Origin of the sequence: Bifidobacterium callitrichos, from assembly GCF_008698085.1 — a bacterium.
GTDB lineage: Bacteria > Actinomycetota > Actinomycetes > Actinomycetales > Bifidobacteriaceae > Bifidobacterium > Bifidobacterium callitrichos.
In genome coordinates this window covers 230,245-287,915 of the sequence record NZ_RZJP01000002.1, presented here as the reverse complement: position 1 = coordinate 287,915, position 57,671 = coordinate 230,245, and the positions used below count along the sequence as shown (strand labels likewise).

Here is a 57,671-nt window from a genome sequence, read left to right as displayed (position 1 = left end):
GGCTTGTCCTGGATATCGGCCATCTGCAGCACGCGGAAGGTGCCGTCCTCGCGGAATCGCAGTGTCATGACTCCAATGTAGCGCGAGGTGTGGCGCGTGATGGCGGCTGTGTCGGGGCGGGGCGCGGCGCGCGCACGGTGAAATCGCGCGGTGTGATATGCGAGACACTATCGGGGGAAAACCGACGAATCGCGCAACATTGTGGACCCGGCGAGGCGTTGGGACGCGCGGTAGGTAGGATGGGGGATTGCGCATGTTACGTATGCGTAAACGAACCACAGACGTCTGATCACTGTCATATGGCCGGCAGAGACGGTCATGCACCAAACGCCGTGTACCAAGCAAAGGAGGAACGATGGGTCAGGATCAATCATCGGTATTCGATCTCGCCGCGGTCGCCGCGGCATCCAACGGAGGGAACAACGACCCGCTGCTGCCTCCCGCACGATTCATCGGCGACCCGCAGAAACCGAGCAAGATGCCGTACACCAAGTACGTCGCCTACGACAAGCAGGTGCCGTTCGACTACCCGCAGCGCACGTGGCCGGGCAAGAAGCTGCAGCGCGCGCCGCGCTGGTGCTCCGTCGATCTGCGTGACGGCAACCAGGCGCTCGTCAACCCGATGGACTCCGAGCGCAAGCTGCGCTTCTGGAACCTCTTGGTCTCCATGGGCTTCAAGGAGATCGAGGTGGGCTTCCCGTCCGCTTCGGAGACCGATTTCGACTTCATCCGCATGCTCATCGAACGTGAGCTCATTCCGGACGACGTGACCATCGTCGTGCTCACCCAGTGCCGCGAGCACCTGATCCGCCGCACCTACGAGGCGCTCAAGGGCGCCAAGCGCGCGATCGTGCACTTCTACAACTCCGTCTCCGTGCTGCAGCGCGAGGTCGTGTTCCGCAAGAACAAGGAGGAGATCAAGAAGCTCGCCACCGACGCCGCCGAACTGTGCAAGCATCTGGAGGGCGAGGCCGAGGGCATCGACCTGTACTACGAGTACTCGCCGGAGTCCTTCACCGGCACCGAGCCGGAGTACGCCGTCGAGGTGTGCAACGCGGTGATCGGCGTCATCAAGCCGACCCCCGAGCACCCGATGATCATCAACCTGCCGGCAACGGTCGAGATGACCACGCCGAACGTATTCGCCGACGAGGTGGAGTACGTCTCCAACAACCTCGACGACCGCGACTCCGTGGTGCTCTCCCTGCACCCGCACAACGACGAGGGCATGGGCGTGGCCGCCACCGAGCTGGCCGTACTGGCCGGCGCCGACCGCGTCGAGGGCTGCCTGCTCGGCAACGGCGAGCGCACCGGCAACGTCGACCTCGTCACGCTGGGCCTGAACCTGCTCACGCAGGGCGTCGACCCGCAGCTCGACCTGTCCGATGTGCCGGAGATCCGCAAGACCGTCGAGTACTGCAACCAGATCAAGATCTCCGAGCGTCACCCGTACGCGGGCAACTTCGTGTTCACCGCGTTCTCCGGTTCGCATCAGGACGCCATCAAGAAGGGTCTCGAGGCCCGTCAGGTGGCCGCGGACCGCGCCGGCGCCGATCTCGACAAGTTCGTCTGGCTCGTGCCCTATCTGCCGATCGATCCGAAGGACATCGGCCGTACGTACGAGGCGATCATCCGCGTCAACTCCCAGTCCGGCAAGGGTGGCATGGCCTACCTGCTCAAGACCAACCACAACCTTGACCTGCCGAAGCGTCTGCAGGTGGAGTTCGACAAGGTCGTGCAGAAGTACGCCGACGACACGAAGAAGGAAGTCAAGGACGAGGACATCTGGCGCCTGTTCAAGGACGAGTACCTGCCGGTCGAGCAGTCGGGCATGACCGCCGCCGGCGTGGTCGTCGGCGACACGCACGATGCGTCGCTCGCCCCGTGGGGCCGTCTGAAGCTGCTCAAGGTGGCGGTTTCCTCCGGTGAGGATGGCTCCGACACCGTGCTCAAGGCGCGTGTGCTTGACCGTGGCGTCAACGTGGGCGTCGACGAGCCTCACGAGCGTGAGATCTCCGGCGTGGGCAACGGCCCGATCGCCGCGTTCCTCAACGCGATCGCGAACCTCGGCATCGAGGCGTCGGTCATGGACTACGTCGAGCACACGATGTCCGTCGGCACCGACGCGATGGCCGCCTCCTATGTGGAGTGCCAGGTCGGCTCCGATGCGGACTCCGAGATCATCTGGGGCGTCGGCATCGACTCGTCGATCACGACTTCCGCGCTCAAGGCGATCATCTCCGGCATCAACAGGGTGAACCGCTCGGCTGAGCACTGATAGGCACTGATAGGCGCTGACTATGTAGGAGGGCCTCGCATGGATTGGATCCGTGCGAGGCCCTCCTTTCAGCTACTCCATCACGCCCGGGGTCTGTTCGGGGTTGGTAGATGGATCTGAAGGGGTGTTCTCGGGGACATCGCCCTGTGTGCCGTTCGATCCCGAGCCGGAGGAGCCGGTTCCGCCGGTATCGTTGGAACCGCTGCCTGTGCCGTTCGATCCGGAGCCGGAGCCGGAGGACGTGCAGCCCGCTGCGGACGGATTGGTCGTGCATTCACCTGTCGAGCCCGATCCGGTGCCCGTGCCTGAACCACTGCCGGTGCCGCCCGTACCCGCGCCGGATTCGCTACTCTGGCCGGACTGCGCGGAGTCGGTGGACTGATCCTGCGTATAGGCGTCCTGCGAGCCGGAGGACGAATAGTACCGCTTGCTCGACGACTTCGAACCGGTGCCCCACGTGCCGTCGGAGCCGCCGACCTTGCCGTTGTCCTTGGCGGTCGGGAAGGACTCGTTCGCCGTGCCGGCCAGCGCCTGCGTCATGTACTGGGTGAACAGGTGCACCGGGTAGTCGGAGTGTCCGGTCCAACGGCCGAACGAGGGGATCTCCTGCGGATTGCCGTTCGCGTCCGGATACCACATCGCGAACGTGGAGACCACGGACGGCGTGTAGCCGACGAAGCTCGCCGCGTACATGTTGTTCGAGGTTCCGGTCTTGCCGGCGATCGTGTGCCCGATCGAACGCGCCTCGGTGGCGGTGCCGGACTGGACCACGCCGGTCAGGGCCTTGGTCACGAGGTTCGCGTCGTTGGCCTCGAACACCTTCGTGGTGGATGTCGGCGCCTGGTAGAGATCCTTGTTGTGCACGTCCTTCACGCTCGCGACGATATGCAGCGTCGGCTTGTTGCCCTGATTGGCGATCGTGGAGTATGCCCACGTCATGTCCCTGACGGTCAGCGCGTTGTTGCCGAGCACCGTGTACGGCTCGGAGCCGTCCAATGAGGTGCTCTGCACGCCAGCCTCGCGCGCGAGTTCGGCGATCTTCTTGGTGCCGAGCTTGGTCTGCAGATCCATGAACACCGTGTTCGACGACTGCGCCGTGGCCTTGTACAGGTTGATGTACCCAAGGTTGGCGCCGCCCACGTTGCTCACCGTGCCCGCGATGCCCGGATACGTGCGTTTCGAGTTGCCGTTGAAGATCGTGTTGAGGCTGACCTTGTCCTGCACCGCGCCCATGAGCGCGAACGCCTTCATCGTGGAGCCGACCTCGTACTGCGCCTGCGTGGCGTTGTTGAGCTGCTTGGTGAGGTAGTCGTCGCCAGCGTACAGCGAGATGATCGAACCGTCCTTCGGATTGACGCTCATCGCGCCGAACTGCATGCCCTCGGGCACCACGCCCTGCATGCCGTTGCTGGCGGGGCTGACGACCTGCTGCATGAGGTCCTGCTTCGACTTGTCGATCGTGGTGACGATCCTGTAGCCGCCGGTGTCGAGATCGTCCTTCGTGAACGCCTTGCTGTTGACGAGCTCATCGCGCACCATCTGCAGCAGGTAGCCGTTCGGACCCTTGTACATGTCCTGTTGCGTGTTCTCGACGGTGGTAGGCATCGTCGAGGCGTCGGAGGCCTCCTTGGCGGTGATGTAGCCGTCCTCCTTCATGATCGAGATCACGCGGTGGAAACGCTGCTGAGCCATCTTCGGGTTCTGCGCCGGATCCCACGTGGAGGGGGCCGGGATGATGCCGGCGATCATCGCCGCCTCGGAGACGGTTAGATCCTTGGCGTCCTTGTTGAAGTACGCCTGTGCGGCCGCCTGGATGCCGTACGCGCCGCGACCCAGATAGATCGTGTTCATGTAGTTGCACAGCACCTGGGACTTGTCCTGGCTCTGCGCGATCTTCAGCGCGAGGATCGCCTCGTGCAGCTTGCCGGTGTACGAGGTCGTTTCTCCGAGGTAATAGCGTTCCGCATACTGCTGGGTGATCGTCGATCCGCCCTGGCGCGTGCCCTTGGTGACGTTGTTCACCAGTGCGCGGGCGATGCCCTGCAGATCGATGCCGCGGTCGGTGTAGAAGCTGCGGTTCTCCGACGCGACGATCGCATTGCCTACGTAGTCGGGGAGTACGGCGCAGTCGATGATCTCGCGGTTCTGCTCGGAGAACGTGCCCATCTCGGTGGTGCCGTCGCTGAAGTAGACGGTGGTGTTCGAGGCCATCGCGACCTTCTCTGGCGCGGGGACCTCCGTGGTGGCGTACAGGTACGCGAACAGACCGATGCCGGCTGCCAGACACAGCGCGATCAGTCCGAGTATCCACTTGAGGATGAGATGCCGGCTGCGGCCCCTTGCCTTCGGGCCCTTCCCGCCCCTGGCACGATGGTTGCCGCCGCGGTAGTGACGGGCTGCCGGATTGCGCGTCGATCTGCGCTCCGACGTACCCTGCGCCGCCCTCCGGGCATGCTTCCGACCGTTACTAGAGTGTGAAACCATACCCTCCACCGTAACCACATGCCTTGAACAAGCCGCTAGGGTTTTGCTTGTTCAGGCTGCGCAAGGCGGCTTTTTTCCGTGAAATCCTCACAATGATGAAGGTGTCTGGAAGGAAGCTGGACGTCGGGGAGGGCGGGGATGTCGGGATATGTCGGAACATGGTGTATAGTGGACAAAGCCTCCACGCGGCGTTACGTCGCCCAATCCCCCCAGGGCAGGAATGCAGCAAGGGTAAGCGGCCTCTGACGGGTGCGTGGAGGTTTTTCTATGCTTGTGGGCTACTCTGTATGGCATGACCGACGAACAGAAGCCTTCCGATCCCTCAGGTCCCGTGATTCGTGATCCCCGCGAGCCTCGTCTCATGCCGCAATCACCCTCCGGCACGTCCTCGCGTGCATCCTCGGATCTGGTACGCGACTTCGAACCGCTGGACATTCCCGTGCGATCCTCGTCCAAGCCGGCGTATCCGTCGTCGAACCGGCCGACGTCGCTGGCCGACGTCGCCGACGTGGAAAGCACGAACACGATGGATCTGACCGCGGTGATGGACGCGGCCACGGGCGCCGGTGCGGGCGCCGGCATGGGAGCCCCGGCAGGCGCCAAGGCATCCTCATCCGGCGAGAACGATCCCCTCTCCCGCAGCCCGCGCGCCTCCAGCCGCGTGCTGTGCGTGCTGCTTGGCCTCATGTTCATCGCCGCCGCGTTCGGCGTATGGTGGCTCGGCACGCACACCGAGGCCGGTCAGGCGTTCGACGACATGACCGAAGTCGCCTTCGCCGACACGGCCCCCGCATGGCTGGGCGGTCTGCTTGCGCTCGGCACGCACCTGAACGTGGTGATCGTCTCGACGGCGCTCGCCGTCATCGCCGTCGTCATCGCCGCCATCCGCAGACGCTGGTGGCTGTTGGGGCAGATCGTCGTCTTCGGTCTGCTGTGCTTCGCCGCCACGCTGATGAAGCCCGTGCTGCCGCGCCCGTTCATCATCCACACCGAGATCGTCGACGGTCCGTCCGCGCCCTCCGGGCACGTCACGCTCGCCGTCGCGTCCGCGATCGCGCTGCTGCTCGTCGTATCGCGCGGATGGCGATGGGTCGTCTCGCTCGTCGGCATGACGTGGAGCGCGTTCGTCGGCCTGTCCGTCGTCTACGGACGCTGGCATCGCCCGTCCGACGCGGCGATGGCCATGCTGCTGGTCGGCGGCATCGCCCTGATCATCCTCGCGTTCACGCGCGCGTCCGGCATGGACCGCATGGGCACGCGCCGCTCCTCCGCAGGCGCGCAGATCGTCGCGAGCGTGTCCCTGACCGCCGGGATCATGGCGACGTTGTACGGCGCGTACGTAGTGTGGCAGATCGTGCCCGGACTGACGATGAGCGCGCAGTGGGCGCGGTCGAGCTCGATGGCGGCCAGCGCGATTCTCGCCGTCGCGATCGTCCTGCTGGTCTTCGGATGCACGCTGATGATGCGCCAGATCACCGCCTCGCCGCTGAGCCGTCTCGGCCTGGTGGGGGCGCCTCCGGCCCCGCCGAAGCGCCGCCGGGAACCCTCTGGCCACGCGTCGTGAGTATGATGACTGCACAGCGGAAGAAGAAATAAGGAGAGATCATGGCAAATGGCACCAAGCTGGTGATCGTGGAGTCTCCCACCAAGGCGCACAAGATCGGCGGCTATCTGGGAGACGGATACACGGTGATGGCGTCGGTGGGTCATATCCGGGATCTCGCGCAGCCGAGTCAGGTGCCCGCCGACGAGAAGGCGAAGTTCGGCAAGTTCGGCGTCGATGTCGACGACGGCTTCAAGCCCTACTACATCGTCGACGCGAACAAGAAGAAGACGGTCTCCGAGCTCAAATCAGCGCTGAAGAAGGCCGACGAGCTCTACCTCGCCACCGATGAGGATCGCGAGGGCGAGGCCATCGCGTGGCATCTGGTCGAAACGTTGAAGCCCAAGGTGCCGGTCAAGCGCATGGTCTTCCACGAGATCACCAAGAACGCGATCCGCCAGTCGCTCACCCAGACGCGCGACGTCGACGCCGACATGGTCGACGCGCAGGAGACCCGACGCATCCTCGATCGCCTCTACGGCTACGAGCTGTCTCCGGTGCTGTGGCGCAAGGTCGGCCCGGGCCTGTCCGCGGGCCGCGTGCAGTCGGTCGCCACGCGTCTGATCGTCGAGCGCGAGCGCGAGCGCATGGCGTTCGTTCGCGCACCCTACTGGGATGTGACCGCGACGCTGTCCGCGCCGGGTGCGGAGGGCGCGCCCGTGTCGTTCGAGGCGCGCATGACCGGGCTGGACGGGCATCGTCTGGCCGGATCCAGGGATTTCGGCGATGACGGCCGACTCATCGCGGACAGTGTGTCCGCCGGCGTCCGTCAGCTCGACGAGGCGACCGCTCGCTCGCTCGCCACGGCACTGCGCGACGCGCCGTTCACCGTCACGTCGATGGAATCGAAGCCGTATCGTCGCCGCCCGCTGCCGCCGTTCACCACGTCCACGCTGCAGCAGACCGCCGGCAATCGCCTCGGCATGAGCTCGCGCGCCACGATGCGCGCCGCTCAGGGCCTGTACGAGAACGGCTACATCACGTATATGCGTACCGATTCGGTGACGCTCTCGCAGGAGGCCATCGCGGCCGCGCGCGAAAGCGTCACGGCCCACTTCGGCGAGCGATACCTCTCCGACGCGCCCAAGCAGTACGCGACCAAGACCGCCGGCGCGCAGGAGGCCCACGAGTGCATCCGTCCGGCCGGCGCGCACTTCCATGATCCGGACGAACTGGCCACGAAGGTGCCGAGCGACCAGCTGAAGCTGTACACGCTGATCTGGCAGCGCACGCTCGCCTCGCAGATGGCCGATGCCACCGGTTCGACCGCGACCGTCAAGCTCACCGCTCCGGCCGGTGATCACGGCGAGGCCGCGTTCCAGGCGTCCGGCACGGTGATCGAGTTCCCGGGCTTCATGAAGGCGACCGGCGAGGGGCGTCGCGCGACTTCGACGGATAAGACGAAGGACGATGACGGCAAGGCGAAGTCGGCCGACGAGAACGCGTCCCTGCCTCCGATGAGCGAGGGCCAGCGGCTCGGCGCATCCGAGGTCGAGGCCGACGGGCACGAGACCCAGCCGCCGGCGCGCTACACCGAGGCATCGCTCGTCAAGACGCTGGAGGCCAAGGAGATCGGCCGCCCGTCGACCTACGCGTCGATCATCTCCACGATCATCGACCGCGGATACGTGTACGAGCGCGGCCGCGCGCTGATCCCCTCGTGGCTGGCGTTCGCCGTGATCAAGCTGCTGGAGAAGAACTTCCCGAAGCTCGTCGACTACCAGTTCACCGCCGACATGGAGAACGGCCTCGACCAGATCGCGCACGGCAAGGAGACCGGCCGCGACTGGCTCACCCGCTTCTACTTCGGTTCCGGGCACGGTGCCGCGCAGTCGGCCGACGAGGCGCACGAGGGCCTGCAGCAGCAGGTCGCGCAGCTCGGCGACATCGACGCGCGCGCCATCAACACCATCGAGATCGGCGACGGTCTGCACGTGCGCGTCGGCCGCTACGGCCCATATCTGGAGGACACGCAGCACCTCGATGCGGAAGGCAACCCGAAGCGCGCCTCCCTGCCCGACACGATCGCGCCGGACGAGCTGACCGTCGCCGTGGCGCACGATCTGATCGACAACCATTCCGGCGGCCCGCGCGAACTGGGCACGGACCCGGTCACGGGCGGCACGGTCGAGGTGCGCAACGGACGCTTCGGACCGTACGTGGCGCTGATCCCGCCGGCCGGAGCCGAGGGCGCCGCCGCCGGTGCCGCGGCTCCTGCCGAGACCGGCTCCAAGCGCGGCTCGAAGAAGCAGCCTGCCGCGCCGAAGCCGAAGATGGCAAGCCTGTTCAAGACGATGAGTCCCGAGTCGATCACGCTCGATGACGCGCTGAAACTGCTGCGTCTGCCGCGCGAGGTCGGCTCCTACGAGGAGACGAACGCCGAAACCGGTGAGATCAGTGAATCGCACGTCATCGCGAACAACGGCCGTTACGGCCCGTACCTGACCAAGACGAAGGCGGACGGCTCCACCGATACCCGTTCGCTCGGCTCCGAGGACGAGATCTTCACCGTCACCATCGATCAGGCGAAGGATCTGTTCGCGCAGCCGAAGTACCGCGGTCGCGGTCGCGGCGCCGCCAAGCCGCCGATCCGCTCGCTCGGCAACGATCCGGAATCCGGCAAGCCGGTGGTCATCAAGGAGGGCCGATTCGGCCTGTACCTGACCGACGGCGAAACCAACCGCACGCTGCCGCGCCAGTACGATCCGGCCACCATCGAACCGGCGGACGCCTACCGCATCCTCGCCGAGAAGCGTGCGATGGGACCGGCCCCCAAGCGTGGTCGTGGCGGTCGATCGGGCTCCGGCGCGAAGGGCAAGGCCGCGCCGAAGGTGAGCGCCGTCGAGGCGAAGCGCGCCGAACGCCGCGCCGAGGTGAAGAAGCTCGCCGACCAGGGCTGGGCCAACACGCGCATCGCCGAGAAGATCGGCTCCACCGCCGCCACCGTGAAAAGCGACATCGACTGGCTCACCGCCAACGAGGGATACGAACGCCCCGCAGTGGTGGCCGCCAAGCCGAAGCGCGCCGCGAAGTAGGTAAGGGCCGACGGGGCGGCGTGGACCCTGCGGGGAAACGGACGCCAAGGAATCGCAGGCAACGGTTATGGTGGAAACCATGGCTGGACTGTTCATCTCATTCGAAGGCGTCGACGGCGTGGGCAAGACCACGCAGGTCGAGCGGCTTCGCGCGTATCTGGAATCGCGAGGTCGCACCGTCGTGACAACTCGCGAGCCGGGTGGTACTACGCTGGGCCGGGCCATCCGACGGCTGCTGTTGTACGGCATGGATGCTGGGAACGGTGTAGTTGATGAGCACGACGGCAGCGTCGTCGACATCGCGCCGCGCGCCGAGGCGCTACTGTTCGCCGCCGACCGCGCGCAGCACGTCGCAGAGACCATTCGGCCTGCGCTCGATCGCGGCGAGGTGGTGATTACCGACCGGTATCTCGACTCGTCGCTGGCCTATCAGGCGGGCGGACGAGAGCTGACGGCCGAGGAAATCCGAGAGTTGAGCATGTGGGCCACGAACGGACTGCTGCCGGTGCGCACGTACCTGCTCGACATGGACCCGTCGCTGTCGCATGCGCGACTGACCCACGCCGCCGATCGCATGGAATCGGCCGGAAACGAGTTCCAGAATCGCACACGACAGGCGTTCCTCGATCTGGCGGCCGGCGAGCCGGAGCGATTCCGCGTGATCGACGCATCGCGATCCATCGACGAGGTGTGGGCGTCCATCCGGACGGATGTTGACGGACTGCTGCTGCGCGAACGGCGCGACGGCGAGAATGGCGAGGAGTCGGCATGAGCGTGTGGGATTCTCTCGTCGGACAGCAGCAGGTTGTCGAACAGCTGAAGGCCATCGCGGCCGGCGATCCGAAGCAGATCGCGCAATCGTGGTTGATCTGCGGGCCTCCCGGATCGGGCCGATCGAACATGGCGCGCGCGTTCGCGGCCGCGTTGGAAAGCCCCGATCACGGTCTGGGCGACGAGCCGACCAAGGTGACGCAGCAGGTGCTCGCCGGCACGCACCCGGATGTGAGCGTGCTCGCCACCGACAAGGTGACGATCGGCATCGACGAGGTGCGCGACCTGATCGGCATGTCCGAGCAGATGCCGAGCACCGCGCCATGGCGGATCATCATCATCGAGGACGTCGACCGCATGCTCGAACGCACCACCAACGTGCTGTTGAAGGAGATCGAGGAGCCGGCCGAGCACTGCATCTGGCTGCTGTGCGCCCCCAGCGCGCAGGACGTGCTGCCGACCATCCGCTCGCGCACGCGCATCGTGAACCTCGCCGTACCGGGTGCGGCGGCGGTTGCGAAATATCTTGAGGAGAGCGTCGGCGTGGAGCCGAAGATCGCGCGGCGCGCGGCACGGCTTGCCGAAGGGCATATCGGCATCGCGAAACTGTACGCCACCGACGAGCGGGTCATGACCGACCGCGACGAGCTCATCGTCGGCGTGCTCGGATTGCGCAGGGCGTCGCAGGCCGTGCTGCTCGCCGGATCGCTCAACGCGAACGCCAAGGCGCAGGCCGAAGTGGATGCGGCGCGTCAGGCCGCACGCGAGGAGGCCGATTTCCGGCGCATCAACGGACTCGGCCCCGATGACCGCATCCCGCCGAAACTGCGCGGCGCATACAACGCGATCTCCAAGAAAGACGAGCTGAAGCGCCGGGCCACCCGCCGCAGCCGCGACGTGCTCGACCGCGCGCTGAACTCGATCGCCTCGATCTACCGCGACGTGGCCGTGATCCAGAACGGTGCGGAGGGCTCGGTCGGACTGATCAACCTTGAGAACCGCACGGCGATCACCGAACTGGCCTCGCGCATGCCGCGCGCCGCCGCCGTGGAGCGGCTCGACGAGGTCGCGGTCGCGCGCCGCCGCCTCATGGGCAACGGTAACCCGTTGCTGGTGTTCGAGGCCCTGTTCTGCGCGCTGATGTACTGAGTGCGGGGCAGCCCGCCCGTGTGTTGTTGTCAAAAGTGTGCTGATCGAACACTTTTAACATGTTAAAAGTGTTCGATCAGCACACTTTTGACAACGAGAGCTTGTGTATGGCTGTGACGTGATGTGGATAGGGTCCCGGTTGCCTCTGTCGGTGGCCGGGGCCGTACTCTATTCGTGTACGATGTTGGCCCGGCGAGTTGTCACAACGCGATTGTCACAACGCGAGGATTTGAAAGGTTTTCGCGCGTTGCGACAAATCTCGGGGGTAATGAATCTGTCTGGGACTGGCGCAAGATCTCAGGAATGGCGGAATTCCGGGCTTTTGTGGTTGTGTGGCTCTTGTGTTCGTGGGTTCGTGCCCGAAGATCCGTGTCACAAGACGAGAATCGGGGCGTTTTTCGCGCGTTGTGACACGGATTTTTGTCACAACGCGCACGGCAAGCGGTTGACGCGCGCGTTGTGACAAGTTGGAGCGGGATGGGTGCGGGATTAAGCGCGCAATCACACGGTTCCTGTGTTGAAGACCGCATGATTGCGCCGTTCAGTGCGCGGCAAACGGTTGACGAGCACTGAACGGCGGAAGGGACCGACTCAGCGGTACCAGACGGATGCCTCGTAGGGGCGCAGGCTCGAGACGGGGGAGGCGGTGATCGTGGCGGCGTCGTCCGCGGCGCCGGTGCGAGGGGTGTCCGCGTAGTTGCCGAGGATGCGTTCGAAGCCTTCGAGATCGGGGACTTCGGCGCCGGTCCATTCGGTGTCGTGGCCGTGGAAGTTGGCGACCATGATCAGCTCGTGACCCTGCCAGCGCCGGCGGTAGGCGAACACGTCCGGGTGATCCACGGCCAGCGGTTCGACGTCGCCGAAGGCGATCACGTCCAGCTCCTTGCGCAGGGCGATGAGCCGCCGGTAGTAGTGGTAGATCGAATCCGGGTCGGCAATCTCCGCGGCGGCGTTGATGTGATCGCGATTCGCGTTCACGGCCAGCCACGGTTCGGCCGCGGCATGGCTCGAAGCCGAGGCCGAAGCCGGTGACGACGGCATGAAGCCGGCGTACTGCGAGTCGTCCCACTGCATCGGCGTGCGGGAGTTGTCGCGCGAGTGCACCTGGATGATGCGCAACGCGTCATCGGCCTTCAGACCCTTGCGCTGGAGGATCTCGTAGTGGTTGAGACTCTCCACGTCGCGGAACTGGCCGATCGACGTGTAGTCGGCGTTCGTCATGCCCAGCTCCTCGCCCTGATAGACGTACGGCGTGCCGCGCAGGCAGTGCATCACCGTGGCGAGCATCTTGGCCGACTCCTTCCAATAGCGGCCCTCATCGCCGAAGCGCGAGACCACGCGCGGCTGGTCGTGGTTGCACCAGAACACCGCGTTCCATGCGTTATGCGCGGCCATGTTGGTCTGCCAGTCGAAGACGATGCGCTTGAGCCTGGCGAAGTCCGGCGGTACCAGCACCCACTTCTCATTGCCCATGAAGTCGACTTTGAGATGGTGGAAGCTGAACACCATGTTCAGTTCGTGGGTGTCGGCTCCGGCATAGCGGTAGCACTGCTCCATCGACGTGGAGGACATCTCGCCGACGGTGATGATGCCCGGATCGGTGCCGAACGTCGCCTCGTTGAGATCGCGCAGGTATTCGTGGACGCGCGGGCCGTCGGTGTAGAAGCGGCGGCCGTCGCCGTCCGGATCGTCCTCGAAGGCGGCCTTGCTGATCAGGTTGATGACGTCGAAACGGAATCCGCGCACGCCCTTGCCCATCCAGAATCGCACGATCTTCTGGATCTCGTGGCGCACGTCCGGGTTCTCCCAGTCGAGGTCGGCCTGCGTGGGGTCGAACAGGTGCAGGTACCATTCGTCGAACTCGGGCACGTACGCCCACGCAGAGCCGCCGAACTTGCTCTCCCAGTTCGTCGGCGGCACACCCGGGCCCTTGCCCTTGCGGAAGTAGAAGAACTGCTTGTAGTACGGGTCGCCGGCCATCGCCTTGCGGAACCACTCGTGCTCGGTGGACACGTGGTTGAAGACCATGTCGAACATGAGGCCGATGCCGCGCTCGCCGGCTTCGGCGATGAGCTCCTCGACGTCGGCCATCGTGCCGTACGCCGGGTCGACGTCGTAGTAGTCGGCGACGTCGTAGCCGTTGTCGTTCTGCGGGGAGACGAAGAACGGGGTCGACCAGATGTAGTCCGCGCCGAGGCCGGCGATGTAGTCGAGCTTGCCGATCACGCCCCTGAGATCGCCCAGTCCGTCGCCGTTCGAGTCGGCGAACGACTTCGGGTAGATCTGGTAGACGGTGGCCTTGTGGAAATCGGTGGTGAACGTCATGGTGTGTCTCACTTCCAGGTGATGACCGGGGTTTCGCCGGCGATGGCCGTGAATCCGGAGTGCATGGTCACGTTCTCGGCGGTGCCTTCGCCGGTGACGATGAGCATCGTGGTGGTCGGGTGGCCTGCGGCCTTGATCTTAGTCGGATCGAAGGTGATCAGCGGGTCGCCGCGGCGGACCGTATCACCGGCCTTGACGTGCAGCTGGAAGCCGTCGCCGCCCATCGAGACGGTGTCGATGCCCACGTGGATGAGCAGTTCGAGACCGTTGGCGAGCTTCAGGCCGCAGGCGTGGCCGGTGTCGGCCATGACGACGGAGACGGTGGCGTCGGCCGGGGCGAGCACGGTGGTGCCGGTGGGTTCGAAGGCCACGCCGTCGCCGACGATCCTCTTCGAGAAGACGTCGTCCGGTACCTGATCGATCGGGATGACGGTGCCGTCGAGGATCGCGGTGAGTTCGGTCGGGGCGGCGCTCTGGTCGGCGGTCGGCTCGGAAGCCGGAGCCGGGGCGGCGACGGGCGCGACGGCGGTGCCGGAGACGGCGACCGGCTCGGCCACGGCGGCAACCGCGGGCTCCTTGCCGAAGCGGTCGACGGCGGTGAGCTTCCTGCGGCCCACGGCAACGGTGAGCACGAACGGCACGACCACGGCGGTGAGCATCGCGAGCAGGAAGACGCCCCAGAACTGCGGCTTGATGGACAGGATGCCCGGCAGGCCGCCGACGCCGATCGACGTGGCCTCGACGCCGAGTCCGACGGAGATCATCGCGGCGGAGGCGGAGCCGATCATGCCGCAGATGAGCGGGAAGCGGTACTTCAGGTTCACGCCGAACAGGGCCGGCTCGGTGACGCCGAGGTAGCAGGAGATGAGGGCGGGGACGTTGACCTGCTGGGCGCGCTCGTTCTTCTTCTGCAGGAAGGCCATGCCGACGACGGCGGAACCCTGCGCGATGTTGGACAGGGCGATCATCGGCCACAGTGCGGTGCCGCCGTACTGGGTGACGAGCTGGGTGTCGATGGCGTTGGTCATGTGGTGCAGGCCGGTCATGACGACGGGTGCGTAGAGCAGGCCGAAGACGGCGGCGAACAGGACTCGAACGGGGGAGAAGAGACCGGCGTAGACGGCGGAGGCGATCCAGTCGCCGATCTTCCATCCGATCGGGCCGACGATGGTGTGCGCGATGACGACGGCCGGCAGCAGCGAGCACAGCGGCACGACGATCATGCTGACGACCTCGGGGCAGTGCTTGCGGAAGAAGCGTTCGAGGTAGACGAGCACGAATGCGGCCATCATCGCGGCGATGACCTGGCCCTGATAGCCGATCATCTGCACCTTGGCGAAGCCGAAGTCCCACACCGGAATGTCCTTGGCGGGGGTGGAGGCCACGGAGAAGCCGTTGAGCAGCTGCGGGGAGACGAGCGTCAGACCCAGCACGATGCCGAGGATCTGCGTGGTGCCCATCTTGCGGGTGATGGACCAGCAGATGCCGACCGGGAGCATGTGGAACACGGCCTCGCCGATGAGCCACAGGAAGCTGTAGGTGCCGGCCCAGAACTGGGAGATGTCCGCGAGGGACTTGGTGCCGTTCGCAAGATCGAACGCGCCGGAGTCGGTGAAGAAGTTGATCTCGCCGATCACGTTGCGGAAGCCGAGGATCAGACCGCCGCAGATCAGGGCGGGGATGATCGGGGCGAAGATCTCGCCGAGCGTGCCCATGATCTTCTGCGCGACGTTCTGGTTCGACTTGGCGGCGGCCTTGGCTTCGTCCTTGCTCACGCCCTCGATACCGGAGATGGCGGTGAAGTCCTTGTAGAACTCGGCCACGTCGTTGCCGATGATGACCTGGAACTGGCCGGCCTGGGTGAAGATGCCCTTGACCGAGGCGATCTCCTCGATGGCGGGTTCGTCGGTCTGCTTCGGATCGACGAGCACGAACCTCATGCGGGTCATGCAGTGCGTGACAGCCTTGATGTTGGCGGTTCCTCCCACCAGATCGAGCAGGCGCCTGGCGTCGCCCTCGTACTTGCCCATATGTCTCTCCTTGACCTGACCCCCGCGTGAAGTGCGGGGTGCTTCGTTGCTTGCCGTTGTCGGTTGTGGGTCGGGGTGATTCTCGCGAATCGCCCCTTTAACTTGTTTGAACAAGTATAAGAAACTTGTTTGAACAAGTCAACCCGCGTGTCGGATATGCCGCGGGCCGGCGTGTCACTAGAATCGACAGAGACGTTCAAACAAGTGATAGCGAATCGGAAGATGCTGGGAGGAGGCGAACGACGCATGCCGAAGGCGAAGTACGACGACATCTATCGCGATCTGAAGGAGCGGATCGAACAGGAGGAGTACGCCTACCAGTCGCTGCTGCCCAGTGAGAACGAGCTGGCCGCGCGGTACGACTGCTCGCGCAACACCGTGCGCCGCGCCATCGCCCAACTGGCCTCGGACGGGTACGTGCAGTCGATGCACGGCCGCGGCGTGCGCACCATCTACCAGCCGGTCGAACAGGCCGCGTTCACCGTCGGCGGGATCGAATCGTTCAAGGAATCCGTCGCGCGCAACCATCGCGTGGCCTCGACCGAGGTGTTGGAGTTCCGTCACGTCATCGCCGACGCCAAGCTCGCCGCCAGGACCGGATTCGAGGAGGGCGCTGCACTGACCTACATCCTGCGTCTGCGAATGCTCGACGGAGAACCGCTCATCCTCGACCACAACTACTTCCGTTCGGACATCGCCAAGGGGCTGACCGAGAATATCGCGCGGGCGTCGGTCTACGACTATCTGGAAGGTGAGCTGGGCATCGTCATCACCACCAGCAAACGCACGATGACCGTGGAGAAGGTCACCGCCCAGGATCGACGCTATTTGGATCTCAAGGGCTACAACTGCCTTGCCGTCATCACCGGCCAGACCTACGACGACCACGGCGTGCAGTTCGAATGGACCCAGTCACGCCATCGTCCCGACTATTTCCGCTTCCAGGACGTAGCCACCCGCACCCGGCCGGGTGTGTAGGAATAACGGATAACGAATGAATCGGAAACATATGCACAGAAGGAGGTGTGGTGGCCGCGGGGCGATGCGCGACCGTAGGCTTGGCCGAGCGGCCTTGAGCGTGTCGCGCATCGTCCCGCGGCCACCACACCGGTTACCGGAACGGACTGAAGGCGTGTCGTCGCCGTGACTACCCCTCAGTCCCGCTTCGCGGGCCAGCTCCCCTGACAAGGGGAGCCGAGATTGTGCCTACCGCCTGGTGGAGGAGACGCGCACGACGAGCTGCGGGGGCAGGGAGACGTGCGAGGGGTGTCCGGGGCCCGATTCGATGAGGCGGAGAGACTCGGAGACGATCTGCGCGTAGGGCGGGCGCACCGAGGTCATCGTCGGCAGGGACGCCGAGGCGATGGGGGAGTCGTTATAGCCGACGACCTTGATGTCCTCCGGCACGTTCATGCCGAGCGCGTGCAGCGCCATCATCACGCCGAACGCGATCGTGTCGTCGGCGCAGACGACCGCATCGGGGTGGCCGCGCTCGCCGAACAGGCGGATCGTGCAGTCGAATCCGCGCGAGACCGTGCGATCGCCGAAGCGGTTCCAGTCGCTGTCGGTGGTGAGCCCTGCGGCGCGCACCTGCGTGTGGAACATCGCGAACAGCTCGGCGGACTCGAACGAGACCTCCTTGCCGGCGAGGTAGGCGACGGAATGCACGCCCTGCTCGGCCAGATGCCGGATGATCGCCTCCATCGCGGTGTTCTCGTCGATGGAGACCATGTTGGTGCGGAAGGAGCGCTGACGGCCGCCGACCTGCACGATCGGGATGGAGTCGGCGTATTTGTCGAAGACCCGGGAGAGATCGGCGCCGGCGGAGGTGACGGTGATGAGTCCGTCCACCTTGCGTGAGCACAGGGCGTCGATGCGGTCGATCTGCGTGGCCTCGTCGGCGCCGATGCCGAGCAGAAGCTGACGGCTGTCGTCGTCGACGATCGGTTCGAGCGCGTCGAGGAGGCCGGCGGAGAAGTTGTCGGAGGCGGTGGGGATGACCAGTCCGATCGTGTTGGTCACGTCGGAGCGCAGTGCGCTGGCGGCGTAGTTGACGGAGTAGTTGAGTTCGGCGGCGGCCTTGCGCACGCGGGCGGCGATTTCGTCGTCCTTGGTTCGTCTGCCGGAGAGCACGCGCGACACCGTGGCGGTCGAGACGTCCGCCAGTGTGGCGACTTCCACGATGGAGGCTTGGGACTTCGATGCCCGATTGGCCATGTTGCTGCTCTTTCGCTTGCTTGCCGGATACCGCTGGGTTGGGTTGATGGGACCGACGTCGTATCGCCGGTCTGGGCGAACCCGGTGGAACCTCGTGAAAAACGAATTCGCCGCCCGGCACAGCATCATAGCGCGCGGGCGGCGAACACGTGGAATAGGGAAGGAACGGGAACGTCGCCATGCGCTGCGGCGCCCCGAGAACTAGATGTGCCGGATGGTCACTCGGCCTTGGTCAGGGTGGCGACCAGGGAGTCGGCGACGGTCTCGGCGTTGTCGCCCTCGACGGTCAGGTTCACGGTGTCGCCCTGCTTGATGCCCAGGCCCATGATGGACAGGATGGAGCCGGCCGGAACGGCGGCGCCGCCCTCCTTGGCAATGGTGACCGTGCAGCCGGAGGCGGTGACGGCCTGGGCGAATTCGGCGGCCGGACGGGCGTGGATGCCGACGGGATCGTTGATCACGGTGGAACGGGTTGCAGTTGCCATAGGGAGCACTCCTTTATGTCTGTATGTTATATGCCGCGCGTGCTCGTCAATCGGTGACGGGTTTGAGCGCTGAAAGAAACTATAGCACAGATTTTCACGACACGCAGAAAACGATTACCGGTGTTGCTTCAATCTTTTTTCTGTGTATACTGACACTGTCGGTAAATGGATTACACGCCATTGCGCCGCAGAAGACCGGCCAGCGCGGAAAGAACCGCACGGTACCGGTCGCAACAGGACATAAGACATAAAGGAGTGCTCGATCATGGTTATCACCGGAAACGGAATCGGACGTGGAGTCGCCGTCGGCAAGGTCATCCGCATGGCGCCGCCGCTGGAGGAGCCGGCGGACGTGCGTCGCGATGCGTCCATCAGCTCCGTCGTGGAGAACGAACGCGTCACCAAGGCTCTGGCCACCGTCAACGCGGAGCTGAACCGTCGCGCCGAAGAGGCCAAGCACGGCGATGAAGGCGCCAAGAAGGCCGCTCCGATCCTCGAGGCCATCGCCATGTTCGCCTCCGATCCCTCGCTCGCCACCTCCATCCAGAATCTCGTCAACGGCGGCAAGACCGGCGAGCGCGCCGTGCTGGAGGGCTTCGGCCAGGTCGAGGAGATGTTCAGGATGATCGGCGGATACCAGGCCGAGCGTGCGGCCGACCTGCACGATGTCGGTCAGCGCGTCATCGCCGAGCTGCGCGGCGTGCCCGCACCGGGCGTGCCGGACTCCGATGAGCCGTTCGTGCTCGTCGCCGACGATCTTTCCCCCGCCGACACCTCTTCGCTGGACCTCGAGAAGACCCTTGCGATCGTCACCTCGCAGGGCGGTCCGACCTCCCACACCGCGATTCTGGCGCGTGCCCGCGGCATCGTCGCGGTCGTCTCCGCGGCCGGCGCCGAGGACCTTCACAACGGCGAGACCGTGATCGTCAACGCCGCCAAGGGCGAGGTCGTCACCGAGCCGACCGAGGATGAGATCGCTGAGGCCGAGCACGCCAAGGCGAGGGCCGCCAAGGCCAAGGAGCTGCGCGGTCAGGCCGGCGGCACCAAGGACGGTCACCTCGTGCCGCTGCTTGCCAACCTCGGCAAGCCGGCCGACGGCAAGACCGCCATCGAGTACGGCGCGGAGGGCGTGGGCCTGTTCCGCTCCGAGTTCCTGTTCATCGGCAACGCCGAGCCGCCGAGCGTCGAGGAGCAGACCAAGGCCTACACCGAGCTGCTCGCCCAGTTCCCGGGCAAGAAGGTCGTCATCCGCATGCTGGACGCCGGCGCCGACAAGCCGCTGCCGTTCCTGACCCCGGAGGACGAGCCGAACCCGGCCCTCGGCCTGCGTGGTCTGCGTACGCTGCGCGTGCACAAGGAGGTCCTCGAGGGCCAGCTCAAGGCCCTCGCCGCCGCCGACGCGCAGACCGACGCCGACCTGTGGGTCATGGCTCCGATGGTCGCCGACGAGCATGAGGCCGCCTACTTCGTCAAGCTCGGCAAGAGCTTCGGCCTCAAGAAGGTCGGCGTCATGGCCGAGGTCCCGTCCATCGCCCTGATGGCCGACAAGGTGGCCGAGGTCACCGACTTCGTCTCCATCGGCACCAACGATCTGACCCAGTACACGATGGCCGCCGATCGCATCCTCGGCTCCGTCTCCAACTACCAGACCGCATGGCACCCGGCGGTCCTGCGCGCGATCAAGCTGATCGCCGACGCGGGCAACGCCCATGGCATGCCGGTCGGCGTGTGCGGCGAGGCCGCGGCCGATCCGGATCTGGCCGTCGTGCTGACCGGTCTCGGCGTCAACTCCCTGTCGATGACCCCGGTGGCGCTGGATGACGTGCGCGCCCAGCTCGCCGAAGTCACCTTCGAGGAGGCCAAGGCCAAGGCCGCGGCCGCCCTGAACGGCGACTTCTACAAGCCTGCGTGGGGCGACTGATCCCACGCCCGATTTCCCGCCTGACGGTGCAGTGCCCCCTAATGCGGTGCGCCATCAGGCGATGAACCACTAATCGTGATCCGGTTTCCCTTCGTCCGGATCACCGCTGTCAGCCCGGCCCGTGCCGATGGGAATGAGCACTCCCCATCGGCACAGGCCGGGCTTTTTCGTTTTCGATGCGATATCCGTTTTTCACGCGCGCAACGTGGCGCGCGATACACTGGAACGTATGAAGATTTCCGCTGATTTCACCGTCATCCCCGACGATTTCGCCAAGGCGGCCGCGCCCGAATACCGCGCGGGCGGCGTGCCCGTCATCTCCTTCCCCTTCTACATCGACGAGGTGGACCCCGATGCGAAGTACCTGCATTGGACGTTCACCGACCCCGATTCGATTCCGGTGTGCGGCTTCGAATGGATCCACTGGACTGTGGCGAATCTGCCGATCGACGCGCTGATGTTCGACTTCAACGACTCGCACGCGTTGTCGATCCCGCCGGACTTCTCCCGTCAGATGCCCGCGATGATCCCCGAGGCGGTGCAGGGCCGCAACTCCTCGGCCTCGAAGTTCCTCGGCCGTGACAACGACCCGGCGGTCATCATGCGTTACAACGGACCGCAGCCGCCGGACAAGGACCATGACTACTACCTGCATGTCTGGGCCACCAAGAACCCGCTGCCCGGCTTGAATCAGGGCTTCTGGATGAACGAGCTGCTGCATCGCCTGCGCGAGTCGGGGGAGCAGGCCGATCAGGCCGGCATCTTCCTGACCGGCAGGGCGTGACGACGCACCGATCGCTGTAAGCATCATTGAGCATCATCGAAGACAACAAGAAAGGACACCTATCCAACCATGGCCTGCACCACGATTCTGGTCGGCAAGGACGCGAGCTACGACGGCTCGACCATCATCGCCCGCAATGAGGACTCCGCCAACGGCGAGTTCAACCCCAAGCAGTTCCTCGTCATCAAGCCCGAGGAGCAGCCGCGCACGTACACGTCGGTCATCTCCCACCTGACCATCGAACTGCCGGACGACCCGCTGCAGTACACGTCCGTGCCGAACGCCGACCGCAAGGAGGGCATCTGGGGCGAGGCCGGCGTCAACGAGGCCAACGTCGCGATGAGCGCCACCGAGACGCTCACCACCAACGAGCGCGTGCTCGGCGCCGACCCGTTCGTCGAACTCGTGCCCGCCAAGGGCAAGCCCGGCGAGGACGGCTACGAGCCGGAGGTCCCCGGCGGCATCGGCGAGGAGGACTTCCTCACCATCGTCCTGCCGTACGTGAAGACCGCGCGCGAGGGCGTGGCCCGACTGGGCGCGCTGCTCGAGGAGTACGGCACCTACGAGATGAACGGCGTCGCGTTCTGTGATGCGGACGAGATCTGGTGGCTCGAGACCGTCGGCGGCCACCACTGGATCGCCAAGCGCGTGCCGGACGAGGCGTACGTGACGATGCCGAACCAGCTCGGCATCGACGAGTTCGATCTCGACGACGCGCTGGGCGATCAGGAGAGCCACATGTGCTCCGAGGATCTCGCCGAGTTCATCGAGGAGAATCACCTCGACCTCGCCGTCGAATCGACCTCGCCGTTCAACCCGCGCGACGCCTTCGGCTCCCACTCCGACTCCGACCACGTGTACAACACGCCGCGCGCGTGGTGGATGCAGCGCTTCCTCAACCCGTACGATGAGGTGTGGGACGGCCCGGACGCCGACCACTCCCCAGAGAACAACGACATCCCGTGGGCTCGCCAGCCCGAGCGCAAGGTGACCATCGAGGACATCAAGTACGTCCTCTCCGGCCACTACCAGGGCACCCCGTACGATCCGTACGGCAAGCTCGGCGACGAGCACACCCGTCACATGTACCGTCCGATCGGCATCAACCGCCAGAGCCAGCTCGCGGTCATGCAGATCCGCCCGTACCGCCCGCAGGCCAACCGCGCGATCCAGTGGATGGCGTACGGCTCCAACCCGTTCAACACGCTCGTGCCGTTCTACCCGAACGTCGATGAGACGCCGGCCTACCTCGCCGACACCACCACGCGTGTGACCACCGAGAACTTCTATTGGGCCAACCGCGTGATCGCCGCCCTGTGCGACGGCGCGTTCGCCGACACGTCCAACGCGGTCGAACGATACCAGCAGAAGACCGGCGCCCTGGGCCACCGCCTCGTCGCCGCCACCGACGAGCAGGTCGCGCGTCTGGGACTCACGGCCGCCGAGGAGGAGGCCGAGTCCGCCGCCGAGGCCGAGTTCGAGGCCGACAACGTGGACGGCGACGTGCAGCCGCTCGAGCCGGAGGAGATCATCGAGGCTGTGCGCAACGAGGAGGTGCGCGGCATTCTCGCCGCGGCCAACCAGACCATGGCCGACCAGCTCAAGGTCGAGACCGAGAAGCTGCTCGACTCCGTGCTGTACACGCGGTCCATGGCCATGAAGAACGGCTTCCACATGTCCGACTTCTGATTCACTGCCAGTGATGACTGGCTGCGGGGTAGTCGGCTCCTTATGATTTGACTACCCCTCAGTCTCGTTACACGAGCCGGTTCCTCCGGCAAGAAGAGCCAGTTGATATTGAGAAAGGTTTATCCATGACCACCATCGAAGACTTCACCAGCCAGTACGGCCTGGTCGAGAAGATCGACGCGTTCGGCTATCTCGACTACCTCAAGAACAATCCCGACGCCCCGCGCAAGCACGGCAAGGTCGTGCTCGTCACCGCCGACACCCCGCTCAAGGCGTCGCGCGGCGAGGGCAAGACCACCACCACCATCGCCCTGATCGACGCGCTCAACAAGCGCGGCATCGACGCGGCCGCCGTGCTGCGCCAGCCGAGCATGGGCATCACGGCCGCCGGCTCCAAGGGCGGCGCCTCCGGCGGCGGCAAGGCATCCCTGACCCACCCCGAGCTCATCGACTGGGGCCTGTGTGGAGAGATGGGCGCGATCGAGGCGGCGCAGAACCTGCTCGTCTCCTTCGCCGAGAAGGCCGTCGACGAGGGTCGCCTCGACGACATCCTCGTGCCGCGCGTCTCCGAGGTGCCGAGCCGCTCCCTGCGTTCCATCGCCGTCGACTACGGCAAGGGCGACGTCAAGGAGAAGGTCGTGCTCACCCCGACCTGCGAGCTCATGCAGATCGTCGTGCTGTCCCGTTCGATGGACGAGATCGCCGAGCGCGTCTCCAAGATGATCGCCGGCACGAAGGACGGCAAGGCCGTCACCTTCGGCGAGTTCGTCGACCTGTGGCGCATCACCGGCATCCTCGCCGACGCGGTCAAGCCCGCCAAGACCGAGACCATCAACGGATCCCCGGTCTACGTGCACGGCGGCCCGTTCGCCAACGTGTCGATCGGCATCCCGACGCTCGTCTCCGTTGAGATGGCGTGCGCGCTGCACGACGTCGTCATCGTCGAGGCCGGCTACGGCACCGACGCCGGCGCGCAGAAGTGGCTCGACATCGCCTGCCGCGAGTTCGGCGCGCAGTGGCCGTCCGCCGCGGTCGTCGTGACCCGCGCCTCCACGTGGCGTGACGATCCGGAGCTCGCATGGCGCTACCCGTTCCACGTCGAGCGTCTTGAGAAGCTCGACATCCCGACCTTCCCGCTCGTCAACCTGTGGGATGGCGAGGACGATCAGATCCCGTCCCTCAAGGAGACGGCCGCGAAGCTCGAGTTCCGCGACCCGATCATCGGCAACCTGTACCGCGACGGCGGCGAGGCGCTCGCCCCGCAGCTCGATGCGTTCGTTGACGTGCTGGAGCATGGCTCGATGCCGGCCCAGCCGCACAGCCACAAGGGCATGTCCGTCATCGAGAACGTGAAGTGGGTGGCCGAGAACGCCTACGGCGTGCCGGCCGAGCGCGTGCTGCTCAAGGACGGTTTCATCGCCTCCCGCGACGAGGCCGTGAAGCTGTGCGAGTCCGCCGGCATCTCGCTGGCCGACCTTGCGCTGGTCGCGGTCAAGTCCCCGGCCACGATGACCGACAACGATCGCGCCCCGGAGGACGAGCGCACCGTGACCCTGAAGAAGGTCGAGGTGCACGCCGGCGCCGGTCTGGTCCACGTCAACCTGACGACCTCGCTGACCACCCCGATGCCGAAGATCGTCTGATCATCGTCCGGCTATCGTCCGGTTTGGGAGATGCCCCCGAGGTTATTCTCGGGGGCATCTCGCTTACATGATGTACTTTTTTCCTCCGTTGCGGACATCCAACTGCGTTACGAGGGGTACATAGCCCGAGTACAAAGGCCCGAAAACGGCTCAGCCGCAATGCGGTCAAGCCGTTTTCGGGCCTTGTCTACTTGCGGAGGCACCCCTCGTAACGCAGTTGGATGTTTGCAAATACCGAAAAGCAACCCTCGTAACGCAGATAGCCTCCCTTTCGACCGGGTACTAGAAGTTGCCGCCGTTCCAGCCCCAGTCGGTGGTGGCGGTGTAGCGGATGTACGTGCGGTCCTCGGGGATGCCGAGCGTGGAGTTCAGCGCGGCCATGATCTGCTCGGTGAGCTTCTCCCATGCGGAACCCGGCACGGAACGGCCGAACACGTTCACCTCGACGTAGGCGGCCGGCTGGTCGTCGGAACCGGCGAAGTAGATCGGCATCTCATCCTCGAACGGGCACATCAGCCAGCCCTCGGACTTGCCCGGCACGGCGGTGATGGCCTTGCCATAGGCGGTCTTCAGGGCCTCGCGCTGCTCGGGCGTGGTCTTGACGGAGACATGGGTGTGAATGACGGGCATGGTTCCTCCTTGGTGGAATGAAAACCCCTGAGATGCGGGGATGGCCGTCTTCCAGTCTAGTTCGGTCCGGTTCGGTTCGGCCCGGTCCGGTTCGGCGCAAATGCGGAGATTGCGGGATGGATGCAGGCAACGGCCAGCCGACGGTCAGGCACGTAGTGTTGAATACCTGACTGTGAGAAAACTGATCGCGCAGCTTATGAAATTCGGCATCGTCGGTGTCATCGCCTTTATCATCGACTGGGGCATCCTCAACATCCTCGTTGGCATGTTCCACATGCACAACGTGCTGGCCGCCACCATCTCCTTCGTCATCTCCCTGATCTTCAACTACTTGGCGAGCATGAAGTTCGTGTTCAAGCATCGCGAGGACATGGCCCGTTGGATGGAGGTCGTCATCTTCGTGGCCGGTGCCGTGGTCGGCCTGTTCATGAACGACGCGATCATCTGGATCTCCACGTACGGCATGAACCACGACGCGTTCAACACGCAGCACGCGGAGTACCTGCTGCGCACCAACGTCGGCAAGCTCGTCGCCACCGCCGTGGTCATGGTGTGGAACTTCGCGATCCGCAAGTGGCTGCTCGACGACACGCACACGCACGCGATGAACCGCCTGCGCTCGGCGGAGAACAAGCTCACGGCCGAGGAGCTCGAGGCCAAGTGGGAGAACAGCTTCTCGCATCGCCTCGGCGTGTGGTCGCTCGAGCACACGCCCAAGGGCTGGCAGTATCCTGACTTACCCTGACTTACTCCTCAGACCAGCTTTATGGGCCGTCTCCTCTGACAAGGGGAGTCAAGGCCCCACCTTGATGGCGGGGCTTCGTTGTTTCAGACCGCGACTTCGGTCAGGGTCGGCTGTTCGGTGGAGGACTTGATCTGCCTGAAGCCGATCAGCGCGATCGCGAGCGAGCCCATGGCGAGCGCGGTCACGACGAGGAAGCCGCCGTGCGAGCCCATGCGGTCGATGAACTGGCCGGCGATCGCCGAACCGGCGGACGCGCCGATAGAGTTCATCGCACCCATCCACGCCATGCCCTCGGTGAGACGCGACGGCGGCACCAGATGCAGCATCAGCTGGTTGCCGTTGATCCACGTGGGCGCCTGGCACACGCCGATCAGCAGATAGATGATCATGATCACCCACAGGTGACGCGCGAACATGAACGAGCCGATGCCGATGTTCACCACCGCCAGACAGAAGTAGAAGCGCTTCCACAGCGGGATCACCCAGTTCTTCGCGCCGTACACGATCGCGCCGCACAGCGAGCTGATCGAGAAGCATGCGAACACGAAGCCGGTGTACTGCTTCATGTTCGATTCGGTCGCGAACGCGATGATCGAGATGCCGGCCGCCGACTGGAACGCGCCGAGACCGAACCACGTCACGCACACGGCAACGAGGCCCGGACCCCAGATCGACGCCTTCTTGACCTTGCCGCTGCGCACCTCGTCCACCGTGCGGGCGACCTCGCGCGAGATCGCCTCCGGGTCGGTCACGCCCTCGCACTCCAGCCGGCGACGCGTCTCCTCGGCCGCCGTCTGCTCCTTCAACGCCTGGGCCTTCGCAGCCTCGCGGGCGCGATACTCCTTGCGGGTGATGCCCTCCGCGCGCGCCAGATCGGACTGCGACGGCGGCTCGGTCGTCAGCTCCGTGAGGAACATCAGCGCGCCGACGATCACGCACACGCCGGTGAACGAGAACGCGAGCAGGCCGGAGATCACCGCGAGCGTCGAGGCGAGCGGATTGCCGACCATCCACATGCACTCGTCGAGCACGCCGCACAGGCTCAGCGCGCGATCCGTGCGCTCGCGGTCACCCTTGAGCAGTCGCGTCCAGCGGGCGCGGCTCATCGCGCCCCACGGCGGAATCGCGGCCAGCAGCGGCGTCAGACAGTACAGCACCCATTCGGGAGCGCGGTTCGTGATCGACGTGGTCAGCGCGATCGCGGCGATGATCCACACGATGATCGTCGGAATCGAGACCTGGCGCTGGCCGAACTTGTCGGTGAGCTTGCCGAGCAGCGGCGTCGAAATGGCCAGCGCGATCGCCTGGATGGCGGTGAGCATGCCGGCCAGCGAGTAGTTGCCGTAGTAGTGCTGCACGGAGATCGTGATCGTCATGCCGATCATCGGGAACGGCATGCACGCGATGACGCCGCCGATCGAATACCGTGCGGTGTGCGGCATGCGCAGCAGCTCCGCGTAGCCTCCGAACACGCGGTGGCCGAGCTCCTTCAAAGCCGACGACGAATTCTTGCGTGGGCCGCCGTCCGGTACCTGGTTCGTCTGGTTCGTCTGGTTCGTCTGATTGGTGGTTTCGGACATACTGCACCTGCTCCTTTCCGCTCCCGATTGGATGTCCCCCGATCGTCCGTGGCGTTGGACGTCAGAGCCCTCATCGTTATTGATGTGCTGTCCTTCTGGTCGCGCAAAGGGGTGCGTTCCTGACCTGTCATCCATGACCGTCTCCGGTCGACTGTTCTGTCGCCGTCGTCGGTGTGCGGTCGTTCGCACGTTTGCGTCGCGGCCACTCTACGCGTGAGTCGATCACGACACGCGGACGACTCGGCGCGGGTTCCTGCGGGCTTCCATGGTGATTCCGCAGTCATTCCGCCGTGATTCCGCAGGGGGGAGCGGTAGATTGGGACCATTGTCCTGAGTCAGATTTTGAGTCAGATTCCATGCGAGATCAAGGAGATCGACCGGTGAGCGCCACCACCATCCATTTCGTCCGACACGGCAAGGTGTACAACCCCGATCATTTGCTCTACGAGCGTCTTCCCGACTTCCACCTGTCCGATGTGGGCCGGCGTATGGCCGAGGCGACGGCCCGGTACATCGCCGAAAGCCCTCAGATGAACACGGTCGCGGCCGTCTACTCGTCGCCGCTCGATCGCACGCGCGAGACCGCCGGCGCGATCCTCGACGCGTTGAATCCGGTCAGGCGGTCGCGCGGGGAGGCGCCGCTGGAGCTCGTGACCGACGAACGGGTGATCGAAGCCGGCAACGAGTTCCGGGGCAAGCGTATCGGCCATGGCGAGGGTGCGCTGTGGCGGAACGGTAACTGGAAGCTCGTGCGCAACCTGTGGCGTCCGAGCTGGGGCGAGTCGTATGCGCACATCGCCAAGCGCGTGGGTGATTTCGCCCGCGAGAAGGTGAGGGAGCACGCCGGCGAGCAGATCATCGTCGTCAGCCACGAATCGCCGATCTGGTCGTTCCGCCACCTGCTGGAGACCGGTCACGCCGAGCACTGGATGTTCCTGCGCCACACCGCGCTCGCCTCGATCACGTCGATCACGTTCGACAGCGAGACCGGGCGTGTGATGTCCATCACGTATGTCGACCCGGCCGCCGGCATCGAGTGAAGGCACACTAGAATCGGATATGGATATGCGCCCTGCCTTCGCCGGTTGTCCCGGTGCGTCGGCAGACCGGCCGATACGGTGGTCCGATGCCGTGTCGGATGTCGGTTGTCGGATGCACCGGGAACGGCGGCGGGCGTCACGGGGCTGAAGGTGGCCCCGGTGAACAGTCACGCGAAGGAGCCCTGCTTATGACCTACGAATTGAACGTCGATGACGTGGAGCGCATCGCCGCGCTGCCCGCCGTGCGCGAGGCCGCGACCGCTGGTGCAAGGCTGGTGACTCTGTGGCCGCTGACCGCCGCCATGCATATGGACAACGACGCGAAGTACGCGGAGAACCTGCAGGTGCGCGTCACGCGCGCGTTCGCTCGGATCCTCACCGGCGAGAATGTGACCGTGCCGGACGCCGAGTTCGTCTACGAGGGCGCCGACGCGATTCCGGGCCGTCCGCAGTCGATCGTCGACGCTCTGCTCGACGCCAACGACGCCTACGACGCGATGGCCGACTTCTCCGAGACCGGTGACGCCTCTTTGATCGACGATGCGGTCGAGGCGCTCGGGGTCGAGTGGCCGGACGAGGTGTCCGTGCGCGTGCACGAGGTACTGGAGTCCCTCGAGACCGCGATGGATGCGGGGGAGTTTGATTCCGGGGTGTATGCGGCCGGTTCGGACTCCGAGGCGGGGGAGTCCTCTGGCTCGGGGGAGTCCGATGGTGTCGTCGGTACGGTCGGGGCCTCCGATGCTGCACCGACGGACGACGACTTCCAGCCGTCCGTGGCTCTGGTCGACGCGGTGGCCCATCGCTTCGCGGCCGGGCTCACGGTGTTTGACGCGCTGATCGGCGCGGTTGTTGGCGATGTGACCGTGGGCGAGGAGGAGTCTGTCACTGAGGGCGGTGTTGGTACTGGTGTTGGTCCCGATGCGAATGTTGATGTCGTCAAGGCATTCCTGCCCCTGATGTTGGTGATCAACGAGCTCAACGAGCAGCTCGCCGTGCCGCGCATCGCCTTGAACGACGATCAGATCCGTGAGCTGCTGGAGACCCGTGCCAAGGTCATCGTCGGCGATGGGGATGAGGCCCCAGTTGGCGTCCGGACCTCCGTCGACGCCGTTGCCGGTCTTGTTTCCCCGTTGGCCGCCGGCGAATGGGCCAAGCACCGCGAGGACGTCCTGTGGGACCCGGCCGCCGCCAAGAAGAAGGCCAAGGAGGAGGACGAGAAGCGCAACAAGGAGGCTCTGGCCGCCAAGTTCGCGCACATCAAGGACGATCCCACCAAGGAAGAGGTCGAGCTGTAGGCCTATCACCCGTGTGACCGTACGTCGTGGCCGTTCGTCCCGTGTGGTTGCACCCCTGTGTGGGTCGTGCCCCGTGTGGCCCGTACGCCGGTTGCCAACCTGAGCGTACGTTCCTCCGGGTATTTCCCATGACTTTCCGGACAACCGTACGTTGGGACCTGATAAGTGTACGTTCCTCCGGACCTTTTCGTTGACTTTCCGGATGACCGTACGTTAGGCCTTGATAGGCGTACGTTCCTCCGGAAGCTCATGGGAAATACCCGGAGGAACGTACGGTGGTGATGGTTGGCCGTACGTTCCCCGGGGGTTGGTGGGGAGTGTACGGGGGAACGTACGCTGACGTCTACTGTGGATGCTTATGGACGTGTGGGGTACTCGTGTGAGTGCCCGTGATGTTCCTCTGGGTACCCCGTTGTGGGTAATCCGTGGGTGTCCTTCTGGGTTTCCCGGTTTCCCGTGGTTTCCCGGTTCCCCGTTGATCCCCCTTGTGCCTTCTGGGGTGGCCTACCTCACGTCGATGACGGAGCCTCGGTCGATGAGGTTCGGGTCGACGAGGACGTGCCTGGTAGCACGATCCGGGTCCTGGATGCGCTCGAGCAGCGTGCGGATCGCGGCCTCGGCGAGATCCTTGTCCGAGGAGCGCAGGACGGTCAGCGGTCGGGAGCTCGGCGTCGCGAAGCCGTCGACCGAGATCATCGACAGGTCGTCGGGCACGCGCTTGCCTCGGCGCTCCAATGTCTGCGCGATGGCGATCGCCAGATAATCGGAGTGGACGAGCATCGCCGTGACCCCTGACAGCAGGATCTTGTCGACGATGCCGTTGACGCCCTTGGTGTCGTATGGCTGGATGCCTTCGAAGGCGAACGGGCACTGGATCTCGTCGGTGGACTCGATGACGTCACGCCAGCCTTCCTGGATCATCGCGGAGGTCGGGGTGTCGGTGAAGGCGGCCCCGATGGATCGGTGTCCATGCCTGAGGAAGTGGACTGCGGCCTTGCGCACGCCGTAGGGGTGGTTGGTGCGTACGGAATCGACGAAATGCTCGCACAGCAGCGGCAGATCGCGTTCGATCACGACGGTCGGCATCTCGCAGGTGGCGAGCCAGTCCCATGTGCGCTTGCCGTATGAGTGGACGCTGGGGGCCACGATCAGGCCGCAGATGGTGGGGTCCTGGATCATGTCGGCGAGGATCTCGTCCTCATGCGCGTCGACGTCGTACGCGGTTTCGCGCGTGATGATGCGCAGTCCCAGACGTGAGGCGATTGTGCGCATCTGTTCGATGACGCCGGGCCAGAAGAAGCTCGGCTCGGGCAGCATCACGCCGATGGCCGGCTGGTCGTTGCCGAGTTCGAGGCTGTGATCAACCGGCTTGATGGCGATGCCGCCGGAGGGAGTGCGTTCGGAGAGCGCGCTTGTGGCGATGTCGGTGATGGAGGGCTTGCCATTGGCGCTGGCGGAGCTGCTGACGGACATCGCGCCGCCGCGGATGCGTTTGAGCAGTCCGGCCTTGCTGAGCACGGTCAGGTCGCGACGCACGGTGATCTCGGTGGTGTCGAGCATCTTGGCGAGTTCGGCGACGGTGGCCACGCTCTGGCGAGTGAGCAGATTGAGGATCATGTTCTGGCGTTCGGCGGGCAGGTAGTCGCGCTTCGCTGCGCCCGTTCCTGTACTCGTGGCCGTGCCGGTACCCGTGGTTGATGCGTCGGCGCCGTTGACGGCGGTGATGTCGCTGGTGCTGATGATGTCTGCCATGATCTGCTCTCTGACTTCTTCGCTTCCTATGGTGTGGACGGAATGTGCGATGGTGACGATGATGCCATATGTACCGCATATGCCTCAATGCACATTCGTGATCATTAATGTTCTCATCGTACGCGAAACCCATGAGAAAACGGCGAAACAGGCAATTTCCTCCGCGACACGCTGAACAAGCATGATTGCATTTGATCAAAACGGATTGAAAGTGCTATAGTGTGACTTGTCAACGGGAACCGGTCACGGAGACGTGATCGGGAACCGAATGGTGTACAGGCACACACAGCTAAGGACCAACATGAGCAAGTACAGCAACGAATTCTGGACCGTCACCTCCGGCGATCTCAAGCAGCGTCGCGAAACCCTCGCCGCCCCCGAGGTCGTCACCGACCCGGGCGACGCCGCCAAGATCGTCGTCGATCTGGCCGACCGCAAGCAGCCGTGGCTCGGCGCCGGCGCCGCCCTGACCGACGCGGCCGCCTCCCTGATCTGGGGTTCGATGAACGCCGAGCAGCGTCACGCCTTCCTGGACGACTGCTTCAACCCGGACAAGGGCGGATTCTCCGTCCTGCGCATCCCGCTGGGTTCCTGCGAGCCGGCCGCGCAGCCGTACTACACCTACGATGACCTGCCCTTCGGCGAGCACGACAACGTGCTCTCCAAGTTCTCCCTCGGCACCGGCGAGCCGGGCGCCCCGGACGCCACCAAGGACTTCAAGTACATCATCCCGGTGCTGCTCGAGATCCTGAAGATCAACCCGTCCATCAAGATCATCGCCTCCCCGTGGTCCGCCCCGGCGTGGATGAAGAACACCGGCCACCTGTGCCAGGGCGGCCACCTGCGCTTCAACGAGTGGACCGGCAACGGCTTCGACCCGATGCACGATTCCTTCGAGGGCACCTACGCCCGCTACTTCGTCAAGTACGTCCAGGAGATGGAGAAGCTCGGCATCCCGATCTGGGGCGTCAGCGTCCAGAACGAGCCGTCCAACGCCCCGAAGTGGCCGGCCATGATGTGGACCCTCAAGCAGCAGGCCGAGTTCGCCCACAACTTCCTGCGCCCGGCGTTCAACGAGTTCTACCCGGAGATGCGCATCTTCATCAACGACGACTCCATGCACAACCTGCAGTGGCCGGTGCGTGACATCGTCACCCCGGAGGAGGCCGCCTCCGTCGACGGTCTGACCTTCCACACCTACGAGGGCCCGTACTCCAACGTCTTCAACGCCAACCGCTCCTACAGCCACTGGCTGTTCGGCATGACCGAGCGTCGTTGCATGATCGAGGAGACCCCGGAGGACGCCGCCCACATCATGTCCGGCATCATCGGCAACTGGTTGGTGCGCACCGGCGAGTCCTTCATCGCCCTGTGGAACCTCGCGCTCGACGAGCGCGGCCTTCCGAACCAGGTCGGCGCGACCGGCCGCCGTGGTGTCGTGACCATCCAGCACGAGACCGGTGAGGTCATCCGCAACCTCGAGTACTTCATGCTGCGCGCCTTCGGCCAGGATGTCGAGCCCGGCTCCGTGGTCGTCCGCTCCTCCAACTACACCCCCGACGGCTGGTCCGGCGGTCTGGGCTCCGTGGCCTTCCTCGCCCCGAACGGCGACGTCGCGGCCCACATCTACAACCCGACCGGCGAGCCGCTCGAGGCCGCCTTCACCATCTCCGGCGAGGGCAACAAGTGGCAGAAGGTCACCGTCCCGGCTTGGGGCACGGTCACCGTCCACAAGGGCAACGGCGAGCTCAACAAGTCCGAGGTCCCGGCCGACGGCGAGTTCGAGCTCAACCCGGCGCCGACCCACCTGCTCGGCGACGTCGCTCCGGGCAAGGTCCGTGTCTGGGGCCACGACGAGTGATCGGACGTATCTGACCTACTTCTCCACTTCTCACATGTTTGCATGACAAGGGGCGACTCCCGCTGCTGATCCGGCGGGGATCGCCCCTTGTCATGTTCTCCAGTCGCCGTTCTCTCCAGTCATATCGAGCCGTATCGTCGTCCGATTTCCGAGCCGAAGGGGCCGTCATGCTCGCCGTCGCCAAGATTCTGGCCATCATTCTCATCGGATACGCGTTGAAGCGCATCGGGCTGTTCGGGCCCGACAACTACAAGGTGCTGCAGAAGGTGGTGCTCAACATCACCCTGCCTGCCGCCATCGTCTCCTCGTTCGCCACCGGGCGCCACGATCTGGGGCTGCTGTGGATCTCCGTGTTCGGCCTGATCTGCGCCACGATCCCGCTCGTGACGATGTTCGTCGTCTCCCGTCGCATGCCGGTCGCGCGCCGCGCGTTCCTGATGCTCAACGGAGCCGGGTTCAACGTCGGCAACTTCACGCTGCCGATCCTCACCACCTTCATCGGCCCGGCCGCCGCGCTGCCTGCCATCATGTTCGACGTCGGCAACTCCATCATGATGTCCGCCGGCAACTACGTGACCACCGCCGCCCTGCTCAACATCGACTCGTCCCGCCCGCTCGCCAAGCAGGTCGGTTCCGATCCGCGCGCGACCGTCGTGCCGCGTGCGACCCCGCGCTCAGACGACCCCGACGCGCGTCGGCTCGAGCGTCGCGCCTTCGCGCGCACCATCGTGCGCAACTTCGTCACATCCGTGCCGTTCGACGTCTACATGGTGATGACGGTCCTCATGATCGCCGGCGTGAAGCCGCCGATGCCGGTGGCCGACTTCCTCGCCCCGATCTCCAGCGGCAACACCCTGTGCTCGATGCTGATGATCGGCATGATGATGGATCTGCCCGGCTCCCGCCGCGACGTGGCCGACGCGCTGATGATCCTCGTCTGCCGGTTCGGTTTCGGGCTGCTGTTCGCGTTCGCCGCGTGGCATCTGTTGCCGTTTGACGCGATGACCCGCAAGGCCGTCGTGTTCATCTGCTTCGCCCCGGCCGGCATCTTCTCCGCGATCTTCACTGACAAGGTCCTTGGCAACGCGCGCCTGTCCGGCTTCTGCCTGACCGCGATGGGCCTTGCCGGTGTGGCCGCCATGGCCGTCGCCAACGCCGTGCTGTAGCCGTGTTCGCCCGTCGATGAGGTTGCGAGGGGGATTCGGCGCGAAACCCGGCGCTCATAAAGTTAAGATAGTTTGCATAAATAGGGCGATGACACCTAGAATGGGTGTTGTCGCCCTATTCAATGACGAACCATATGACGAAAACCACCGGACATCAAAGTGCTAAGGAGATAGACATCATGGCTGAAGTGATCATCGTGAGGAACGAGGAGGAGGCCGGCCAGATCTACGGCCGCGCGGTCGCGGACCTCATCAAGGCCAAGCCCGACGCGGTGCTGGGACTCGCCACCGGATCGAGCCCGCTGGCCGCCTATCAGGCGCTCGCCACAATCGTGCATGACGAGTCGATCGACGTATCGCAGGTGCGCGGCTTCGCGCTCGACGAGTACCTCGGCCTGCCGCTCGATCACCCGCAGTCCTACCACTCGACCATCCATCGCACGGTCGTCGAGCCCTTGGGCCTCGACCCGGCCAAGGTGCACGTGCCCGGCGACGTGCTGGACGGCGCCCCGCTCGAGGACGGCGAGAGGATCGCCGCGGCCGGCCCGGCCTACGACGCGGCGATCGAGGCCGCGGGCGGCATCGACGTGCAGATCCTCGGCATCGGCACCGACGGGCACATCGGCTTCAACGAGCCGGGCTCATCGCTCGCCTCCGGCACGCGCGTCAAGACGCTCGCCGAGCAGACGCGCATCGACAACGCGCGCTTCTTCGACGACGACATCAATAAGGTGCCGACCCACTGCGTCACGCAGGGCATCGGCACGGTGCTCAAGGCCCGTCACCTCGTGCTGCTCGCGTTCGGCTCCGGCAAGGCCGAGGCGATCGAGGAGACCGTCGAGGGCGGCGTCTCCGCGTTCTGCCCGGCGTCCGCGCTGCAGCTGCACCCGCATGCGACGATCATCGTGGACGAGGAGGCCGCCTCGCGTCTGCGTCATAAGGACTACTACCGCTACGCCTTCGCACACAAGCCCGCCTGGCAGGGGATCTGATCGCCATGACAGCCAAGTCCATGACAGCCAAGTCTGGGAGCAGGCAGGAGATCGTCGCGCAGGTGACCGCCGCGTTGGAAGGCGAGGCACGTCCGGTCGCGATCCGGGGTGCGCGCAAGGTCGACGCCGGCGGCGTGCGTGACAACTACTGGGTCGTCTCCGACGCGCGCGGCGTGATCGTCGCCGCCGGGCAGGCCGGAGCGAACGGATCCGGTGAGGAGGAGTTCGAGCACGCCTGCCGTACGGTCGACATCGATCCGGCATCGCGTGAATCGGTCATCGACGCGGACGGGCGGATCCTCACGCCCGGATACGTGGACATCCACGCGCACGGCGCATGGGAGAAGAGCTTCGACGACGGTCCGGAGGGGATCGACGTGGCGCGTGCGGGCCATGCGGTGCACGGCACGACGCGTCAGGTGCTCTCGCTGATCACCAATCCGATGGACGTGATCTGCCGCAACATCCGTAACGTGCGCGAGAAGATGGCGTCCGGTCGCCCGGACATCCTCGGGTGCCATTTGGAGGGGCCGTTCCTCGCGCTGAAGCGCAAGGGCGCGCACGATCCGAACTGTCTGAAGGATCCGACGCCGGATCTGGTCGACGAGATGCTCGAGGCGTCGGGGGTGTCCGGTGCCGCTGCCACCCGTGCCGGCCGTCACGCGGGCGTCGGCCGTCTCGGCTGCATCCGTCAGATCACGATCGCGCCGGAATACGAGCACGGGCTCGACGCGATCCGCCGGTTCCGCGCCGCGGGCGTCGTGCCGGCCGTCGGCCATTGCGACGCCGATTACGAGACCGCGAAGGCCGGATTCGACGCGGGTGCCGGCATCATGACGCACATGTTCAACGCGATGAACGGCCTGCATCACCGCGAGCCGGGGCCGATCCCGGCGGCCGTGGAGGATCCGCGCGTCACGATCGAGCTGATCAACGACGGCTTCCACGTGCAGGATCCGATGGTGCGTCTGAGCTTCGGGTTCGCGCCGCATCGCATCGCGTTCGTCACCGACTCGATGGCCGCCACCGGGTGCCCGGACGGTGCGTACAAGCTCGGCGAGCTGGATGTGAACGTCGTCGACGGACATGCGCGACTGGTCTCCAACGGCGCGATCGCCGGCTCCACGCTGACGCTCGAGGTCGCAGTACAACGGGCCGTTCTGGAACTCGGTTTCGACCCGGCTGACGCGGTCGAGGCGGCCACGCTGACCCCGGCCCGCGCGTTCGGCTTCGAGCGGCCGAACCCGGTCACCGGAGCGCCTCTGGGCTTCGTCGCCCCCGGCTTCGCCGCCGACTTCAACCTGCTCGACCCCGCCTCCTGGGCCGTCGAACGAGTCTGGTGCGCCGGCCGCAGCCTCAGGTGACCTTCGATAGCCTCCAATCGGCGGCTGTCGGCAAGTTCGAATTGCACATATGGGGCGCGTGCCGGATCCTCTCCGGCACGCGCCCCATATCGGTGCCGCTCTCTGCACTGTCGTGGGATGCGTCTCCATGAGGAACCCGAGCGGGTCGAACGTTAAATTGGTAATTTCCCTTTACCAGTTTTCATGTTATTGGTATGATGAAGTTGCCAATAATGCATCAGTCTGGCAAAGGGGGCATGTGCAATGGCCGGGAACCCCGTCATCGAGGAGAAGCTGAGGAACTTCCGCATCGAGGATTATCAACCCATCACACCGCGCGATCTGGATCTGGGCAGGCCGTTGCCGCCTAAGGTGGGCAACCTGGTCAAGGTGATCGTGGGCATGCGTCGGAGTGGCAAGAGCTACCGCCTGTTCCAAGAGATCGAGACGCTGCGCGATATGGGCATCGGCTGGAATCGCATATGCTACATCAACTTCGAGGACGACCGTCTGGGGAACGTCACTCCGGAAACCGGTGACGAAGTACTGGAGACGTTCTATTCAATGCACCCGGAGGCGATGAAGGACGGCATGTATCTGTTCTTCGACGAGCTGCAGGAGATGTCCGACTGGGGCAAGTGGCTGCGGCGTGTGGTCGACACCGTCAGGGCCACGATATACGTCACCGGTTCGTCCTCGAAGATGCTGTCCAAGGAGATCTCGACGGAGTTTCGTGGGCGTGCCTTGGATTTCGAACTGCTGCCGTATTCGTTCCGCGAGGTTCTCCTCGCTGGGGGCGGTGTGGATGGGGACGTGTTGTCCCGTGACCCGCGGGAAGGGTATTCCACCGCGGAGCGTGTGGTGTTGTCGAACGAATTCCGGACGTATCTGGAACATGGCGGGTTTCCTGCGACGTTGGATCTTCCCGCGCCGCAGCGGATTGCCCTGTTGCAGTCATATGTGCAGCGGGTGGTGTCACGAGACGTGGTCGAGCGCCATGACATCGGTCGGCCGCGCGTGGCGTCCATGATGGCCCGCCGTGTGATGGGGGTTGTCGGCAGACAGTTGTCCGTCCGCAAGATCGAGAACGAGCTGAGATCGGCGGGGCTGATGACCAGTCGGGCGATGCTGGGTGATCTTCTGGAATACTTCGAGGACGCCTACCTGTTTTTCCGTGTGAGGGAGTTCTCCCTGTCGCTGAGCGAGAGGACCACCTCGATGCCGAAGATATACGCGATAGATCCCGGCTTGGTCGTGGCGGCGAGCGCGGCCGGCATGCGTGATGACGGGCAGCGGCTGGAGAACGCCGTGTACCTCGAACTCAGGCGGCGCAGTCTCGGGTTCCGCAGGGACGGCATATCGTCGTGCCGTACCGAAACCCATGGATACGAAGTGGATTTCGTGGTGGGCGACATGCTTGAGCATGATGGATACGACCTGTATCAGGTCACCATGAACATGGATGATCCGGCCACGGCCGAACGTGAGACCCGTGCGTTATGGGAGCTGATGTCGGAGCGGGATATCGAGACAGGCACCATCATCGTCGCTGATGGCAAGGAGATCGATTGGAAACGGGATGGCCGTGTCATCCATCAGATTCCGGCATGGAAGTGGTTTCTGGGGCAGTGGGGTCTACGCTGACCTCGTCAGCGGCGCTTGGTGAACTGGTTGACGACGAAGCTGGCGATGGTGACGACGAGAGCCACGACGACGATGGTGATGAGGTGCTTCGGATCGTTGGTGAAAGCGGCGGGCATCAGTGCGGTGAAATCAAGCATGACGACTTCCTTGAAGTAACAATGAGCAATACTGATCATTAACGATCATATCATATATAAAAGCTCCCGGCCACAGCTTGCAGTCTGTGGCCGGGAGCTCTGCTATCGGGACGGAATCCGCGGATCGGTCAGCGACCGGGGATCAGATCACATCTCACCTGCGGCGCGGCGGGCGGCGAGCTCGGCGGCGTTCTTCTTGGAGATCTCGCCGGACAGCGGGTAGAAGAAGAGCAGGATGATGGCGATCAGACCGTTGCCGATGGCCGGGGCCAGCGTGGCGACCGCGTAGATGTTGTTCAGGGTGTCGGCGGACTGGGTGATCGCCTGGCCGGAGGTGGCGGTCACGTAGCCGGTGGCGGCGAGCACGATGCCCGGCAGCAGGCCGGAGAGGGCCTGGCCGATCTTGCGGGCGAACATGTAGCCGGTGTACACGGTGCCGTCCTCACGGGTGTGGGTCTTGACCTGGATGTCGTCGATGATGTCGGTGATGAAGCTCCAGACCATCAGGCCGAAGACGCCGTTGCCGAAGATCGCGACGATGGAGAAGGCGACGAACACGTACGGGTTGGTGATGTGCAGGAAGAACATCACGACATAGACCACGGTGGTGAAGACCAGCAGGATGCCGCAGACGAGCTTCTTGCCGTACTTGTCGCAGATGGCCGGGACGAACGGGGCGACGATCAGGACCGGCACGTTCTGCACGGCGAGGATGGCCAGGGCGGCGGTGTTGTTGAAGTAGTCCTTGTACAGGTAGGAGTTCACGGCGCCGGCGAACATCTGGGCGAAGATGAGCAGCAGGGCGGCAAGCATCAGGGCCACCATGGCGCGGTTGGAGAACATGTACTTGATGGACTTGAACAGCGGGACGTGCTCGTTGGTGCCCTTCTCGACGCGGATGCGCTCGACGGTGCCGCGCAGGGTGATCTCGTAGCAGATCCACAGCAGGGCGGCGAAGACGATGGCGACCCAGATCAGGACCGGGCCATTGAGGATCTTCTTGCCGTCGACGGTGGTGTACATCACGAGCGGCAGGATGAAGGTCACGATGATGCCGCCGGCGGTCGAACCGAAGCCACGGCCTGCGGCCATCTCGTCACGGTGCTTGACGACCGGGGTCGAGACGGAGGCGAAGGAGCCGTACGGGGCGGAGGTGGAGGAGTAGAAGGCGACGCCGAGGATGTAGATCACGGTGATGTACGTGATACGCGCCGGCAGGGCCCAGCTGGAGACGAACGGCAGGAAGGTCAGGATGATGACTGCCATCAGCGGGTAGCGCAGGGTGCGCACGAACCAGTGGTAGCGGCCGTCCTTGCGAAGCGGGGCGTTATCGGCCCACACGCCGGTGCCGAAATCGGTGAAGGCGGAGATGAGCTTGCCTGCGAAGATGATCCAGCCGGCGATGAGCGGGTTGATGCCCAGGGCGTCGGTCATGTAGATCATCGCGTAGTTGGTGACCAGCTGGAAGTAGAAGCCGTTGCCGATGTCGCCCATGGCGTAGGCCATAGGCTCGGTCTTCTTGAACGGCGGGTTTTCCACGACCTTGCCGGTCGCGGCATCAGCGGTTGCAGCCGTCATGATGTTCCTTTCATATTCCCTAATGCTCGCGGCGCGTGGTGTTCTTCCGCGCTCCGTTCGGCCCGACGGCTTCGGTGCGTCTCGAACTTCCTTGCTCCGTCGGGTTGTTACGTGCATGACTATAGCACAAATAATCACGACATGATCAAAACTGACAAAAAAAGATTGAAAAAGTTATGACGTGCGTGTCGCGTATATACTGAGCATGTACGGAAAATACAAGGAAGCCACGTGGCGAGGTCGATTGGACAGGCGGAATCGCTTGCGCCAGTAGCCCGCCGGTAGCACGAAGGAGTGGTCAGTATGACCGAGTTTCTCAATCCGTTTGCGCATGAGCGCTGGACCCGCACGACGGGTGATCTCGCCGATCGTCGCGCCGAAATCGACACGCCGGTGATCGAAAGTGATCACGGCGACGCCGTTCCGGTCATCATCGACCCGACCCGCCGCTATCAGATGTGGGAGGGCGTCGGCGCCGCGATCACCGACTCCTCCGCCTCCCTGTTTATGAACTCGATGAGCCCCGAGCAGCGCCACGCCATCCTCGAGGAGATGTTCAGCCCCGAGCAGGGCGGCTTCTCCTCCGTGCGCATCTCCATCGGCTCGTGCGACTTCTCCAGCCAGAAGTACTACTCCTACGACGACCTGCCCGAAGGCGTCGCCGCCGACGCCTCCCTGCAGTACTTCTCCATCGGCGAGGGCGAGCCGGGCGCTCCGGACGCCACCCGCGACCTCAAGAACGTGATCCCGGTCCTGCAGGAGATCGTAAGGATCAACCCGGCCGTCAAGATCATGGCCTCCCCGTGGTCCGCCCCGGCGTGGATGAAGACCTCCGGCGTGCTCTCCGGCGCCGGCCGCCTGCGCCTTGGCGAATACGTCGGCAACGGCTACCGCTACCAGGACACCATCGACTACGTGTACGCGCAGTACTTCGTCAAGTTCATCGCCGCGTACGCCAAGTACGGCATCCACATCACCTCCGTGACCATGCAGAACGAGCCGAGCAACGGCTGCCCGTGGCCGATCACCGTGTGGACCCCCGAGGAGCTCGCCAAGTGGGGCTCCGAATACCTGCGCCCGGCCCTCGACCGCTCGTTCCCGGACGTTGAGATCTACTTCGGCGACGACTCCCTGCGCTTCTACCAGCGTCCGGTGAGCGAGTACATGACCCCGGCCCAGGCGTCCGCCTTCGCTGGCGTCGCCTTCCATACCTACTCCGGCCTGCCCGAGTGGATCCACAACGGCGCCCGCCAGTTCCCGAACTGGAAGGTCGCGATGACCGAACGCCGCTGCATGCTCGACGAGACCGTCGACGAGGCCAGCCACGTCATGTTCGGCGAGATCGGCACCTGGCTCGTGCGCAACGGCATGGGCCTGATCAACCTGTGGAACATGGCGCTCGACGAGCAGGGCTTCCCGAGCTACGCCGGCACCTCCGGCCGCCGCGGCGTCATCACCATCGACTCGTCCACCGGCAAGGTCAAGCGCAACCTCGAATACTTCATGCTGCGCAACTTCGGCCAGGACGTGAAGGTCGGCTCCCACCGCGTCGCCTCGTCCAACTACACGCGCGACGGCCGTCACGGCGGACTCGGCTCCGTCGCCTTCGTCGCCGACAACGGCGATCTGGCCGCCATCCTCTACAACCCGACCGCTAAGGACATCGAGGCAGCCGTCGAGATCAACGGCGAGGGCGCGCGCTGGCAGAAGGTCACCGTCCCCGCCTACGGCACCGTGAGCCTGCACAAGTCCAACGCCGGCGCATTCAACACCACCGACGCCCCGGCCGACGACGAGTTCGAGATCACCTACACGCCTCACCCCGCCGACGACCACGACGAGACCCTGTTCTGAGCTGTTCTGAGCGGAGTCGTTGCGAACGGAGTTCCCGTCCGCGGGTCCATCCCGGATTGACCGGCGCCTGACATTTCGGGCGACGGTCAATCCGGGATCGGTTTTTCGGCGTTTGGGTAGTGTGAGCATTCATAATCATTTATGATTGATCATGCACAAAGTTGTCTGTGATCATTGATCAGAAAAGAGAACATCATGGTTGACACGACCGCAGGTCGCACTGCAACGGACGCCAAGACCGACGCCGGCAACGACACCGGAAGCGGCGCATGGCCGCAGACCGTCCGCATCGCCCTCAACGCCGCCGACGTCGAGCGGGCCGCGAAGAACCGCAACGGTCTGACCTACAAGGGCTTCGGACTTCTGTCCGGCAACGCCACCTCCAGCCTCCTCATGGACTACAAGGCCGAAAGCCTCGAATCCTACTGGACGCTGTTGGAGACCCTGTTCGCCGGCGATCACCCGCTCATGAACACCGTCAAGGTCGAGATGGGCAACGACCGCAACAACTCCACCGGCCCGAACGTCGCCACGATGCGCGATCGGGACGAATACCCGCAGGTGCGCCGCGAGCCGGGCTTCCAGCTCGCCGCCGATGCCCGGCGCTACCAGCCGGACGTGCACGTGAGCATCCTGCGCTGGATGGTCCCCACCTGGGTCCACTCCAACGAGGACGTCTACAGGTGGTACAAGAACACGATCCTCGCCGCCTACCGCGAATACGGCTTCATGATCGACTCGGTCAACCCGGACGTCAACGAGCGCACCGCCGACCTCGAATGGGTCGCTGACTTCGCGCACCGCGTCCGCACCGACGAGGAGGGCTTCATCGGCAACGGTCCCGACGATCCGAACGCCGGCTTCGCGAGCGACGAGGAACGCAGCCTGTTCCACGCGATCAAGGTCATCACCTCCGACGAGGAGGTCACCGGCACCTTCGGCGGCGACGTGATCGCCAACCCCACATACATGGACGCGATGGACGTGGCCTCCTACCACTACTCCGTCGAGGACGATCAGGACGGCAACTTCACGCGTCTCGCCGACGAATTCGACAAGGAGGTCTGGAACTCGGAGGCACAGGCCACGTTCTCGAACTCCGCCGATCGCCCGAACAACACGATGGACGACGGCCTCGGCGAGCGCACCGGCACCGGCATCGGCGGATCCGGCAGCGCCCTCGAAATGGCCAACACCCTGATCAAGGGCTTCGTCGAATCGCGCCGCACGCACGCGATCTACCAGCCGGCCATCGGCTCGTGCTACGAGAACATGGAATACGCCTCCAAGGAGCTCATCTCCGCACGCGACCCGTGGAGCGGCTGGATCTACTACGACGCCGGCTGCGCCGTCCTGGAGCACTTCACCAAGTTCGCCAAGCTCGGCTTCACCCGTCTGCACGACGGCACCGAGGTCGACGGCATCTGGCGTGCCATCCCGTCCGCATCCGGCAGCGAGGTCGGCGGCAACAACCCCGTCGCCGGCGCCCGCCACGGCGAACCCTCCTACCTGACGCTCGCCTCGCCGGACGGCAAGGACTTCAGCACCATCATCGTCAACGACTCCGCGCGCCCGAAGACCTACGTCATCACCGCCGATTCCGCGCTCAAGGCGTTCGGCAAGCCGCTGCAGATCTGGGTCACCAAGGCCTGCGATCCCGAGTCCGGCGAGGCGTACGACGCGAACTACCGCCGTCCGCTCACCATCGTGCCGCCGACCTACCCCGACGAGACCTCCGAGGTTCCCGCGGCGGGGGCTTCCGGTTCCGCCGACTCCACCGTCTCCTACACGCTGACCGTCGAACCGTGGAGCATCATCACCGCGACCACGCTCGACACCTTCGGCCCCGCGCCCGACGACACCGCCGACCGCTCCGGCCGGACCGACGAAGGCCGCTACACGCCGAAGCCCGGCTACGAGTACGACCTGCCGCACACCGCCGAGAACGCGCGCCCGGTCCTCGACGTCGATCCCGAACACGGTGTTCTCTACGCCGACGACTTCCGCTACGAGGGCGAACAGCCGGTCGACGTATACAAGTTCGACGCGCTCGCCCGTGAGGACTATCTCGAGTCGCGCGGCGGGCAGGCCGGTGCGACCGCGCGCTATACCACCGACACCAACGGCGCGTTCGAGATCGTCCCCGATCCGGAACGCGGCCATGTGCTGCGTCAGCAGATCGACTGGAACCACGCCGGCAACGCGTGGATCGAAGGCGAGCCGCGCACCGCGCTCGGCGACATGCGCTGGACCGACTACCAGGTGTCCGTCGATGTGAAGTTCGAGGACTATCCGGGCCGTTCGCCGTACGTGGTCGTCGGAGCGCGCGAGATGGGTGGCAACAAGTTCACCACCGACATCTGCGGCGTCGACTTCAAGATCCGCGCCGACGGCATCTGGCTGCTGCGCAACTTCGGCAACGAGGTGCGCCGCGGTCACCTCGAGGATCTGCGCAAGCGCGCGGCGGAGGCCGGCACCACGCCGTTCGCGCCGGGCGCCGGCTCGTGGAACACGATCACGCTGCGCGTCGCCGGCGACACCGCCACCGTGTTCGTCAACGGCGCGCAGATCGCCACGTGGTCCGACGCCTCGCTGCAGTCGGCGGGCCGCGTCAACCTCGGCACCAGCTTCGATCACGTGCGCTTCTCCAACCTGCGCGTCGAACGCGTGACAGGATTCGCGCCGTACTACGACCAGCTCATCGACGACATGCACATGCGTTCGTGGGACGACGGTTCCGAGATCCTGCGCTACAGCGGTCCGTGGACGCACGACAACGGTCAGGGCATGTTCACCTACATGCGCACGATCTCCCGCGCCGCCGTGGCCGGGGCGTCGGTCGCGCTGACGTTCACCGGCACCGGAATCGACCTGTTCGGCCCGTCCGACGGCTCGGCTCGACTGGACGTCTTCGTCGACGGCGTCCAGGTGCGTGCGGCCGCGCCGGTCCATGCGACGAACGGTTCGCTGCGCTGCCAGTTCCGCCTGCGTGACCTCGCATACGGCGAGCACACGGTCGTCTTCCGCACCGCCGCCGTCGGTCCGACCGGCTTCGCGCTCGACGCGCTGGGCTTGATCGGCGCGATTGCTCGCTGAGCGTCGGCGGCTGAGGAACGGTACGAATTACTGCCACACAATGCGATTTCCGTGAGATATCGCGTTGTGTGGCAGGCGCGACGTCGGACATCGCGTCATACGGCGTCGAACCGCGCGCCCTCCGGCCTGCTCGGCGCCAGCATCAGCACGATGTTGACGACGACTCCGGCGAGAGCCACGACGATGCCGACGAGGAACGCGATGCCGCCTCCCACGCCGGCCGCCACATGCCCGCCGGAGCTGCCGGAACCGAGTGCGCCGATCGCTCCGGACAGCGCGCTCGCGGCACCGATGAGGATGATGATCGCGCCGCCGAACCCCAGTGCGTATGGCGTGACGACCAGCCATCCCGGACGATTGGAGTCATGCAGTCGACGTATCGCGATCGCGAACCCGGGAACCAGCGTGCCCAGCGCCCAGATCGTGCCGAGGAATCCGAGAGCGCCATCGGTCGCATTGGCGAGGAATCGCAGCGCGAGGGCGATGCCGAACGCGATCAGCATCCACCACCAGTACTCGCTGCGCGAGGCGCGGCCCGAGACCGTCACGTACTTCTTGAAGAATCGCACGAACGCCTCCTGCGGCGGGCAGCCGTAATACGGCTGGTGCAGCGGGGGAGCGCCGGTGCCGGTACCGGTGCCGGCTCTGGTGCCGTTTGTGCTGTAGCCGGTTCGCGATTCCCCTCTCGACCAATCTTGGTACGTCCGATCGGTGTTGAATCCGCCGGAATCGTTGGGATTGCTGTAGTTGGGAATGCCATATGGATTCGTCTGCGTGCCGTGGGGAGGATACGACGGCGGCATGCCGTTCGCACTGCCGGTCGCATTGCCGTCCGTGTTGCCGTCCGTGTTGTTGTCCGGGTCGGGGAACCTTGCGGGATCGTGGGTGAATGGGTTGGTCATGGAAGCTTCCTTACCTGTGATTGGATCGATGGTCGATGGAGATGCTTCAGCCGTGCCGGTCACCACGCTGTGCCCGGCACGACCTTCCGCGCTCGCCATTGTTCCAGCCTGATCGGCGCCGGGCAATCGGCGCTGTCTGCCATGTGGAACCGGTGGATAATCCGGTGGATGAGCGAACGCCGCGATCCCCGTGAACGTTCCCGTTCCACGTCCCGCTTGCGCGGCAGAATGGAACCTATGACTGAAGCTGAAAATGCGAAAAACCATAAGCCCGAACTTCCGAAGGACGTTCGTGTCCGTTTCTGCCCGTCCCCGACCGGCACCCCCCACGTCGGCATGATCCGCACCGCCCTGTTCAACTGGGCCGAGGCGCGCGCCACCGGCGGCAAGCTCGTGTTCCGCATCGAGGACACCGACGCCGCGCGCGATAGCGAGGAGAGCTACAACCAGATCCTCGAATCCCTGCGCTGGCTGGGCATCGACTGGGACGAGGGCATCGAGGTCGGCGGCCCGGACGGCCCGTACCGTCAGTCCGAGCGCACCGAGATCTACAAGGACGTCGCCGCCAGGCTGCTCGAGGCCGGCTACGCCTACGAGTCCTTCTCCACGCCAGAGGAGATCAAGGAACGCAACATCGCCGCAGGCCGTCCGGCCGAGTTCGGCTACGACGGCTACGACCGTGACCTCACCGAGGAGCAGAAGGCCGCCTTCCGCGCCGAGGGTCGCAAGCCCGCGCTGCGCATCCGCATGCCCGACGAGGACATCGCCTTCGACGACCTCATCCGCGGCACCATCGAGTTCAAGGCCGGTTCCGTGCCGGACTACGTGATCGTCCGCCCGAACGGCGACGCCCTGTACACGCTGACCAACCCGGTCGACGACGCGATGATGAACATCAACGTCGTCCTGCGCGGCGAGGATCTGCTGAGCTCCACCCCGCGTCAGATCGTGCTTTACCGTTACCTGAAGGAGCTGGGCATCGCCAAGCAGACCCCGCTGTTCGGCCACATGCCGTACGTGATGGGCCAGGGCAACAAGAAGCTCTCCAAGCGCGATCCGGAGTCGAACCTGTTCAACCACCGTGACGCCGGCTTCATCCGTGAGGGCCTGCTCAACTACCTCGCCCTGCTCGGCTGGTCCATCGCCCCGGACCGTGACGTGTTCTCGATGGACGAGATGATCGAGAAGTTCGACGTGCGTGACGTCAAGGCCAACCCGGCCCGCTTCGACCTCGACAAGGCTATCTCGATCAACGCCGAGCATGTGCGCATGCTCGAGCCGCAGGACTTCCTCAACCGTTCCGTGCCGTACCTCAACCGTGACGGCGTCGTCTCCGCGGACAACTGGGATGCGCTCACGGACCGTGAGAAGACGATCCTCACCGCCGCCGCGCCGCTCGTCCAGACCCGCGTGCGACTGCTTGGCGAGGTCGCCGGCATGGTCGGCTCCCTGCTGTCCACTGACGAGTATCTCGAGCCGACCGACGATGCACGTAAGCAGCTCAAGGACTCCGCCGGTGTGGTGCTCGATCTTGCGATCGCCGCGCTGGAGGGTGTTGACGAGGCCGATTGGAAGACCGACACCCTGCACGAGACGCTCAATAAGGCCCTCGTGGAGGACGGCGGCTACAAGCCGCGTCTCGCCTTCGGCCCGGTGCGCGTGGCCATGTCCGGCCGCCGCGTCTCCCCGCCGCTGTTCGAGTCGATGGAGATCATCGGCAAGGACGTCACGCTCGCCCGCCTCAAGGGCCTGGCCGAGCACCTGTGAACCCCATTGTCGGCTCCCCTCGGGTGAGGCTGAGGCGTTAAGCAAACAGCCCGGTGGGCTGTCTGTAGCTGAGGATGAGACGATAGTCGAACCAGTGGGACTGCGGGCATGCCCCGTCCTGAGTTGCGGCTGAGCTGTCACGCGAAGCGTGACTGAGGGGAGTCGAAGGCGGGCATCTATTCACACGGATGCCCGCCTTTGTGCATTCACTCAGAGGAATCGGGTCTTGCCTGCAAATTCATTAATAGGTTGTATGCAAATCCATCGGCAGATTGTCTGATAATGCATCAGTAGCGAGCGGAAATCGTTGCAATGCAAGGTTTTGCCTACCGGGCATTCCAATCGATAATGGTGTTTCGGCGGGTGATGGTGGTGGGGGCCAGCAGCTCGAAATGGGCGTCGCCGGTGTCGCCGTTCAATCGGTCGAAGAGGATGTCGGCCGCACGCTCTGAGAGCTGTTCCGGCAAGGTCGAGACATTGGTGACTGGCCATTCGAATGAGGCCGCCGCGAAGTCGGAACAATAGGACACCACGGAAACGTCCTGCCCCGGAATCGCGTCATGCCGGCGCAACGTGCGCAGCAACCATTCGGTCGGGCGCGGCTGGCGCACAATGATGCCCAGTCGGTCATCGACGTGCGCCAACAGCTGGTTGGCGGTGCTTTCAATGCCGTCCCAGCCGTCGCCGAGGCGTTGCACGATGGAGAATTCCATGCCGTGTTTCATGGCGCGATCATGTGCGGCGGTGTAGTAATCCTCAACGAAGCTGTACTCGTGCACGTCGGTGCCGAGCTGAGGCCCGACCATGGCCACATGATGGTGTCCGGTCTGCGCCAGCTCGTCGACCGCCAGTCGTGCGGCCACGCGGCCGTCGGCGTCTACCGAGTCCAAGCCCATAGGATTGTTGGTGCGGCCTTCAAGCACTACCGGCAGATTGAGTTCGGTGGCGATCGGCACTCGGGGATCTTCACTACGCACATCCATCAGAATGAATCCGTCGCAGATGGATTTGCCCGCCATGCGCTTGAGTGCGGCCACGCCGTCATGCGTGGTGTTCAGAATCACGTCGTAATCACGCTGGCGGGCGGCCTTGACGATGGCGTCGATGTACGGCGTGGTCTCGTTGGCGTCGGAAGCTTCGTTCATCTCCACGAACAGGGCGATGATATTGGTCTTTGAGGTACGCAGCGTGCGTGCGCCGGCGTTGGGCTGGTAGTTGAGTTTGCGCATCGCCTCTTCGACGCGCTTGCGAGTGGCCTCGGCCACCACGTCCTTGCCGTTGACGACGAACGACACCGTGCTTTGCGATACCCCTGCCAGGGCGGCAACGTCCTTGCTGGTGGGCGGCTTGGTCATGGTGGTTGATTTCCTGGGCATGATGTTCCTTTGCTGTCGCGTGGCCGGCGGCGGTGTGCGGGCCGCATGAATAAGATTAGTCGGTGCGGGCGGCCGTGGCCGCCGAGCTGCTTGCAGTTAATATTAATACGATTTATCTATGAGTGATTGGCGGTTGGGTTCGGAAGGGTCTTTCGGGTGGTGTGCGGACTGGGTTGTGGCAACAGGGTTCATACGTATTGATTCGGCGTGTCGGGTCTGATGTGGATATCTCCAATGCTGTATTTGCAAGTGATTTACCGGTTACCTAAAGTACCTTCTTCTGATATCGGCCATCCTCAATCTCGCAGGTCTCGTTTTGCGTTTTTGGGCTACCGGTGCTATCGTAAAGATACGTTTTCAATACGTATTAAATCAACGAGGAAAGGAGAAACCGATGAAGGTTTCCTCACAACGTATTGTTAAGATCGTCGGCGCTGCGGTGGCGTCGGCGCTGCTGGTGGCTCCGCTGGCCGCGTGTGGCGGGAACTCCGCCGGCAAGGTGAAACTGACGTTCCTGTCATACTTCAACAAGACCCAGATCGGCAAGGTCATCGATGATTTCGAGAAGGCCAACCCGAACATCCAGATCGAAATGCAGACCTCGAAGAATTACGTGCAGACCCTGCAGACCCGTCTGGCTGGCGGCGAACCGCCGACCATCTTCAACCTGACAATGGATAACCGCACTGACGTGATGGAGTCTGGCGCAGCCCTCGACCTGACCGGCTCCGACTTCTTTGACGGCATTGACGACTCCAACTTCACCCTCTTCCAGAAGGACGGCAAGACCTACGGCATGCCGGTCACCGCTTGGTACGGCGGCATCGTGTACAACAAGGACCTGCTCAAGAAGGCCGGTTACGACGAATTCCCGAAGACCTGGGACGAATTTCTGGACATGGGCAAGAAGCTGAAGTCCATGGGCGTCACGCCGTTGCTCGACTCCAACGTCAACACCCAGCCTTCCGGCATCTTCGTCGGACTGCTTGCCAGCTACTACGCAGGTGAGGGCAGCACCCAGATGGATGAGGACATTTGGAACGGCAAAACCACGTTCTCCAAGGAATGGACCCCGGTGTTCAAGCAGTACTACCGCATGGTCGAGGACGGCATCCTGGGTCAGGAGACCCTCGGCATCGACGGTGATCAGGAGAAATCCGAATTCATGAACGGCAACACCGCCCTCTACCGCTCCGGCCCGTGGGACCTCGACACGCTGCGTAAGTCCGGCATCAATTTCGGCGTGGCCGCGTTCCCGGCCTATCCGAGCAGCGAACAATGGATTAACGGTGGCCCGGATCAGGGCTTCGCCATCGCCGCCAAGGCTTCCAAGGAAAAGCAGGAAGCCGCCAAGAAGTTCCTGGCATTCCTCAACAGCGAGCAGGGCCTGAAGGACTTCACCTCCGGTGCCGGCACGCAGTCGATCTCCAGCAAGTACACCGCCGAAGTCCCGGACGAATTCAAGGAAATCGTCACCGACTACCTGCAGAAGAGCAAGTTCTACTGGGTCAACTGGGGCAAGGCCGCCACCACGATGGTCTCCGCGGATGTCGCCGCCCAGCAGCAGCTCATCCAAGGCAAGCTGACCCCTGCCGCGGCCGCCGCGAAGCTCGACGACACTTGGAATTCCGTCAAGTGACATCGGCTCGAACCGCCGGCTGAACGGCCGGCGTCATCGACTCCGGGCGTGCGACTACTCCCGCACGCCCGCGATTCCCATCGGCCTGCGCGAGGCTCGCGACCGATGACTCTGCACGAGCCTCGAACAGGCGGCATTCTCCTCCTCGCCGCCGGTTCGGGGCTCTTGCCATGTCCCAAACACTGCAATACTCCTGTGCAACTAACTCCAAGACAAAGGCTTTACTCATGACCGCTGCTACCGCAACGCCCCGAACGGCGAGTAAGCAGAAGAAGTGGTGGACCTCGGCGTCGTTCAAAGACAACATGGCGTCGTTCTGGTTCCTACTGCCGATTATCGCGATCTTCGTCATCCTGACGCTGATTCCGCTGCTGCAATCGTTCGCCTACTCCTTCACCGACTTCGACGGCTACTCCACCGATTTCAACTTCGTGGGGCTTGAGAACTACGCCACCATATTCTCCGATCCAACCCTCCTGAGCAGCGTGGGCTTCACCCTGCTGTACGCCTTCGGCGTCACCTTCTTCGTGACTGTTCTTGCCATCCCGCTAGCTGTCACGCTCAACAAGGCGATGTGGTTCCAAGGCTTCGCGCGCTCGCTGTTTTTCTTCCTGTCCGTGCCCGCGCAGGCCATCATCGGCCTGATCTGGCAGTACATCTTCTCCCCGCTCGGTTCGGGTGTGGCCAACAAGTTCCTTGCCATCTTCGGTCTCGGCCCCATAGGCTGGCTGTCCCAAGACAACTTGGCGCGGTTCTGCGTGATCTTCGTGGCCGTGTGGATGGGCGTCGGCTGGCACGCCACCCTGTACATCGCCTTCCTGCAGAACATCCCCAAAGACCTGTACGAGCAAGCCACCGTGGACGGCGCCGGCGCCTTCCAGCAGTTCGTCCATATCACCCTGCCGCAGCTGACGCCCGGCATCGTGACCTCCATGTTCCTGCTCATGACCGGCGGCCTCAAGATCTACGACCTGCCGTACACGTTAACCGGCGGCGGCCCAGGCTATGCCACCTATACCATCACCCAATCGCTGCTGCTCAGGGGCATCGGCCAGTCCCAGTACGGCCTCGGCTCCGCTCTGGCCACGCTGTTCACCGTGGCCTGCATCCTCGTGATCTTCCTGCAGCTGACCATTTCCGGTGTCGTTGAAAAGAGATTCGCATGATCCAGTCAAAAAAGAACCTGATTGCCAAAATCATCAGGACCGTCGTGGTTCTGGCATTGGCGTTGCTGTGCGCGTTCCCGCTGTACTACATCATCGTCAGCTCGTTCAAAGACCCGATCGACATGACGAAGAACCCGTTCAGTCTGCCGAACCCATGGGTGGGCGGCAACTACGTCGAGGCATTCGCCGACGGAACGATTATCCGGGCGTTCGTCAACACCGTGATCGTCACCGTGGCGGCGGTCTTCCTGCAGGTGTTCTTCGGCTCGATGGCCGCCTACGGCATCATCCAGAAGAAGTCGCGGTTCACGGCCGCGGTCGGTTCCGTGCTCATGATCGCCTTCGCTGTGCCCGCCCAAGCCACCCTGCTGCCACTGTTCAAAATGGAATCCTCGTGGGAACTCGTCGACTCACTGCTCGGCCTGATACTGCTGTACCTCGGCAGCACGGTGTTCTGCTACTTCCTGATCGTGGGCTACATGAAATCCCTGCCGCAGGAGCTGTTTGAAGCCGCCAGAATCGATGGTGCCGGCCCGTTCACCATCTACTTCAAGATCGTGCTGCCGCTCATCAAACCGATTCTGACCACCGTGGTGGTGTTCCAAGTCATGGGCACGTGGAACGACTTCCTCTACCCGAGCGTATTCCTCTCCTCGCAGGACAACCAGACCGTGGTATTGCAGGTGTTCAACGCCGTGCAACAGTTCTCCACCAACTGGCCGCTGTTCATGGCCATCACCGTGATTGCGCTGTTCCCCGTGTTCATCTTCTTCGTGTTCTGCCAGAAGTGGATCGTCTCCGGCCTGGTGGCCGGCTCTGTGAAAGGTTGATGTTATGACCGTTCTTGCCATCGAGGTCAACGAGACCGACGTCGCCGCCGAAGCCGTGGACGCGCCCGTGATCGACACCGACAACGGGCGTGTGGAATTCGATCCCTGCACCGGACTGCCCATGCGGTTTGTCAGTGCCGACCCTACGCGCAAATATCTGATCGATTCAGCTGTGGATTGGCATACTGTCGAACACTATTGGGGTGCCGGGTTCGTAGTCACCGGGGCAGGGTCTGCGCATTGGGATGCGGCAGAGCGCACCCAAGCGGGCGATGGGGGTGCCGCTCTGATCCAGACCTACGATTTGGCCCCGGCCGGATTGCGCCTGAACGTCACGCGAACCGGAGGCGCCAAATACGCCGAGCGCTACGAATGGACGAACATCACCGATCGTCCGCTGATCATCACCGAGCTCGGCATCCAAACTCCGTTCAACGACAGGTACCCCTCCGCCAAGCAGGCGCTCGCCGAATGCGTCAATGCGCATGTGTTCACCGGTGGCGGCTGGTCATGGGTGATTGCCGAACCGATGTGCGGCACTGACGTGTTTAACCGTTGCCTGTGCCTGAAGCTCACCGAGGGGGCGCTTGCGGGATACTCGATTGAGTCGCGCAATCAGAACACCGGTTCGGACGTGCGCGGTCATATCGTGCTGCAGGTCACCGATTACGCACGCAACCCGCAGGCTTTCGGCGGTCAGCCGACCATTGCGCTTGAGCCGGGGGCATCATACGTGTTGAGCTGGGAGCTCGACTGGTACGCCGACCGTGATGCTTTCCTGGCCCACTACCCGGAGCCTGCGCATTTCTCCTCATTCGCGGAAACGGTTGGGCGGCACATCCATGTCGCCACACCGCTGCCGGTCAGCGCAATCACGGATGGGTTGGATATCGAGGCGAGTAACGGCGGCTACTATCTGACCGCCAGCGAGCCGGGCACGTATTACGTGCGTATCGGCACGGGGCCGGACGCGGCGAAAACCGAAGTGCTGTTCCATCGGTCTTTGCAAGACACAGTGGTTTCTCGCGCGGCTTACATCGCCTCTCATCAGATTGCCGCCGACCGCCCAGGATCAATGTCTGGCGCTTTTGTGCCGGTTGATGCCCGAACCGGTTTGCGCGCCGATGATGGCGGTTGGCCGGACTGGACTGATGGCTCCGAGCGCATCGGTATGGCCGTAATGCTGCAAAAGGCCATCAACCAAGAATGGCTTGGTGCGGATTATCAAGACATTGTGGACCGCTGGTTCGCTTTCGCCAAGGATTGGCTGATCAACGATCGTTACGAGATGCGGCGTGGCTCATCCCAGCCGAAATCGACCTTCGGTGGACGTCTTTATGATGTGCCGTGGATGGTGGAATTCTGTTGCGACCATTATCGCGCCACTGGCGATGCGGCGGATCTGAATTTGGCCGTCGATCTGCTCGAACGGCTCAACGAGCTTGGCGGAGAACGGTTCCTGTCCATCAGCTACGGCGAGACCGTGGAATATCTGTCGCGATTGCTGGATAAGGCAGGACGTGCCAATGAAGCCGACCAGTTCCGCAAGCGCGTGGTGGCTAGCGCCAACCACTTCATCAGCGTGGGAGAGGATTTGCCTGCGCACGAAGTGGCCTACGAGCAGTCTGTGGTGGCGCCGCTGGTCAATCTGATGCTTTCTGCATACCGTTTCACCGGCAATGCGGATTATCTGGCGGCGGTCGAGGGACGATTGGATTGGCTGCTCTCCTTTGGCGGGCCGCAGCCTGATTGCCGACTGTACGGCATCAGCATTCGGCACTGGGATGGCCACTGGTTCGGCATCAACCGCATGTTCGGCGACGTGTTCCCGCACTACTGGAGCGCATTGACGGCCACGGCGCTGGTTCGGCTGCCCGCCGAACTGCATACGCCGGAAACCAATCGGCTTGCAGATGCGATTCTGCGAGAAAATATGGCCAACTACAACGCTGATGGCAGCGCCACCTGCGCGTTCGTGTTCCCCTCCAGTGTGGATGGCCGAGCGGCGAACGTGGCTGATCCGCTTGCCAACGATCAGGATTGGCATCTAGCCATGTGGCTGCGGCTGATTCAGAACGAGGGCTTGGGCTGCGCGGAACGCTAGTATCCTGCGCCGTAAGTTCATTGTTGAATTGACCGCTCCTCAGGCCTGCTTCAGGCCTGCTTCGCGGTCTGGCTTGTCCTGAGATTACGGACGCGCTGCGCGCGTCATGCTGGCTCGCCTGTCGGCCCCGACGTTGCCTGCAAACGGTGAAACTGTTTTTTCACGGTGACGTTTTGGCCAACGGCGACGCCCCGACAAGGGGAGATGGGATGAGACCAACGAATTTCCGGTGGAGGTGCTAGACACTCGGCCGCGCCATCGCAGACTGACTCAATTGTGTGTGTCGCCGGGCCGCGCCACCTCAGTCATGCCGTCCGGCCACGCCTCGGCTGTGCCGTCCGGCCATACTGTCCAGCTGTGCTGCAGCTGTGCCGTCCGGCTGTGCTCTGGCTGTGCCGTTCAACGCATTTTTCAGTGTTTTTGGCGTTGAGCGGCACGACGATACGTCATTGCTGCCTCGCCGACTTTTTGGCATGTTGTCAAAATGGCTGTTTTCCAACGATTCCGCAATGGCCGGTATCGCAAGGACCGCCCCTGTCGCCGATTGGTCTGCCGTTCAACGCGAAAAACCACCGAAATCGCGTTGAGCGGCACGGTTTTCTGCCGCTCAACGAACATCAACCGATTGACATGCACTGAGTGGCAGCCCCATCGCGACTCATCGCGCATTCAGTCTCGATTCACCCCAATCGACGTATCGGCCCCTACGGAATCAAACGTTTTCGCCACTTCCCACCACCCCCCCCCCCTTGAGCACGACGCCGATCGTGGAATGGTCCAGGTCGGGCCGGCCGTCGTCCAGCTTGACGTGCCGTTCCAGCAGGCGCAGCGTCCACCTCGCGCGCCCCTCGGGCGGCGTCGAGCACGCCATGGCGATGATCCTGACCTCCACGTCCCCGGTGACCTTCGGCTCGCGGGGCGGCGAGGAGCGCTCCTTGCGGCTCACCGTGGCGGCCGCGTCGCGCGTCGCCTCCCATTTGTCGGCGACGCGGCTCACGGTCTGCTCGCTGACCAGGCAGCGCCGCGCGGCCTCGGCGCGCGACGGGACGCGGGAGCCGTCCGACTCGTCCAGCGCCAGCAGCACGCGGGCGCGCGCTATCGCGCGGGCCTTGTGCTCGCCACGGCGCACCATCGATTCCAGGAAGCGACGATCGCCGTCGCTCAGCACGACCCTGACCCTACGCGACATCACACGGCCCTCCCTCGGACGACAACACGTAGTACAAGAAGAACACGACCACAACGAAAATGAGTCTTCGCCAGTTTGTGTGGTGGGGTGTTGTGCCTCGGCGTCTTTGCCGGGGCTTTTTCGTGTGGGATATGAGAGGGGCGTTCTCCTGTATGGTTTGTTTCCGCCAAGAAAGTAGAACCGGAACAAGGGAACGCCTGTGCCAACCATATCAGCCGGCGCGCTCAAGCGCATGCTGCACCTGCCCGCCAACGTCGTGGTCTCCACGCCCCGCGTCGAGGACGACCCGCGTGACGGGAGCGTCGTCATCGTGCCGGTGCGCCCGCACGCGCATGATATGGACCGGTGCGCGAGGTGCGGCGGGCATGGCCGGCCATACGACCGGTTGGGCGTGCGCCTGCTTGGTGAGGTCGCCGGCATGGTCGGCTCCCTGCTGTCCACTGACGAGTATCTCGAGCCGACCGACGATGCACGTAAGCAGCTCAAGGACTCCGCCGGTGTGGTGCTCGATCTTGCGATCGCCGCGCTGGAGGGCGTCTCCGAGGCCGATTGGAAGACCGACACCCTGCACGAGACGCTCAACAAGGCCCTCGTGGAGGACGGCGGCTACAAGCCGCGTCTCGCCTTCGGCCCGGTGCGCGTGGCCATGTCCGGTCGCCGCGTCTCCCCGCCGCTCTTCGAGTCGATGGAGATCATCGGCCGCGACCTGACGATCGCTCGTTTGAAGGGCCTTCGCGCGCACCTGTGATCGCGGTATGCGGTTCTGCCGTGATCGTCGCGTGGCCACCGGTGCCTTGCCGTCGGCTGGTCACGTCTGATCCTGCTCAATCGCGCGCAATAACAATAAGAGGGCGCCCGCCGTCATGTACTGCTGTACTGGTCGGCGGGCGCCTTTGCTATGTGTACTCAGGGTGCGGCTCTATCGCCTTTCTTATGGTATGACGATTTCCGGTTCGTCTCGGAGATAATCTTCGATGGATATGTACCGGCCGTTCGCGGAGTTAAAACTTTCCGTGCCTCGGTAGATGATCGTTCTGCGGTCGACGGGCACGTTAAGTTCTTCTCCGACTTTGGTGAGGTGTTTGAAGAAATCCGATCGTGGAGTCATCCCCGACTTGATCTCGATGAGTCGGGGAGCGCTTCGCTGGGTGACGTCCATCAGATCGATCTCCGCTTGAGCCGTATCCCGGTAGAAGCGCAGATTGCCCTCCTTGTTGTGGTTGAGATAGCGTTTCGCAGTCTCAACCACAACAAGGTTTTCGAATACGTCACCGCGTTTGGGAGAATCAAGCAATTCATCGGATGAGCGGAATCCCAGCAGATAGTTAAGTAGTCCGCTGTCATGGAAGTACAGCTTCGGCGTTTTGACGAGTCGTTTGCGCGTATTCGTCGAATACGGCTGCAGACGAAAGACGATGAAGCTTTTCTCCAGAATGGAGAGCCATTCCTTGGCGGTGTTGAATGCGATACCCGCATCACGGGCCAACCCGCTGAGATTGAGCAGGCTCCCCGCGTTCTCCGCGCACAGGCGCAGGAAGACATTGAAGTCGGTGACGTTGCGCACATCAAGA

General features: G+C 64.1%; 41 protein-coding genes, 1 other RNA gene and 1 pseudogene (2 of these 43 only partly in view). 28 read left to right on the top strand and 15 right to left on the bottom strand.

The genetic code is table 11. From position 1 onward, the window contains the following. Positions 1 to 68 carry the start of a metallophosphoesterase family protein gene (locus EMB92_RS05825; protein ID WP_190973571.1) on the bottom strand. 1,360 nt of this gene lie to the left of the window's left edge, so only the first 68 of its 1,428 coding nucleotides appear in the window; its start codon is at positions 66 to 68; its stop codon lies off the left edge, out of view. Between the two features lie 287 nt (positions 69 to 355). On the opposite strand from EMB92_RS05825, the gene leuA reads away from it, so the two are divergent. Beyond that, complete coding sequence (gene leuA, locus EMB92_RS05820) at positions 356 to 2,278, top strand: 2-isopropylmalate synthase (protein ID WP_043165610.1); 1,923 nt, start codon at positions 356 to 358, stop codon at positions 2,276 to 2,278. A gap of 72 nt (positions 2,279 to 2,350) precedes the next feature. Here leuA and EMB92_RS05815 read toward each other — a convergent pair whose 3' ends face one another. After that, a complete protein-coding gene (locus EMB92_RS05815) occupies positions 2,351 to 4,762 on the bottom strand; it encodes a transglycosylase domain-containing protein (RefSeq protein ID WP_150394102.1) in 2,412 nt (803 codons plus the stop codon). A gap of 172 nt (positions 4,763 to 4,934) precedes the next feature. Between EMB92_RS05815 and ffs the strand changes: the two genes are divergently transcribed. The 5 genes from ffs (at position 4,935) to EMB92_RS05790 (ending at position 11,320) form a co-directional block, all read left to right on the top strand. After that, positions 4,935 to 5,031: signal recognition particle sRNA small type (gene ffs / locus EMB92_RS05810), an RNA gene on the top strand. 92 nt (positions 5,032 to 5,123) lie between these two features. Then, positions 5,124 to 6,326 (top strand): phosphatase PAP2 family protein, encoded by a 1,203-nt coding sequence (locus tag EMB92_RS05805; protein ID WP_160268284.1) that lies wholly within the window; start codon positions 5,124 to 5,126, stop codon positions 6,324 to 6,326. A 41-nt stretch (positions 6,327 to 6,367) separates the two neighbouring features. Further along, on the top strand, positions 6,368 to 9,400 hold the full coding sequence (gene topA, locus EMB92_RS05800; RefSeq protein WP_150394101.1) for a type I DNA topoisomerase: 3,033 nt from the start codon (positions 6,368 to 6,370) through the stop codon (positions 9,398 to 9,400). Between the two features lie 79 nt (positions 9,401 to 9,479). Continuing rightward, positions 9,480 to 10,172, top strand: a complete 693-nt coding sequence (gene tmk / locus EMB92_RS05795; RefSeq protein WP_150394100.1) for a dTMP kinase — start codon at positions 9,480 to 9,482, stop codon at positions 10,170 to 10,172. Beyond that, complete coding sequence (locus tag EMB92_RS05790; RefSeq protein ID WP_150394099.1) at positions 10,169 to 11,320, top strand: DNA polymerase III subunit delta'; 1,152 nt, start codon at positions 10,169 to 10,171, stop codon at positions 11,318 to 11,320. Before tmk ends, EMB92_RS05790 begins: the two co-directional genes overlap by 4 nt. A 591-nt stretch (positions 11,321 to 11,911) precedes the next feature. On the opposite strand, the gene EMB92_RS05785 is transcribed toward EMB92_RS05790, so the two are convergent. Both EMB92_RS05785 and treP read right to left on the bottom strand, forming a co-directional pair. Beyond that, on the bottom strand, positions 11,912 to 13,645 hold the full coding sequence (locus EMB92_RS05785; protein ID WP_150394098.1) for an alpha,alpha-phosphotrehalase: 1,734 nt from the start codon (positions 13,643 to 13,645) through the stop codon (positions 11,912 to 11,914). Positions 13,646 to 13,653: 8 nt separating this feature from the next. Beyond that, the gene (treP, locus tag EMB92_RS05780; RefSeq protein ID WP_150394097.1) at positions 13,654 to 15,675 is read right to left on the bottom strand and encodes a PTS system trehalose-specific EIIBC component; all 2,022 of its coding nucleotides are present in this window, start codon (positions 15,673 to 15,675) and stop codon (positions 13,654 to 13,656) included. A gap of 246 nt (positions 15,676 to 15,921) precedes the next feature. Here treP and treR point away from each other — a divergent pair, with 246 nt between their 5' ends. Beyond that, positions 15,922 to 16,653, top strand: coding sequence for a trehalose operon repressor (gene treR, locus EMB92_RS05775; protein WP_150394096.1), 732 nt, complete (start codon positions 15,922 to 15,924; stop codon positions 16,651 to 16,653). A gap of 228 nt (positions 16,654 to 16,881) precedes the next feature. Here treR and EMB92_RS05770 read toward each other — a convergent pair whose 3' ends face one another. Together EMB92_RS05770 and EMB92_RS05765 are read right to left on the bottom strand one after the other, a co-directional pair. Then, complete coding sequence (locus tag EMB92_RS05770; protein ID WP_150394095.1) at positions 16,882 to 17,892, bottom strand: LacI family DNA-binding transcriptional regulator; 1,011 nt, start codon at positions 17,890 to 17,892, stop codon at positions 16,882 to 16,884. Between the two features lie 218 nt (positions 17,893 to 18,110). Next, complete coding sequence (locus tag EMB92_RS05765; protein WP_043165596.1) at positions 18,111 to 18,377, bottom strand: HPr family phosphocarrier protein; 267 nt, start codon at positions 18,375 to 18,377, stop codon at positions 18,111 to 18,113. A 265-nt stretch (positions 18,378 to 18,642) separates the two neighbouring features. On the opposite strand from EMB92_RS05765, the gene ptsP reads away from it, so the two are divergent. From ptsP to EMB92_RS05745, 4 genes are all read left to right on the top strand, one after another. After that, positions 18,643 to 20,298, top strand: coding sequence for a phosphoenolpyruvate--protein phosphotransferase (gene ptsP, locus EMB92_RS05760; protein WP_150394094.1), 1,656 nt, complete (start codon positions 18,643 to 18,645; stop codon positions 20,296 to 20,298). 229 nt (positions 20,299 to 20,527) lie between these two features. Further along, a complete protein-coding gene (locus tag EMB92_RS05755; RefSeq protein WP_043165594.1) occupies positions 20,528 to 21,082 on the top strand; it encodes a YbhB/YbcL family Raf kinase inhibitor-like protein in 555 nt (184 codons plus the stop codon). 69 nt (positions 21,083 to 21,151) lie between these two features. Beyond that, positions 21,152 to 22,771, top strand: coding sequence for a C69 family dipeptidase (locus EMB92_RS05750; protein WP_150394093.1), 1,620 nt, complete (start codon positions 21,152 to 21,154; stop codon positions 22,769 to 22,771). A gap of 107 nt (positions 22,772 to 22,878) precedes the next feature. Further along, entirely contained in the window at positions 22,879 to 24,414 is a 1,536-nt protein-coding gene (locus EMB92_RS05745; RefSeq protein ID WP_395951900.1) for a formate--tetrahydrofolate ligase, read from the top strand. 282 nt (positions 24,415 to 24,696) lie between these two features. On the opposite strand, the gene EMB92_RS05740 is transcribed toward EMB92_RS05745, so the two are convergent. Beyond that, complete coding sequence (locus EMB92_RS05740; protein ID WP_043165589.1) at positions 24,697 to 25,044, bottom strand: phenylpyruvate tautomerase MIF-related protein; 348 nt, start codon at positions 25,042 to 25,044, stop codon at positions 24,697 to 24,699. Positions 25,045 to 25,240: 196 nt separating this feature from the next. On the opposite strand from EMB92_RS05740, the gene EMB92_RS05735 reads away from it, so the two are divergent. Next, on the top strand, positions 25,241 to 25,789 hold the full coding sequence (locus EMB92_RS05735) for a GtrA family protein (protein ID WP_190973600.1): 549 nt from the start codon (positions 25,241 to 25,243) through the stop codon (positions 25,787 to 25,789). Between the two features lie 83 nt (positions 25,790 to 25,872). On the opposite strand, the gene EMB92_RS05730 is transcribed toward EMB92_RS05735, so the two are convergent. Beyond that, on the bottom strand, positions 25,873 to 27,231 hold the full coding sequence (locus tag EMB92_RS05730; RefSeq protein ID WP_223847617.1) for an MFS transporter: 1,359 nt from the start codon (positions 27,229 to 27,231) through the stop codon (positions 25,873 to 25,875). Between the two features lie 518 nt (positions 27,232 to 27,749). Between EMB92_RS05730 and EMB92_RS05725 the strand changes: the two genes are divergently transcribed. Next, entirely contained in the window at positions 27,750 to 28,409 is a 660-nt protein-coding gene (locus EMB92_RS05725) for a histidine phosphatase family protein (RefSeq protein WP_150394089.1), read from the top strand. Positions 28,410 to 28,597: 188 nt separating this feature from the next. Next, complete coding sequence (locus EMB92_RS05720; protein WP_150394088.1) at positions 28,598 to 29,704, top strand: hypothetical protein; 1,107 nt, start codon at positions 28,598 to 28,600, stop codon at positions 29,702 to 29,704. 504 nt (positions 29,705 to 30,208) lie between these two features. On the opposite strand, the gene EMB92_RS05715 is transcribed toward EMB92_RS05720, so the two are convergent. Next, positions 30,209 to 31,456, bottom strand: coding sequence for a substrate-binding domain-containing protein (locus EMB92_RS05715; RefSeq protein ID WP_150394087.1), 1,248 nt, complete (start codon positions 31,454 to 31,456; stop codon positions 30,209 to 30,211). Between the two features lie 301 nt (positions 31,457 to 31,757). On the opposite strand from EMB92_RS05715, the gene EMB92_RS05710 reads away from it, so the two are divergent. The 5 genes from EMB92_RS05710 to EMB92_RS05690 all read left to right on the top strand — a co-directional run bounded on the left by EMB92_RS05710 (position 31,758) and on the right by EMB92_RS05690 (position 38,462). Then, positions 31,758 to 33,317: a glycoside hydrolase family 30 protein gene (locus EMB92_RS05710; RefSeq protein ID WP_107041924.1), complete on the top strand. Its 1,560-nt coding sequence runs from the start codon at positions 31,758 to 31,760 to the stop codon at positions 33,315 to 33,317. 167 nt (positions 33,318 to 33,484) lie between these two features. Beyond that, positions 33,485 to 34,483: an AEC family transporter gene (locus EMB92_RS05705; protein WP_150394086.1), complete on the top strand. Its 999-nt coding sequence runs from the start codon at positions 33,485 to 33,487 to the stop codon at positions 34,481 to 34,483. Between the two features lie 179 nt (positions 34,484 to 34,662). After that, positions 34,663 to 35,475 carry a glucosamine-6-phosphate deaminase gene (gene nagB, locus EMB92_RS05700; RefSeq protein ID WP_150394085.1) on the top strand — a complete coding sequence of 271 codons (813 nt, stop codon included), beginning with the start codon at positions 34,663 to 34,665 and terminating at the stop codon, positions 35,473 to 35,475. Between the two features lie 5 nt (positions 35,476 to 35,480). Continuing rightward, positions 35,481 to 36,839 carry an N-acetylglucosamine-6-phosphate deacetylase gene (nagA, locus tag EMB92_RS05695; RefSeq protein WP_395951824.1) on the top strand — a complete coding sequence of 453 codons (1,359 nt, stop codon included), beginning with the start codon at positions 35,481 to 35,483 and terminating at the stop codon, positions 36,837 to 36,839. Between the two features lie 243 nt (positions 36,840 to 37,082). After that, on the top strand, positions 37,083 to 38,462 hold the full coding sequence (locus tag EMB92_RS05690; protein ID WP_150394084.1) for an ATP-binding protein: 1,380 nt from the start codon (positions 37,083 to 37,085) through the stop codon (positions 38,460 to 38,462). A 5-nt stretch (positions 38,463 to 38,467) separates the two neighbouring features. On the opposite strand, the gene EMB92_RS11820 is transcribed toward EMB92_RS05690, so the two are convergent. Together EMB92_RS11820 and EMB92_RS05685 are read right to left on the bottom strand one after the other, a co-directional pair. Then, positions 38,468 to 38,599: a hypothetical protein gene (locus EMB92_RS11820; RefSeq protein WP_263390622.1), complete on the bottom strand. Its 132-nt coding sequence runs from the start codon at positions 38,597 to 38,599 to the stop codon at positions 38,468 to 38,470. Between the two features lie 147 nt (positions 38,600 to 38,746). Continuing rightward, positions 38,747 to 40,177 carry an MFS transporter gene (locus EMB92_RS05685; protein ID WP_190973570.1) on the bottom strand — a complete coding sequence of 477 codons (1,431 nt, stop codon included), beginning with the start codon at positions 40,175 to 40,177 and terminating at the stop codon, positions 38,747 to 38,749. A gap of 303 nt (positions 40,178 to 40,480) precedes the next feature. Here EMB92_RS05685 and EMB92_RS05680 point away from each other — a divergent pair, with 303 nt between their 5' ends. Then, on the top strand, positions 40,481 to 42,031 hold the full coding sequence (locus EMB92_RS05680; protein WP_043165568.1) for a glycoside hydrolase family 30 protein: 1,551 nt from the start codon (positions 40,481 to 40,483) through the stop codon (positions 42,029 to 42,031). 195 nt (positions 42,032 to 42,226) lie between these two features. Then, the gene (locus EMB92_RS05675; RefSeq protein WP_150394082.1) at positions 42,227 to 45,127 is read left to right on the top strand and encodes a family 16 glycoside hydrolase; all 2,901 of its coding nucleotides are present in this window, start codon (positions 42,227 to 42,229) and stop codon (positions 45,125 to 45,127) included. A gap of 95 nt (positions 45,128 to 45,222) precedes the next feature. Here EMB92_RS05675 and EMB92_RS05670 read toward each other — a convergent pair whose 3' ends face one another. After that, positions 45,223 to 46,029, bottom strand: coding sequence for a DUF805 domain-containing protein (locus tag EMB92_RS05670; protein ID WP_190973569.1), 807 nt, complete (start codon positions 46,027 to 46,029; stop codon positions 45,223 to 45,225). Positions 46,030 to 46,257: 228 nt separating this feature from the next. Between EMB92_RS05670 and gltX the strand changes: the two genes are divergently transcribed. Then, on the top strand, positions 46,258 to 47,796 hold the full coding sequence (gene gltX, locus EMB92_RS05665; protein WP_395951821.1) for a glutamate--tRNA ligase: 1,539 nt from the start codon (positions 46,258 to 46,260) through the stop codon (positions 47,794 to 47,796). A gap of 326 nt (positions 47,797 to 48,122) precedes the next feature. Here gltX and EMB92_RS05660 read toward each other — a convergent pair whose 3' ends face one another. Next, on the bottom strand, positions 48,123 to 49,172 hold the full coding sequence (locus EMB92_RS05660) for a LacI family DNA-binding transcriptional regulator (RefSeq protein ID WP_150394079.1): 1,050 nt from the start codon (positions 49,170 to 49,172) through the stop codon (positions 48,123 to 48,125). 394 nt (positions 49,173 to 49,566) lie between these two features. Here EMB92_RS05660 and EMB92_RS05655 point away from each other — a divergent pair, with 394 nt between their 5' ends. The 5 genes from EMB92_RS05655 to EMB92_RS05635 all read left to right on the top strand — a co-directional run bounded on the left by EMB92_RS05655 (position 49,567) and on the right by EMB92_RS05635 (position 55,550). Further along, positions 49,567 to 50,811: an ABC transporter substrate-binding protein gene (locus EMB92_RS05655; RefSeq protein ID WP_150394078.1), complete on the top strand. Its 1,245-nt coding sequence runs from the start codon at positions 49,567 to 49,569 to the stop codon at positions 50,809 to 50,811. A 227-nt stretch (positions 50,812 to 51,038) separates the two neighbouring features. Next, a complete protein-coding gene (locus EMB92_RS05650) occupies positions 51,039 to 51,977 on the top strand; it encodes a carbohydrate ABC transporter permease (protein ID WP_150394077.1) in 939 nt (312 codons plus the stop codon). Beyond that, the gene (locus tag EMB92_RS05645) at positions 51,974 to 52,807 is read left to right on the top strand and encodes a carbohydrate ABC transporter permease (RefSeq protein WP_150394076.1); all 834 of its coding nucleotides are present in this window, start codon (positions 51,974 to 51,976) and stop codon (positions 52,805 to 52,807) included. The genes EMB92_RS05650 and EMB92_RS05645 overlap by 4 nt, the downstream gene beginning before the upstream one ends. A gap of 4 nt (positions 52,808 to 52,811) precedes the next feature. Further along, a complete protein-coding gene (locus EMB92_RS05640) occupies positions 52,812 to 54,911 on the top strand; it encodes a hypothetical protein (protein WP_223847592.1) in 2,100 nt (699 codons plus the stop codon). Positions 54,912 to 55,268: 357 nt separating this feature from the next. After that, positions 55,269 to 55,550: a hypothetical protein gene (locus EMB92_RS05635; RefSeq protein WP_150394075.1), complete on the top strand. Its 282-nt coding sequence runs from the start codon at positions 55,269 to 55,271 to the stop codon at positions 55,548 to 55,550. A gap of 73 nt (positions 55,551 to 55,623) precedes the next feature. Here the strand turns inward: EMB92_RS05635 and EMB92_RS05630 are convergent, their stop codons facing one another. Then, on the bottom strand, positions 55,624 to 56,079 hold the full coding sequence (locus tag EMB92_RS05630; protein WP_223847591.1) for a helix-turn-helix domain-containing protein: 456 nt from the start codon (positions 56,077 to 56,079) through the stop codon (positions 55,624 to 55,626). 412 nt (positions 56,080 to 56,491) lie between these two features. Here EMB92_RS05630 and EMB92_RS05625 point away from each other — a divergent pair. Continuing rightward, a pseudogene (locus EMB92_RS05625) lies at positions 56,492 to 56,848 on the top strand (glutamate--tRNA ligase); the annotation flags it as partial. A gap of 183 nt (positions 56,849 to 57,031) precedes the next feature. On the opposite strand, the gene EMB92_RS05620 reads toward EMB92_RS05625, so the two are convergent. Beyond that, positions 57,032 to 57,671 carry the 3' portion of an ATP-binding protein gene (locus EMB92_RS05620; protein ID WP_150394073.1) on the bottom strand. Its footprint extends 539 nt past the window's final position, so the window shows 640 of its 1,179 coding nt (coding positions 540-1,179); its start codon lies off the right edge, out of view; its stop codon occupies positions 57,032 to 57,034.

What these genes read in the sequence shown, in the direction of transcription:
- EMB92_RS05770 (WP_150394095.1), bottom strand. Translation starts at nt 17,892, where the DNA reads ATGGCCAATCGGGCATCGAAGTCCCAAGCCTCCATCGTGGAAGTCGCC.
- EMB92_RS05660 (WP_150394079.1), bottom strand. Translation starts at nt 49,172, where the DNA reads ATGCCCAGGAAATCAACCACCATGACCAAGCCGCCCACCAGCAAGGAC.
- treR (WP_150394096.1), top strand. Translation starts at nt 15,922, where the DNA reads ATGCCGAAGGCGAAGTACGACGACATCTATCGCGATCTGAAGGAGCGG.
- EMB92_RS05645 (WP_150394076.1), top strand. Translation starts at nt 51,974, where the DNA reads ATGATCCAGTCAAAAAAGAACCTGATTGCCAAAATCATCAGGACCGTC.
- EMB92_RS05815 (WP_150394102.1), bottom strand. Translation starts at nt 4,762, where the DNA reads ATGGTTTCACACTCTAGTAACGGTCGGAAGCATGCCCGGAGGGCGGCG.
- tmk (WP_150394100.1), top strand. Translation starts at nt 9,480, where the DNA reads ATGGCTGGACTGTTCATCTCATTCGAAGGCGTCGACGGCGTGGGCAAG.
- topA (WP_150394101.1), top strand. Translation starts at nt 6,368, where the DNA reads ATGGCAAATGGCACCAAGCTGGTGATCGTGGAGTCTCCCACCAAGGCG.
- gltX (WP_395951821.1), top strand. Translation starts at nt 46,258, where the DNA reads ATGGAACCTATGACTGAAGCTGAAAATGCGAAAAACCATAAGCCCGAA.
- EMB92_RS05675 (WP_150394082.1), top strand. Translation starts at nt 42,227, where the DNA reads ATGGTTGACACGACCGCAGGTCGCACTGCAACGGACGCCAAGACCGAC.
- EMB92_RS05650 (WP_150394077.1), top strand. Translation starts at nt 51,039, where the DNA reads ATGACCGCTGCTACCGCAACGCCCCGAACGGCGAGTAAGCAGAAGAAG.
- EMB92_RS05765 (WP_043165596.1), bottom strand. Translation starts at nt 18,377, where the DNA reads ATGGCAACTGCAACCCGTTCCACCGTGATCAACGATCCCGTCGGCATC.
- EMB92_RS05690 (WP_150394084.1), top strand. Translation starts at nt 37,083, where the DNA reads ATGGCCGGGAACCCCGTCATCGAGGAGAAGCTGAGGAACTTCCGCATC.
- EMB92_RS11820 (WP_263390622.1), bottom strand. Translation starts at nt 38,599, where the DNA reads ATGCTTGATTTCACCGCACTGATGCCCGCCGCTTTCACCAACGATCCG.
- leuA (WP_043165610.1), top strand. Translation starts at nt 356, where the DNA reads ATGGGTCAGGATCAATCATCGGTATTCGATCTCGCCGCGGTCGCCGCG.
- EMB92_RS05740 (WP_043165589.1), bottom strand. Translation starts at nt 25,044, where the DNA reads ATGCCCGTCATTCACACCCATGTCTCCGTCAAGACCACGCCCGAGCAG.
- EMB92_RS05720 (WP_150394088.1), top strand. Translation starts at nt 28,598, where the DNA reads ATGACCTACGAATTGAACGTCGATGACGTGGAGCGCATCGCCGCGCTG.
- EMB92_RS05730 (WP_223847617.1), bottom strand. Translation starts at nt 27,231, where the DNA reads ATGCCGCACACCGCACGGTATTCGATCGGCGGCGTCATCGCGTGCATG.
- EMB92_RS05680 (WP_043165568.1), top strand. Translation starts at nt 40,481, where the DNA reads ATGACCGAGTTTCTCAATCCGTTTGCGCATGAGCGCTGGACCCGCACG.
- EMB92_RS05750 (WP_150394093.1), top strand. Translation starts at nt 21,152, where the DNA reads ATGGCCTGCACCACGATTCTGGTCGGCAAGGACGCGAGCTACGACGGC.
- EMB92_RS05715 (WP_150394087.1), bottom strand. Translation starts at nt 31,456, where the DNA reads ATGGCAGACATCATCAGCACCAGCGACATCACCGCCGTCAACGGCGCC.
- EMB92_RS05685 (WP_190973570.1), bottom strand. Translation starts at nt 40,177, where the DNA reads ATGACGGCTGCAACCGCTGATGCCGCGACCGGCAAGGTCGTGGAAAAC.
- EMB92_RS05710 (WP_107041924.1), top strand. Translation starts at nt 31,758, where the DNA reads ATGAGCAAGTACAGCAACGAATTCTGGACCGTCACCTCCGGCGATCTC.
- EMB92_RS05785 (WP_150394098.1), bottom strand. Translation starts at nt 13,645, where the DNA reads ATGACGTTCACCACCGATTTCCACAAGGCCACCGTCTACCAGATCTAC.
- treP (WP_150394097.1), bottom strand. Translation starts at nt 15,675, where the DNA reads ATGGGCAAGTACGAGGGCGACGCCAGGCGCCTGCTCGATCTGGTGGGA.
- nagB (WP_150394085.1), top strand. Translation starts at nt 34,663, where the DNA reads ATGGCTGAAGTGATCATCGTGAGGAACGAGGAGGAGGCCGGCCAGATC.
- EMB92_RS05790 (WP_150394099.1), top strand. Translation starts at nt 10,169, where the DNA reads ATGAGCGTGTGGGATTCTCTCGTCGGACAGCAGCAGGTTGTCGAACAG.
- EMB92_RS05640 (WP_223847592.1), top strand. Translation starts at nt 52,812, where the DNA reads ATGACCGTTCTTGCCATCGAGGTCAACGAGACCGACGTCGCCGCCGAA.
- ptsP (WP_150394094.1), top strand. Translation starts at nt 18,643, where the DNA reads ATGGTTATCACCGGAAACGGAATCGGACGTGGAGTCGCCGTCGGCAAG.
- nagA (WP_395951824.1), top strand. Translation starts at nt 35,481, where the DNA reads ATGACAGCCAAGTCCATGACAGCCAAGTCTGGGAGCAGGCAGGAGATC.
- EMB92_RS05705 (WP_150394086.1), top strand. Translation starts at nt 33,485, where the DNA reads ATGCTCGCCGTCGCCAAGATTCTGGCCATCATTCTCATCGGATACGCG.
- EMB92_RS05805 (WP_160268284.1), top strand. Translation starts at nt 5,124, where the DNA reads ATGCCGCAATCACCCTCCGGCACGTCCTCGCGTGCATCCTCGGATCTG.
- EMB92_RS05670 (WP_190973569.1), bottom strand. Translation starts at nt 46,029, where the DNA reads ATGACCAACCCATTCACCCACGATCCCGCAAGGTTCCCCGACCCGGAC.
- EMB92_RS05735 (WP_190973600.1), top strand. Translation starts at nt 25,241, where the DNA reads ATGAAATTCGGCATCGTCGGTGTCATCGCCTTTATCATCGACTGGGGC.
- EMB92_RS05655 (WP_150394078.1), top strand. Translation starts at nt 49,567, where the DNA reads ATGAAGGTTTCCTCACAACGTATTGTTAAGATCGTCGGCGCTGCGGTG.
- EMB92_RS05755 (WP_043165594.1), top strand. Translation starts at nt 20,528, where the DNA reads ATGAAGATTTCCGCTGATTTCACCGTCATCCCCGACGATTTCGCCAAG.